The sequence below is a fragment of the Prevotella pectinovora genome (assembly GCF_041323955.1).
Lineage (GTDB): Bacteria > Bacteroidota > Bacteroidia > Bacteroidales > Bacteroidaceae > Prevotella > Prevotella pectinovora.
Map to the genome: position 1 here is coordinate 2,422,197 of NZ_JBGLIV010000001.1, position 57,671 is coordinate 2,479,867.

General features: G+C 49.3%; 35 protein-coding genes and 5 tRNA genes (2 of these 40 cut by a window edge). 13 read left to right on the forward strand and 27 right to left on the reverse strand.

Features of this window, described 5'->3' with window-relative positions:
- The 6 genes in view from ACDC99_RS09495 to ACDC99_RS09520 are tightly spaced (at most 55 nt apart) and all read left to right on the forward strand, a layout consistent with a single transcriptional unit that may run on beyond the window.
- A protein-coding gene (locus ACDC99_RS09495) for a stage II sporulation protein M (RefSeq protein ID WP_288576764.1) crosses the window boundary here: on the forward strand, positions 1–217 show its final stretch. Its footprint begins 833 nt before the window's first position; the window shows 217 of its 1,050 coding nt (coding positions 834–1,050); its start codon lies beyond the left edge, outside the window; its stop codon occupies positions 215–217.
- A gap of 55 nt (positions 218–272) precedes the next feature.
- Complete coding sequence (locus ACDC99_RS09500) at positions 273–1,379, forward strand: hypothetical protein (RefSeq protein WP_370756644.1); 1,107 nt, start codon at positions 273–275, stop codon at positions 1,377–1,379.
- 5 nt (positions 1,380–1,384) lie between these two features.
- Positions 1,385–2,029, forward strand: coding sequence for a DUF4129 domain-containing protein (locus tag ACDC99_RS09505; protein ID WP_370756645.1), 645 nt, complete (start codon positions 1,385–1,387; stop codon positions 2,027–2,029).
- Positions 2,026–3,438 (forward strand): DUF4350 domain-containing protein, encoded by a 1,413-nt coding sequence (locus ACDC99_RS09510; protein WP_370756646.1) that lies wholly within the window; start codon positions 2,026–2,028, stop codon positions 3,436–3,438. Before ACDC99_RS09505 ends, ACDC99_RS09510 begins: the two co-directional genes overlap by 4 nt.
- An 18-nt stretch (positions 3,439–3,456) precedes the next feature.
- Positions 3,457–4,419: an AAA family ATPase gene (locus ACDC99_RS09515; protein WP_044066132.1), complete on the forward strand. Its 963-nt coding sequence runs from the start codon at positions 3,457–3,459 to the stop codon at positions 4,417–4,419.
- 42 nt (positions 4,420–4,461) lie between these two features.
- A complete protein-coding gene (locus ACDC99_RS09520; RefSeq protein WP_370756647.1) occupies positions 4,462–5,766 on the forward strand; it encodes a DUF58 domain-containing protein in 1,305 nt (434 codons plus the stop codon).
- On the opposite strand, the gene ACDC99_RS09525 is transcribed toward ACDC99_RS09520, so the two are convergent.
- From ACDC99_RS09525 to ACDC99_RS09555, 7 genes are all read right to left on the reverse strand, one after another.
- Positions 5,763–8,309 (reverse strand): TonB-dependent receptor domain-containing protein, encoded by a 2,547-nt coding sequence (locus tag ACDC99_RS09525; RefSeq protein WP_370756648.1) that lies wholly within the window; start codon positions 8,307–8,309, stop codon positions 5,763–5,765. The two genes, ACDC99_RS09520 and ACDC99_RS09525, sit on opposite strands and share 4 nt — an antisense overlap.
- A 367-nt stretch (positions 8,310–8,676) precedes the next feature.
- Positions 8,677–9,717: a porin gene (locus ACDC99_RS09530; protein WP_044073128.1), complete on the reverse strand. Its 1,041-nt coding sequence runs from the start codon at positions 9,715–9,717 to the stop codon at positions 8,677–8,679.
- A gap of 227 nt (positions 9,718–9,944) precedes the next feature.
- On the reverse strand, positions 9,945–13,862 hold the full coding sequence (locus ACDC99_RS09535; protein ID WP_370756649.1) for a carboxypeptidase regulatory-like domain-containing protein: 3,918 nt from the start codon (positions 13,860–13,862) through the stop codon (positions 9,945–9,947).
- 115 nt (positions 13,863–13,977) lie between these two features.
- Positions 13,978–15,897, reverse strand: coding sequence for an Omp28-related outer membrane protein (locus ACDC99_RS09540; RefSeq protein ID WP_370756650.1), 1,920 nt, complete (start codon positions 15,895–15,897; stop codon positions 13,978–13,980).
- A gap of 29 nt (positions 15,898–15,926) precedes the next feature.
- Positions 15,927–18,452 carry a choice-of-anchor J domain-containing protein gene (locus ACDC99_RS09545; protein ID WP_370756651.1) on the reverse strand — a complete coding sequence of 842 codons (2,526 nt, stop codon included), beginning with the start codon at positions 18,450–18,452 and terminating at the stop codon, positions 15,927–15,929.
- Between the two features lie 162 nt (positions 18,453–18,614).
- Complete coding sequence (locus tag ACDC99_RS09550) at positions 18,615–21,986, reverse strand: choice-of-anchor J domain-containing protein (RefSeq protein ID WP_370756652.1); 3,372 nt, start codon at positions 21,984–21,986, stop codon at positions 18,615–18,617.
- A 446-nt stretch (positions 21,987–22,432) separates the two neighbouring features.
- The gene (locus tag ACDC99_RS09555; RefSeq protein WP_370755793.1) at positions 22,433–23,413 is read right to left on the reverse strand and encodes an IS982 family transposase; all 981 of its coding nucleotides are present in this window, start codon (positions 23,411–23,413) and stop codon (positions 22,433–22,435) included.
- 3,008 nt (positions 23,414–26,421) lie between these two features.
- Between ACDC99_RS09555 and trpS the strand changes: the two genes are divergently transcribed.
- The 6 genes from trpS to ACDC99_RS09585 all read left to right on the forward strand — a co-directional run bounded on the left by trpS (position 26,422) and on the right by ACDC99_RS09585 (position 34,846).
- Complete coding sequence (gene trpS, locus ACDC99_RS09560) at positions 26,422–27,510, forward strand: tryptophan--tRNA ligase (protein WP_370756653.1); 1,089 nt, start codon at positions 26,422–26,424, stop codon at positions 27,508–27,510.
- 356 nt (positions 27,511–27,866) lie between these two features.
- Complete coding sequence (locus ACDC99_RS09565; RefSeq protein ID WP_370756654.1) at positions 27,867–29,336, forward strand: hypothetical protein; 1,470 nt, start codon at positions 27,867–27,869, stop codon at positions 29,334–29,336.
- 440 nt (positions 29,337–29,776) lie between these two features.
- Positions 29,777–30,478 carry an iron-sulfur cluster assembly scaffold protein gene (locus tag ACDC99_RS09570; protein ID WP_022317243.1) on the forward strand — a complete coding sequence of 234 codons (702 nt, stop codon included), beginning with the start codon at positions 29,777–29,779 and terminating at the stop codon, positions 30,476–30,478.
- Positions 30,479–30,495: 17 nt separating this feature from the next.
- Entirely contained in the window at positions 30,496–31,509 is a 1,014-nt protein-coding gene (locus ACDC99_RS09575; protein ID WP_287074795.1) for a GGGtGRT protein, read from the forward strand.
- A 269-nt stretch (positions 31,510–31,778) separates the two neighbouring features.
- Positions 31,779–33,467, forward strand: coding sequence for a transposase (locus ACDC99_RS09580; RefSeq protein ID WP_042517040.1), 1,689 nt, complete (start codon positions 31,779–31,781; stop codon positions 33,465–33,467).
- A 353-nt stretch (positions 33,468–33,820) separates the two neighbouring features.
- The gene (locus ACDC99_RS09585; protein ID WP_042520214.1) at positions 33,821–34,846 is read left to right on the forward strand and encodes a virulence RhuM family protein; all 1,026 of its coding nucleotides are present in this window, start codon (positions 33,821–33,823) and stop codon (positions 34,844–34,846) included.
- 95 nt (positions 34,847–34,941) lie between these two features.
- Here the strand turns inward: ACDC99_RS09585 and ACDC99_RS09590 are convergent, their stop codons facing one another.
- The 20 genes from ACDC99_RS09590 to ACDC99_RS09685 all read right to left on the reverse strand — a co-directional run bounded on the left by ACDC99_RS09590 (position 34,942) and on the right by ACDC99_RS09685 (position 56,752).
- Complete coding sequence (locus tag ACDC99_RS09590) at positions 34,942–37,017, reverse strand: glycoside hydrolase family 20 protein (protein WP_370756655.1); 2,076 nt, start codon at positions 37,015–37,017, stop codon at positions 34,942–34,944.
- Positions 37,018–37,586: 569 nt separating this feature from the next.
- A complete protein-coding gene (gene rpoC / locus ACDC99_RS09595) occupies positions 37,587–41,927 on the reverse strand; it encodes a DNA-directed RNA polymerase subunit beta' (protein WP_042520215.1) in 4,341 nt (1,446 codons plus the stop codon).
- Positions 41,928–41,966: 39 nt separating this feature from the next.
- On the reverse strand, positions 41,967–45,779 hold the full coding sequence (gene rpoB, locus ACDC99_RS09600; RefSeq protein ID WP_370756656.1) for a DNA-directed RNA polymerase subunit beta: 3,813 nt from the start codon (positions 45,777–45,779) through the stop codon (positions 41,967–41,969).
- 168 nt (positions 45,780–45,947) lie between these two features.
- Positions 45,948–46,325 carry a 50S ribosomal protein L7/L12 gene (gene rplL / locus ACDC99_RS09605; RefSeq protein WP_022317236.1) on the reverse strand — a complete coding sequence of 126 codons (378 nt, stop codon included), beginning with the start codon at positions 46,323–46,325 and terminating at the stop codon, positions 45,948–45,950.
- Positions 46,326–46,381: 56 nt separating this feature from the next.
- Entirely contained in the window at positions 46,382–46,900 is a 519-nt protein-coding gene (gene rplJ, locus ACDC99_RS09610) for a 50S ribosomal protein L10 (protein WP_022317235.1), read from the reverse strand.
- Between the two features lie 18 nt (positions 46,901–46,918).
- Positions 46,919–47,611: a 50S ribosomal protein L1 gene (gene rplA, locus ACDC99_RS09615; protein ID WP_022317234.1), complete on the reverse strand. Its 693-nt coding sequence runs from the start codon at positions 47,609–47,611 to the stop codon at positions 46,919–46,921.
- 22 nt (positions 47,612–47,633) lie between these two features.
- Positions 47,634–48,074, reverse strand: coding sequence for a 50S ribosomal protein L11 (gene rplK, locus ACDC99_RS09620; protein ID WP_022316015.1), 441 nt, complete (start codon positions 48,072–48,074; stop codon positions 47,634–47,636).
- Positions 48,075–48,131: 57 nt separating this feature from the next.
- The gene (gene nusG, locus ACDC99_RS09625) at positions 48,132–48,674 is read right to left on the reverse strand and encodes a transcription termination/antitermination protein NusG (RefSeq protein ID WP_022316016.1); all 543 of its coding nucleotides are present in this window, start codon (positions 48,672–48,674) and stop codon (positions 48,132–48,134) included.
- Between the two features lie 12 nt (positions 48,675–48,686).
- Positions 48,687–48,878 (reverse strand): preprotein translocase subunit SecE, encoded by a 192-nt coding sequence (secE, locus tag ACDC99_RS09630; protein ID WP_082026244.1) that lies wholly within the window; start codon positions 48,876–48,878, stop codon positions 48,687–48,689.
- A gap of 14 nt (positions 48,879–48,892) precedes the next feature.
- Positions 48,893–48,965: transfer RNA gene (locus tag ACDC99_RS09635), tRNA-Trp, on the reverse strand.
- 58 nt (positions 48,966–49,023) lie between these two features.
- Positions 49,024–50,217: an elongation factor Tu gene (tuf, locus tag ACDC99_RS09640; RefSeq protein ID WP_042520216.1), complete on the reverse strand. Its 1,194-nt coding sequence runs from the start codon at positions 50,215–50,217 to the stop codon at positions 49,024–49,026.
- A 79-nt stretch (positions 50,218–50,296) separates the two neighbouring features.
- Positions 50,297–50,368, reverse strand: a tRNA-Thr gene (locus ACDC99_RS09645).
- Positions 50,369–50,374: 6 nt separating this feature from the next.
- Positions 50,375–50,447: transfer RNA gene (locus ACDC99_RS09650), tRNA-Gly, on the reverse strand.
- Positions 50,448–50,464: 17 nt separating this feature from the next.
- A tRNA-Tyr gene (locus ACDC99_RS09655) sits at positions 50,465–50,547 on the reverse strand.
- Positions 50,548–50,575: 28 nt separating this feature from the next.
- A tRNA-Thr gene (locus tag ACDC99_RS09660) sits at positions 50,576–50,649 on the reverse strand.
- A gap of 102 nt (positions 50,650–50,751) precedes the next feature.
- On the reverse strand, positions 50,752–51,051 hold the full coding sequence (gene hpf, locus ACDC99_RS09665) for a ribosome hibernation-promoting factor, HPF/YfiA family (protein WP_370756657.1): 300 nt from the start codon (positions 51,049–51,051) through the stop codon (positions 50,752–50,754).
- Positions 51,052–51,075: 24 nt separating this feature from the next.
- Positions 51,076–51,960: a tyrosine-type recombinase/integrase gene (locus tag ACDC99_RS09670; RefSeq protein WP_287074817.1), complete on the reverse strand. Its 885-nt coding sequence runs from the start codon at positions 51,958–51,960 to the stop codon at positions 51,076–51,078.
- A 970-nt stretch (positions 51,961–52,930) separates the two neighbouring features.
- Complete coding sequence (gene rpsU, locus ACDC99_RS09675) at positions 52,931–53,122, reverse strand: 30S ribosomal protein S21 (protein WP_022316160.1); 192 nt, start codon at positions 53,120–53,122, stop codon at positions 52,931–52,933.
- A gap of 193 nt (positions 53,123–53,315) precedes the next feature.
- Positions 53,316–54,962, reverse strand: coding sequence for a hypothetical protein (locus tag ACDC99_RS09680; RefSeq protein ID WP_370756658.1), 1,647 nt, complete (start codon positions 54,960–54,962; stop codon positions 53,316–53,318).
- Entirely contained in the window at positions 54,959–56,752 is a 1,794-nt protein-coding gene (locus tag ACDC99_RS09685) for an aminopeptidase P family protein (protein ID WP_370756659.1), read from the reverse strand. The genes ACDC99_RS09680 and ACDC99_RS09685 overlap by 4 nt, the downstream gene beginning before the upstream one ends.
- Positions 56,753–56,916: 164 nt before the next feature.
- Between ACDC99_RS09685 and ACDC99_RS09690 the strand changes: the two genes are divergently transcribed.
- Positions 56,917–57,671, forward strand: the 5' portion of a protein-coding gene (locus ACDC99_RS09690; protein WP_022315707.1) for a malate dehydrogenase. Its footprint extends 238 nt past the window's final position; only the first 755 of its 993 coding nucleotides appear in the window; the start codon lies at positions 56,917–56,919; its stop codon lies beyond the right edge, outside the window.

Here is a 57,671-nt window from a genome sequence, read left to right on the forward strand (position 1 = left end):
ATTCCTCACACGCCATACGGAAGTTGCCGACGGGGTGCGCCTCTCGTTCATCATTCTCTGTCTCGCATTCGTGATATTCTATTTCGTGGTGCTGCCAAGGAGAAGGAACGGGAAACAGAAGCTGACGACGCTCCGGGAATCAGACCTTCCGTATGACGAAGACCTTATCCAACAGACAAGTATGCATCATTCATCAAACGGAATGACACCGGATTAAACGGAACACAATCAAGAAACATCAATCAATGACATTATAATAAAAAACAACGACAATGAATCTATCCCAAAAACCAATAATCCCACTATACAAGGAACGCACGTTCACACAGAAGTTCAACGACACCTTCGACTATTTCGGCAGAAACTGGAAGGTATATCTGCGTATGCTGACTTATATCCTTCTGCCCTTAAGCATGTTTCAGGCGCTGAGCCTCAACACTTACATGCAGGGAATGATGGACATAGACAAAATCAACAACATGTCGGGAAACGACGGATTACTGATGCAGTTTATCGCCGGCAGCGCTGCAACGATGGTTTTCTCCATCATAGGCATGACACTGGTCTTCGGCATGACATACGCACTGATGATGGCATACGAGGAGAACAAGGGTAACATCAGCGGAATGACCTTCAAGGAACTGCTGCCCAAACTGAAAAGGACGATGCTGAGAGCTGCAACTGCCATGGTGACTATAGACTTGATTGCGGCGCTGATACTTCTCGTATCTATCGGCATCGCAATGGTATCGCCATTTCTCCTTGTGCTGCCGCTGTTCGGCTCATTCGCCCTGTTCATCCCTCTGTCACTGTTGTTCCCTGTCTACATCTTCGAGCGCATCTCCATAACAGAGGCTCTGAAGAAAACGATTGTCTGGGGCTTCAAGACTTGGGGAGGAATCTTCGCCATCTGTGTCGTGATAAGTCTCATCGTTAGCATGGTGGGCAACATGGCGAGCATCCCCTACTCCATCCTGCTGGCGATGAAGTCAATGGTGGGAATAACATCCGACCTCTCCCCCATAGTGAACAGTCCTGTATACACCATAGCGACATACATCATGGGAGTGCTGACCACATTCGTGTCGTATCTCGGATATTCGATATTGGCTGTGGCTATCGCCTACCAGTACGGCCATGCCGCCGACAAGCTGGGCGATGAGGGAATAACAAGCCAGATAAACGATTTTGACAATCTCGCCAACGACGGCCGGAACAACAGCGGCAATAACGACGACACCGGAAAAAACGACGACACCAGGAACAATGCCGGCAATTACGGTTACGGCAATGGAAGCGGATACGATTCCAACAACAATCAAGGCAACACCAACGGCAAGCCCCGCTTCGACGAGATTGACGACTTTGAAAAACTCTGACGCCAATGACTGACTCACTGACCATAATGACAAGCCCACTGACCATGGACAGTCTGCAGATTGAAAATCTGCGACAGGAATACGACTACGACTCACAGATAGTGAAGCCGGGAAGTTCGTATTTCGACTTGCTGCGCGAAGCTCTGAGGAATTTTATTGATTCCATCTTCGGCAGCGACACATACGCCGAAAACCAGCAGCTGATATGGTCGCTGATAGCCATTGCCATCGTGATAGCCATCGTGGCGGTGATAATGATAAAGAGGCCCGACCTGTTCTTCTCCAAGAAAAGCAGAGGCGACAAGATGGAATATACTGTGAGCGAAGACACTATCTACGGCATCGACTTCGATACGGAGATAACCCGTGCCGCCGAAAACGGGAACTACAGGGAGGCAATAAGACTGACGTATCTGAAGACGCTGCGACTGCTCTCGGACAGGGAAATCATCGACTGGCAGCCTTTCAAGACACCTTCTCAATACACCCGGGAGTTCCAGGACGAGAAACTGCGCATCATGACAAACCATTTCCTGAGAGTGAGATACGGCGACTTCGATGCTGACAAAGACCTCTTTGCCACTGTATGCTCACTCGCCGACGGCATTGCCGGAACGATAAACGAAAACAAGCTAAACGACACGCCATGAAGACAAGCAGAGGATTCATAATGACAATTCTGTCACTGCTCGCCGTGCTGATAGTGCTGCAGCTGTCCATGCCACATAAATACGTATGGCTGGAGACTCACGACGGCAACGACAGTGAGCCTTACGGCTGTATGGTGTTCGACAGCGTGATGCGGAGCAGCATGCCGAAGGGATATGAAGTGACGGACAAGAGACTCAACCAGATTGCCGACGGCAGACACAACGTGCTGATAGCGGCTGAGAAACTGAATCTTTCTGAAACCGAAGCGGACGCCCTGAAACGGATGCTGAACAACGGGGCCACGGTGATGATCGCCGTAACCAATTTTCTTAGGGATGGAACCGACAGCATACTCGCCTACGACTACGGCGTGGTGCACTGCAAATATCTGTTCAGAGACGTCAGTAACCTGATAAACCAGAATAACGACAATGATTATCGGCCATACACCACGATATTCTACGACAAGAGCAACGGTTCTACACCAGAAAATATGCAGCTGTATGACTTCATGTTCGACTCTTATCTCATCTGCGATGAGGAATCTGAATACAGAGAAATCGCCCACGTGTTCAACCACGACCGGGCAAACCCTTATGCAAGGATTTACTTCAAGTCCAACCAGCAGCGGCAAAAAGAGATAATGAAGGAACCGGACGAAGGAACGAGGTTGAGAAAGCTGGAGGACTTCAACGAAGAATTCTACAAAGGCAACGACGACTATAATGACGACCTGCCGCCGGTAAAGCATCCCGTGGCTATAGAGAAGAAGGTCGGCAAAGGCAGACTGATTGTGGTGGCGAGCGCATTGCCTTTCTCCAACTACGGCATACTGAGCCGGAGGAACACCCGACTGACGTCGCTGCTCATGGCTGAACTCGCCGACAAACCGACGCTGCGCAGCACAAAGGGTACGAGCAGGTTTTCTGACTCCATGCTGCGCGGCAAAGAAGAGAAGACTCCGCTGGACTATGTGTTCAGCCAGCCGTCGCTCACCGAGGCATGGCAGCTCATGCTGTTCACCATCCTGCTGTTCCTGATTTTCAACGCACGACGCAGACAGAGGGTGATACCAGTGTATAAAGCACCTCGCAACCACAACATTGAGTTCGTGAAACTCATCGGAACTCTCTATTGGCAAAGACACGACAACAACGACCTGCTGCAAAAGAAATACGCCACCTTCGTTGATGCCATACGCCACAGCACAGCCGCCGACATCACCAACATTGCCGACGACGAGGAAAACTCCCAGGCCATCGCCGCTCTGACCGGGATGCCACACGACAGGATAATCGAGACGCTGAAACAGCTGAGATTTCTCGTCAGCAACGAACTGCAGGTTTCTGACCCGGAAATGAAGAAGGCAATCGACAGCATGAACGAGATAACAAGAAAACTATCATAACCCCAAACATCACAAGATATGGAAGCAAGAACAGACCTCTCGCTATTCAACGAGAGAATATCACAGATAAGAAAGAGAATATCAAGCGTCATCGTGGGACAGCAGGAGGCTGTCGACATGCTGATAACCTGCATCCTCGCCAACGGCCACGTGCTGATAGAGGGAATGCCAGGCGTGGCGAAGACGCTCATGGCAAGACTCACGGCAAAACTCATCGACGCGAAGTTCTCAAGAATACAGTTCACGCCGGACCTGATGCCGAGCGACGTGCTCGGCACATCGGTATTCAGCATGAAGACGTCGGAATTCGATTTCCATCCTGGTCCGGTGTTCGCCAACATCGTGCTTGCCGACGAGATAAACCGTTCGCCGGCAAAGACGCAGGCTGCCCTCTTCGAGGTGATGGAGGAAAGACAAGCCACCATCGACGGCAACACATACAAGATGGACGACGTATATACCATCATCGCCACCCAGAACCCTATAGAACAGGAGGGCACCTACCGCCTGCCGGAGGCCCAACTCGACCGTTTCCTGATGAAGATAACGATGGGATTCCCGTCGGTAGACGAAGAGGTGGAGATTCTGAAGCGCCACAACGGCAATTCGCAGTTTGCCCGCATCAACGACGTGGAACCGATAATGACAAAGGAACAGCTCACGGATATGCGCAGGATGATGGACAGCGTGGTGATGGAAGAGTCGCTGATGCGCTACATCGCCGAGATAATAAGCCAGACACGCAAGAGCAAGGCGGTGTTTGTGGGTGCGTCGCCACGTGCCACGGTGGCGGTGATGCAGTGTGCCAAGGCTTATGCCCTGCTGCAGGGCCGCGACTTCGTGACACCCGACGACATCAAGGCGGTGGCACCATACGTCATACACCATCGCATTATCCTCAATGCCGAGGCGGAGATGAGCGGACTGACTCCCGACAAGGTGACGAGGACTCTCATCGACAAAGTGGAGGTGCCGAAATAACACACACTCACGGAATTGCAACAAAGATAACTCACTGACGGTATGTTCTTAAAGACAAGACTATACATAGCACTGACAATGGCCATCTTCATCATCGCCGGCGGACTCTATCTGCCGGTGCTGCGCGAGGTGGGATGGACTGTGGTGGCTGTCATCGCCACTCTGTTCGTAGTGGAATTCTTTGCGCTATACCACAAGAAGGGGATCAGCGCCGAACGACGCTGCGCCGACAGATTCTCGAATGGCGACGACAACATCATCGGCATACATATAGAAAACCGTTTCCCCTTTGCCGTGAGACTGTCGGTGACCGATGAGATTCCGTTCATCTTCCAGCGGCGCGACATCGACTTCAGAGCCAGCGTGGGAAAGGGCAGGACAAAGGACATAGAATACAGACTCAGACCGACGAAGCGCGGCGAATACGGGTTTGGCAGAATCCGCGTGTTCGCATCCACACGTATCGGACTGATTGAGAGGCGCTTCTCGTGCGGCAACGAAACTACGGTGAGGGTCTACCCGTCGTATCTCGCACTGAGGCAGTTTGAATTCCTCGCCATCAGCAACCGTCTCACCGAACTGGGCATCAAGAAGATCCGCCGGCCGGGCAACAAGACTGAGTTTGAACAGATAAGGGAATACGTGAGCGGCGACGACTACCGCTGCATAAACTGGAAGGCATCGGCACGCCGCCACAGTCTGATGGTGAACACATACGAGGAGGAGAAGTCGCAGCAGGTGATAAGCATCATCGACAAGGGGCGCATGATGCAGCATAGCTTCCGCGGCATGACGCTGCTCGACTATGCAATAAACGCCAGTCTGGTATTGTCGTATATCGCCATATACAAGGAGGACAAGGCGGGCATCGCCTCCTTCTGCGAAGACTTCGACTCCTATGTGCCACCCGCCAAGCTGCCGGGACAGATGCAGACGATACTGGAGTCGCTATACAAACAGCGCTCTACATTCGGTGAGAGCGATTTCTCGTCGCTCTGCGACAGCATACGCCGCCACGTAAGCAAGCGGAGCCTGCTGGTTCTCTACACCAACTTCAACGGCAAGGCGAGCATGGAACGCCAGCTGCCATACATGAAACAACTGGCAAAGGACAACACGCTGCTCGTGGTGTTCTTCATCGACAACGATCTGAAGGAATATGTGGAAACGCCCTACTCCTCTACCGAGGACTACTACCGCCACGTGATAGCCGAAAAGACAATGGCGGAACAACGGCTGATAGTGTCGCTGCTCCGCCAGAACGGTATTCTCAGTATTCTCACCCCGCCCGAGAATCTATCGGTAGACGTGATAAACAAATATCTGGAAATCAGGAGGAAGTCTTAGCTTCCCACATTATCGCCACCTAATTTGCCGCCACCGCCGCCGCCCGACTTAACGTCGTCGTTGGTGATTGTGCGCTCTGTCTTCTTCACACCGCTCTGCAGCTTTCCGATGCGATAGCTGACGCCAATGGAGAATGACTGTGGTATGAACTTGATTGAAGAAGATGTGGCGAAGTTCTTGCCGGAGCTGTTCGACTTGATATGATAGTATTTCTGGAACGGATTGTCGGCAGTGAACGTGATGTTGAGTCTGTCGTTGAGCATCGACTTCTGCAGACTCAGCGTATGGCTGAAATATCCCATCGTCTTTCCTTGCAGATTGACGCCCGGCGTCATCTTGAACACACTTGCCGACGCTGTCCACGTCTTGGCTATCGTCTGCTGTAGCTGGGCATATACGCTTATGTTCCATCCGTGGTTTTTCAGACCCTGGCCGTCGCTGAAATGACTGTAGCCTCCCCATGTGTTGGCTACAAGTCGGGTGTTGGTGAACGGCGACCAGCTGGCATATCCGCTAAAGGTGGCGCTCTGGGTCTTTCCCATATTATAATATGTGGTGTAGAGCACCTGCTTGCCTGTAGGATTCTGCAGACCGGCCACTTCATTGTCGGTGACCATCTTCTGAAAGCTCTGTATGCTGTTGTCGGTGAAGTTGTAGCCCACGGAGATGTTGTAGCTCAACTTCTGGGCGAAGCTGCCGAACTGCAGGTCGAACGAGTGGTTCTTCTCTGATTCCAGATTCGGGTTTCCCTGTGTCAGCTGTTCGCGGTTAGTATCTGAGAGATACGGATTGAGATACCATATTCCCGGACGGCTGATGCGCATCTTGTAGTTGAACGAGAGGTTCTGGGTGTCTGAAATCTTGTAGCCTATCTTTGCCGACGGCACGAGGTCGTCGAAGTCTTTGCTGAAGTCAGAACCTCTGCCGAGCAGATATTCCACCTTCTGGAATGTGTGCTCATAGCGCAATCCGAGTCTTGCCGACCATTTGTCCACCGACAGTCCATAGCCGAGGTATGCGGCGAGGATGTCGTTGCGGTGTTTGTAGTGCGAACTGTTTTCGGTGTCGTATTCCTGTTCCTTGCCGCTCTCCGACAATGCCGAATACCTGTCGTCAAATGCCTTGTTCTGGCGCAGGATATATTTTGCGCCGGTCTCTATCGTGTGGTATTTGGCAAACGGAGTGGTAAAGTCCAGCTGGAAGGTATGCTCCGTAGTGCTCTGGTCTCCATCACTGCGCACGTCCTCCAGCAATGCCGTATAGTCTGCCCAATCGGCAGTAGTGCGCAGGTTGGTGTAGCGATAGTCTGAAAGGGTCGTGCAGGGATTGCTCTCCAGACGATATGAGAAGGTGAGCAGACGGCCAGGCGTCTTGAAAGATCGCTGATAGTCGATGCCGGCGCTGATGTCGTTGTAGGTGCCCTTGTTCTTTCCGCTGATGTCATGGCTGAATAGGAACTTGTTGTCGAGGTATGGAGCCACGGAGGTGAAAGAACCCACACCTGGGGCATTCCATGATGCCCTGTTCATAGAGAAGGATGCCGACACGAGGCGCAGGGTGTCTATCTCATAGCTCGCCTCCATTGTTCCGCCATGCCACTGGTTTTTTGTCTTGCCATGGGCGTCTTGAGTGGTGGTGCGGAGATAGTTGCCTTCATCGTCAAGTATGGACTGCAGGTCCACTTTCGTCGCCTTTCCCTGGTTGTCGAAGTTGCTGTTGTAGTTGACGCTCATGGTGAACTTGCCTTTCTTCACCGTGGCGAAGAGTCCTCCTCCGCCGCCTCTCGTTCCGCCATTGCCGGAGAACGTTGCTGTATATCCTTCCATTCCGCTGCCGGCGGTGACGATATTGAGGATGCCAGCCACTCCCTCGGCGTCGTATTTCGGACCGGGATTTGTTATCACCTCTATCTTCTTGATTCCCGTGGCAGGCATCGACTTGAGCACTTCCTTCGGATTCTTGGTCATCATGTTGTTCGGCTTGCCGTTGACATACACCTTGAAGGATGTGGAGCCGTTCACCTTCACGTTGTCCTGTCCGTCAACGCTAACCATCGGAACCTTCTTAAGCATTTCCATCACGGTGTTGGTCTGTGATTCGGGATCGTCTTCCACACTGTATGTCAGCTTGTCGATGTCGGCCTTTACGAGTGGTTTGTATGCCACCACCTCCACGCCTTTCAGCTCTGTCTTGCTGTCGCTGACGAGAAGCGTGCCGAGGTTCTGGCTTCTGGATTGCTTGCTGACGGTGAAAAAGCGGCGCAACGGCGTACGGCTCACCGATTTCACTTCGAGCACATAGTCGCCCTCGCCTTTCGACGTCACCTTGAACTTGCCGTTGGCGTCGGTAACTGCCATCTGAACGGCTTTCTCCTCATGTCCCTTGCGGTATATGCTGAGAGTGGCGTAGGGTTCTCCCTCATGCGTGATGGAATCTTCCACCACACCATATATCGTGTAATCAAACTGCTGTTTCTGCGCCATTGCCGAAATGAAGGCAACGGCGAGAAGAGCCAAAACGATTATTCTTTTCCTGATTTTCATACTCTCTCTGTTGATTGTTGTTATTCTTCAAACTGTCATTACTCTGGAATCCTCTTTTCCTGCCACTATCCGCCATAGTTTCAGGAATCAAAGGCATTTTCCGCTTTTCTGCGTCTCTGTGGCGCATTACATACATTAGACGAAGCGAAGGACAGAAAAAATACAAGAGAGAGCACACATTTAAGATATATTAATATTGCTGCCCGGCAAAATAATGGCTCTTAAACCCATATCGTTACCTCAGTTCGGGATAATAAGTCACGCCCAAACATCCATGACACTCAATTTGAGCACACGACCATTTAGCCATACACATGAAGCCGGAGATTCGCCAAAATCGGTCATTAGGACTTACTTGGCATTTTCATCAGAACCTTGTCATCACTTCCACCACAATCTTGTCACGCTCCGAAGGAAGGGCAACGCCGCTGTTGCGATAGAAATATTTCTCGTAGTTCAGACGGATGTCGCTGACGAAAGGTTTCTTCAGACTCAGAGTGACACCGCCGGTGAGACGGGAACGCTGGTGGTCGTTCACTGTCAGTTTGCCCATCTCGTCTACCTTGCCGTCGAGATAGCGCTTGCCGTCGCTGTGGTCGCTCATATAGTCGTAGCGCAGGAGCGGTGTGACATAGCGGATGAATCCGTTGCCTGTCGGAATATCATAGCTCACGAACGAGTCGAAGGCATGGACGGCACGGAAGGCATCGTCGGCATAATGTTTATAGAGATACTCAGCCTCAACGTGCCAGCCTTTGGAATGCCAGTAGGCACCGGCGTCGTACATATTCACAGCCACATTGTCGGGCTTTATCTTCTGAGTGCTCAACGTGAGGTTGAAGCCATGAGGGAGAAAGAACTGTGCCTTGGCGGAGTAGTTCACGCTCTTGGTCCAATAGTCTTTCTGGTTTGTCAGTCCAGAACCGTTGAAGAGTCCAGCCTCCAGCACTACCGGTATGCCGACATTGAAGGAATAGCCCACGGCGCAACCCACGTCACGCACGTTGCCCACCTGCTTGGCGATGAAGGAACGGTTGGCGAAATACTGCTGGTGTGGCGAACGGTGGGCGTCGATGGTAAACGGCACACGGAACTGACCGAGAGTAAACTGCAGTCCGCTGACTGGTTTCAGCCGTGTGTATGCGTCGAGCATCTTTATCTTGCCCTCATCGCAAAGATCTATCTCCGCCTTATACTGGATGATTGACGAGAGGCTGCCGTCAACGCTGATTCGGGCATTGCGCACTTCGAAGCGTCCCTCTGCCTCTTCGGTCTGGTATTCATACTTGGAGCGTATCGTACCGTGGACGTTTACGGCAGATGGTTTGTCCTTCTCCTCTTCTGTCTGAGCCATTGATGTTCCAGCGAGAAGACAGAACAGAGCTAAAGCTGTAATCCTTGTTTTCATTTCCATTATTTGGATTTGTTCATTTATCCTTTCGTTTCCGGTTGCAAAGGTCATGATTCAAGATTACTGGGAAATGTCAGATGCATTACAATCCCGTTACAATATATTGTCGCCAGACAGAGACAAAGAAAAGTGTAAACGCAAAATGGGATGCAGCAAACTGATTGCCACATCCCATCTATGCTATGTCAATAAGGTATTACCTTAGAAAATCAGGTATCTCCTTATCATTTCTTGCTGTATTTCTTGCCTTTCTGTATCACGATGCCCTTGTACTCCTTGCCAACCTTCTGGCCAGAGAGGTCATACATCGGAGCGTTGAGGTCGAGAGCGCCGTTGGCAGAAACGCCGTTGATGCCGTCGAGTTTAGGAACGTCAGCCTCATTGATATATATATAAGGTATTTCAGCAGCGAAGCGCAGGTATGCACTGCCCTGTGGCACCTCGATATCATCGGCTGTGGTGAACGCCACCTTGTCGGTTGTCGTTCTGCCCAACGTCCATACAATGTTCTTCTCGTCAGCCTTTGCCTTGTAAGCCTCATCAGCGGTATTGATGAGCAGGTTGGTCTCCACTGCCTCGGCGTCAAGAGCCACGCGGGCGGTATAGTCGCCGGCGGCAGCAACGAGGATGACACCAGTCTTGGCTGGCACCTTGGCTACCTCTGCCATCACCACGTATGCAGCATCGTTCTTCATCTTCACTTCAGTAACGACATAAGCCTTCAGTCCGTCGCAAACGGAGAAGTCGAGTGCCTTGTCGGAGCTATAAGCGAGGTATCCGCCCTCTGGCATCACGATGTCTACGGTGAGTGCCTTCAGTTCTACGGTACCGAAGTCGTAGTCGCCTGTAATCTCTACAGAGTCTGTCAGAGCGTATGGCTCGTAACCTTCAGCCTCGAAAGCGAACATGTATTTTACGTCCTGTGGAAGAGCTACCGTGAACATGCCGTCAGTATCGGTAGTCAGCTCTGTCTCCATTCCGTAGGTGTTCTTTGAAGTCACCTTCACCTTTGCACTGGCAACAATCTCATCACCACACTTCACCACACCGGTGACATTGGCGTTCGGCTTGTCCATGGCAATCTCTGCCACGTTCACGTCGTCGTTCTCAACCACCAGCGGTTCTGCAGCGGTGTAGTCATTGAACTTCTCGCAGGTTGCCTTGAGAGTGTAGCTCTTTGAGTGGCGCACGGCGTCAAACTTGAATGTTCCATCCTCGGCAGTTACTGCCTCAAGAGTCTCCTCTGCATCATCGGTCAGAGTGACCTTGGCTCCGGCAAGAGGTGCCTTGCGATAGGTCACGAGACCAGACACGGCTACATAAGTCTTAACGAGATTGATATCCTTTGTCAATCCGGCAGACACGTCAACCGGTTCTGTCTCAGCATAAGCATCGAAGCCCTCGGCAGTGGCCGTCAACACATACTGCTTGTCGCTCTGGAATATGCTCATTGTATATGTACCGTCATCAGCGGTAACCGCGGTGTAATAGACCTCACCGCTGGTGAGCTTCACAGTGGCGTTGGCAACAGGTTCCTCTCCGCATGTCACCTTACCGGATACCGTAACAGGATCGGCTGTCACACCGAACACTGCAACAGGGGTCTCGCAGTTGGAGAACGAAGAAGATGAAGTTCTCTTGTAGTAAGCTGTCTTATAGTTTGTGTCCAGATCGTAGTTCACCTTTACGTAGGTGTTGCTCTGAGCATGGGTACGCACGCGGATTGCCTGCACACCGTCCCAGACGATAGGCTCTTCAAGTTCTATCTTTGTGATGAACGGTTCGTCGGTCTTGAATGAGAAAGCGGCATCCTTGAAGAATTCCGTCTTCTGCATTCCGTCTTCCTTCTCGCTCGGTGTGTATGTAGCCTCATCAACTGCTCCCACACAAGCATAAGCGTTGAGGGTCTTGTAATCCTTGTTAGTCAGCGGTGTTCCGGTGTATGTGATATAACTGATCTTCTGTCCTGCAGAGAGACCGAAGTTCTTCAGCATGTCTGCCGGGTAGAGGATGTCGGTGTCGGCACCAAGCGCGTTGTCGGCATTGAAGAAATAGAACGGTACGTTGTAGTCCTGCTTCAAAGCCTCACCTACCACGATGTCCTTGCTTGCCGTTTCCTCGCTGACAGTAACGTCGACTGCGTCGGACTTCAAGGTAAATCCGTCGGCAAGGCTCTTGAACTCAATGTATACTGGGAATGTGCCCACCTCATGAGGAGTCATGGAGAATTCGAAAGTAGCTGTGCCTGCTACGGCAATCTCAGGTTTCTCAACAGCCTCGCAGACCTTCTCGCCGTTGACATAGAGGGCAACCTCATAAGAGTCGGCAGCCTCTGCCAGAGCGTTGAGATTATCCAATGTAATGCTGGCTGTATAAGTGTTGTTCACCATTCCCTTGGCAGGAATCTTCTGCTCCTTCAACACGAGGTCGTGGGCAACGTCGAGTTTCTGGAATCCGTAGATGTTGTCGATACAGCTATAGCCGGCAACGAAACCGATATAGTAGTCACCGGCAGGGATATTGTCGATTACGAAGGTTGAGAGCTCACCGAATGTATATGTGTAAGACACGGCACGTGTGCTACTCATCTCCGTACTGCTGATATTCTTGGCGAGAGTCCAGTTGCGGCGGTCTGTAGAGTAATAAACCTTCAGATAAACACCGTCGCCGGAGGTGTTGAAGTATGTACGTGCCACATCAACGGTCATCTTCTCTCCCTCTGCCACACGGAGCAGAGGAGTGACGAACTTATCCTCAGAGTTCTGAGTGCCGTTGCTCAGGAAGTATACGTTGTCTTCAGAAGAATAGTTGCGCTGTGCTATCTTCCATGAGCCCTCGGCGTATGAACCGGCAGGGAGTTCCTGGTTCTCGAAGTCTACAAAGAACTTAGACGGGTCGAGCACTGTTCCTGACACTCCGAAAGAGAAATCGTCGAGTCCGGTAGCCGACAGTGTCACGTTGCCGCTGAACACTCCTGTAGTGGCTGCGGTGAGAGTGAGGTTGAAGGTCGCCATTTCGTGAGGCGCGATAGTGAGAGGCAACTGCAGGTCGGTAGTGAATCCGTCTGGAACCGTCACTCCCGTGACTACAAGCGGTGCTGCTCCTGTGCTCTTGATTGTGAACATCTTAGAGGTGGCAGCCTGCACCATGCCGTAGGCAAAGTTGTCTGTCGTCGCCACCTTGTCGCCGTCGCTTGTGCGCAGCTCCATGACGGGAGCGTATGGCACAGCCTCATACCACTGTCTGTTTGTGCTTACAGTATTTGACACGTTTTCCTTCACGGTATATCCGAGATAGCCGCTGTATGTGGCATAATCGGCAGTACCGGAAACGGTGAACTCTGCTGACTCGCCAGGAGCAAGTGTCTGGTCGATGTCTGTAGTTCCGAGAATGCCGTTGTCTTTCACTGCTACAACAGAGAGGCTGTAGTTCTCGTCGCCAGGATTCAGCGTCACGTCACCGTTGTTGGTGACGGTAGCCTTAAGCTCGATGGTGAAATGTCCGGTAGGGTCGCAATCGATGCTATAGCCTGTGTTCGAAGCCTTCGTCACACTGGTGATCTTCAGCGAACGGGCCAACTCCTTGTCCACCTGCTCGGCTGCAAAGTCGTCGAGATATACTTGAGAAGCGCGTATTCCGATATACTGGCCCTCAACGGCAGGGATGTCTACCTTGACATACTCCGAAGTGGAGAGCGTTGGGATGGTGACGCTCATCTTGTCGCCTTGCACGAATTTGCCTGTAGTGGCATCCTTGGTCACCTTGTAGAAGGAGATGCTGCCACTGCTATAGACTTTTTTCACATAGATGCTCGAAGTTCCTGTCACGGCAGGAGTAACGAGCAAGTCATTCACGGCCTGCGAGTTTGACCATGAACCGATAGTCTGGTCTCCAACTTTCAGAGCACCGGTACCGCCAACGCCCGCAGTAGTAGAATAGGTGTATGTAACCCAATAGGTTTCCCATTCCTCATTGTCGTAATAGCTCTCGGCAATATGGCCCCAACCTGAAGCCGCCTTGAACTCATGGTCGGTCACATCAATAGACGTGTTGAAATCCATCGTGTAGTTTTGCACTACGTCAGCATTCGCCACACCGGTCCCCCACAGCAATGCCATGAGAAACGACAATAAATAATTCAAGTGTTTCATAAGCGAAATATATTAATTAGTTGTAGTTTATACGTTCCCAGTTGCAAATTTATAGTTTTTAAACCATATACGCAACACAAAGTCAGACAAATATAAAATATCGACGTTATTTTATCACAACTTTATGAGTTTTGCCATCTTTTCTGACGACAAATATTCCGCTCGGGAGTTTACCGTCCCCTACTTTCATGCCATCAATGGTATAGACACCGTCGGAAGCATTGTCCGCGGCTGACGCCTCAACGCTCTCAATGGCATTCACCTTACCGTTAAGCGTGGTGCTCATGGCATTGGTTACGTCGGCTTCAAGTAAATTACTGTCGTCCACGGTATCGAAATACCTTGTGGCAAGTGCCACCACGCGCATATCGTCAGCTTTCCACATCTCTGGCAACGTGAAGTTATAGGTGGTCTCATACTTGCCGTCTACGATGTTCACCTTGTCGCCTACAGAAGAGGTGAGATACGTACGGAACACTTGATTGTGGATATAGTTGTTGTCTGTCACCACTGTGTTGCCGTTCAGCACCTGCTGAGTGGACTTCACATTGTCTTCGGTGAGCATCAGCGTTATGCCGAAGTTGCCAAGCACTGAAGGATATTCGTCTACCACGTTTCCCGACACTGTGACAGTGAGCTTGCGGCTGGCATCATCGAATGTCGGCTTCAGGTCGATGCTTGCAAACGAAGGATTCTTGTCGGCCTCGGCAGCGAGCATCTCCACCGACTGTGCCGCGATGTCGGGCATTATCATGACGTAGTCGTTCACGTCGAAGGCGACGTATGGCTCTGCCATGAAATAGAAGCGGTCTACAGTGAAGCACGGATAGGTGTAGGCATATAGGCCGAAGAGATAGTCTGAGGACGGATCATTCAACGGCTCGTTCTCACGGTAGATATTAACGAGACAGATGTTGTCTTTGGAGTTCTCGCCGCTCATGTCCTCATTGACGAGGGCTGACTGATAGCTCTGCTGACTGTTATACTGCTCCACATAATGTTTCTGACGCGGCAGCGACTGGGTGTAGACAACAATGTCGTTGTATATCATCGACGCCGCATCTTCTGCCGGAGTCTCACCGTCAATCTTATCTACGAAGAACTTTATCTTATGGTCGCCCGACGAGAGGTTTTGCGGAAGGGCGAACACCTGTTCCACACTGCCCGTAGCACCGGAGGCGACTGCCTCGGTATGGTCGATATACTGCGGCTCTTCATTGTCGATGCTATAGCCGATGCGCACGGAATTGATTGCCTCAAGACCCGTGTTGCTGAACATCACGAAACCGTCAATCTGTTCACCCGGCTTGTGATACTTGTTGCCGGTCATCAGATTCTGCAGCTGCACTGCCTTTGCCGGCAGATTGCTGACATCCAATATGAGCTGCACACACAGGTTGCCGAGTCCGTCGATGTTATAGAAAGCCCCTTCTTTCTCTATCAGAGAAGCGTTATCGTTGACTGCCGACGAGACGTCGAAACAGAGGGCTCCCGCTTTGTCTGCCACCATATCCTCCGTCTCGTTGTAGGCAAAGCCGAAGAGCAGCTGCTCGCTGCCGGTGATGGTATACTCCTGGGCGGTGTTGAAACGCACCTCGTTCCATCCTTCTGCAGTGCGGCGAACGGTACTGCTGACGAGCTCCGACGCCTTGCTGTCTACTATATTATATAGGAATGCCGATGACTTGCCTATCGACTGGCTGAGGGCGAAACGCATTCCGACTATCTTGCAGCCGGCATAATCAGACAGAGTGGCAGGGGTTATTATGGCACCCACCTTGAACGTGCCTGCCTTGCCCACATACACGCCTCTTGTGGTGATGCTGTCGCCTTTGACGTAGCCGAGCGTACGCTCCGTTGCCGACAGGACACGCTGCGGACGTTGGCCGTCACCATCGGCCGGCAACTCTCTTACTGTGGGTATGCTGATGTTCCGCAGGGTTCGCATAGAACCCAAAGTGATTTCCTGTGCTCCGCAAAGTGACATCTGCAGCAGCATCGCTGATAATATCGCTATTCTTTTCATGACTTTACAAATATAATGTGAAACAATTGTCAGAAGCGCACCTTCATGACCTTCTCTCCGCTCTTCACCACATACACGCCCTTAGGCAGTGATGATATAGATGTGGCGATGCGCTGGCCTGAGAGGCTATACACTTCGGCATCGGCTGGTATTGCCTCAACGGAGGTGATGGTACCAATGGAGCTGACTTCTATGTTGTAATAACCCTTTTCCGACACCGCACCCTGATACACTGCTTCTATGGCTACGGTGTGTGTGCCTGCCGTGATTCCGCGGAGCGTGAACTCCGGCGTGGTCGGCTCGCCCACCTTCTCTGAGTCGAGATATACGTTGTAGTTGACCACGTTGCCATAGTCCACCGACGAGGCGCTGCCTGCTGCCGGACCTACCTTGAAGTCGTCGAGCTGGGCAAAGAAGGTGTCGTATGAGATATAGTGTATGCCGATGCGCACTTTCTTGCCTACATAGTCTGTGAGCGGAGTGGTGAATACCGACCACTGGTCGGACGGCATCTTGGCTGCAGTGCTGATCTTCACGAAATCTGTAGGGTCATCGCTGCCCTCTGAAACGGCAAACTCCAGTGTCTCCGGATAGGTATCGGCATAGCTCTTAGCCGTAACCTGCAGTTCATAACCGTCGTAGATTGTCAGCTCCGGCGAGATGAGCCATTTGTCTGCCTGACTTGACTGTGGGGAGAAGAAGATGACATACTTGTCGCCGGTAGGGGCATACATCGCCTTGTCTGTAGGTACCATCGCCGGTTCGGTCTTGGCCGGATTGAACACCATAGGAGGTATTGCCGTAGGGCTTGACTGAGTGCCTGAACCCGGGAAGCTGATGATATAGCCGGCAAGACTGATCGGATAAACCGGCATCTTGTCGTTGTCTATAGTCTTCCATCCTCCGAACTCTCCTGTTGCGAAGTCGTCGTAATCCTCAAAACTGTCGGTGAAGCCGAGGTCCTGGTTCCATTTCAGCAGTGCCGTCTGCGTACCGTCATCGGCAGCGGTGAGGTCAGCGGTGATGTTGTATGGCGTGATTACATTGTCTTCGAGCGTCAGGTCATACTGTGCATCGGCGGTCAGGTCGATGTTTACCGACTGCTCCTTGAAGGCGCCGCCTCCGATATTCATAAGATACTGTCCCTTTGAGAGTGCCTTGAACGATGCCTTGCCGCCGGCAACGACAGCGGTATATGTCTCGCCGCTGGCTGTTGAGAGCATGTTCAGCTTCTGTCCGTCGGCAGTGAGCTTGCTGTTTGAAGATACGGTGAAGTCTGCTGCCGCATATCCGTCGTGGTTCACGTCTATCGTCGTGGTCACCATCTCACTCTCTGTCATGAGATATTTCGCCTTCACTCCGAAGGTGTGGGTGCCGGCTGCCACATCATCTATATTATATGTATATCCGTCAGTGGTGGCAATCAGCGCATCGTCCATATACACCTCGAAACGCTCGTTGGGGTTGGCCGGCGAGAATGCCGCCATATCTGGAGTTGCCCTGTGTGCCTTGGCTGCAAGCTGCTTTGCCGCCGCCGGCTGGGCTGTATAATCCGGCTGACCCACATAGAAATTGTCTACCATCAGCATGAAGGCTCCCGTAGTGGAGTTTGCCTCACCTACATAGCGTATGGCTATCTTCACTTTCTTGCCGGCATACTGCGAGAGGTCGTACTGCATCTCGTGCCATGACTTGTAGTCCACGCTCTCGGCATTGCCTTTGGTGAGGAGGGTGAAATCTGACTGCACCGGACTGTCTGTCTTGGTGGTGATATATACAAAGAATTCCTCGTTATACTTGTCGGCTGCCTTGGCATAGAAACTGAGGATATTGTCGGTGCCCACGGTGATTTCGGGCGATATGAGCCAGTCGTCGTTGGCTTCACCGTTTGCGGTGCGCACGAAACCTACATACTGTTTGCCGTCATAAGGACGGAGCACCGGGTAGGAATACCACCATATAGGATCTACTTTGAGGGGATTGATGATCTGTGCATACTGCATCACGCCTCGGTTGGGATAGTCGCCGGTGAGCGGTGCCGCCATGAGATGGTCGCCGTCGATACCGGTCCAGTCGCCGAAGGTAATGGTGAATGGATCATAGCTCTCGAAATCATCGAAGAATGCCGGTGCTTCGGTGTTCCATGTCAGCGCCACGCTGTTCTTGCCTGTGAACGGGTCTACATTGAGCTTGGCGTTGAAGGCGAACGGCTTGCGTGTCTTCTCCACCAATGTGAGCGACACGTTTTTCTCGGTTTCACCGTCGGCGATGTTGAATGATGTCGTTGCCGGTTCATATCCGTCGCGTGTCACGGCTACGGTGTGGTTTCCGGCGTATGCCTTCAGTGTGGCCTTGCCCTCGGCATTGAGGGTGACGTTTGAATATGCCACGTCGTAGTCGGTCTGCTTCACGCTGACCGGCTGTCCGCTGAGATTCTCGCCTGTAGTGGCGACAACGGTGATGTTCAGCGTCTTGTCCTTCTTCTGTGCGGATGCCGGGAGGATACTGCCGAAAAGGACGAAGAGAAACGTAAGGAGTAGGATATCTTTTCTCATATCGCGTTGTTTTTCGTTTTAATTGTTTCCTGATTATCTGCCTATACCATAGCTAACTGCGGCTGCGGCAAAAAATGCGGGAAAATAAAAAAAAGGTAACGGGGTGTCCCGCCTGCTGGGGCGGGACTGTTACCCATTACCAATACTAATTTTCAAAGATTTTTATTTAACAGTTACCTTCATGGTCTTCACGCCGTCGGCGGTCTGCATCCTTACGACATAGATGCCGTTCTCGAGCTGGTCGAGTGTCTGCATTCCGGTTCCCTTGGCGAGCTGCGATCCGTTCAGAGAGTATACTGTGACTGCAGCGTTCTGTGCGTCTTCAGCACTGATGCCCTGGATGTTGCTGCCTTCTGCCGGCACGAAGTTGGTGAACGTGAAGTCGTCGTAGAATGCCTGGAGAGCAAATGTCGCGTTGTAGTCGCGCACTGCCACGTAGATGTCCTTGCCTGCGTATGCAGAGAGGTCGATGACGTAGTGTTTCCAGTCTGCACGGTCGAGGAACGGAATCTCCTCAAGCGGCAATACCTCTGTGAACTGGTCGGTGCTGCTGTTGCCTGTCTCGCTGACGAGCACTGCCACCTTATGCTTTGCTGATGGCAACACGCTCTGCAGACTCTCCAGGTTGCGTGCCCAGAAGTCGAACTGTGCGCCTTCTCCAGCCTTGAGCTTCTGACTGATAATCCAGTTGTCGCCCGTGATGTTCTCCGACAACGGTGTTCCAGCCATGAGCACTGCGTCGCCTGATATTGGAGCGATGCCGTTGTGGTTAGGACGCTCGTAGACGATGGTGAAAGCGAAGACGCCACCGCTCTCCGGACATTCTGTGCCGTAGTATGTGAAGCGTGATGTTGCAGCTCTGTCCACGTCAATCATTGTGAAGTCTTTCTTCCAGTTGTGGTCGAGGTCGTTGTCCTCGAATGAATAGTAGTAAACGTTGCTTGCCAACGCTGTTCCCTCAACAGGGAGCGAAAGGGTGTAGCCGCTCTCGAATGTCACTGTGAGGTTGTCGCTTACTGTAGAAACGGCATCCTTGGCATTGAACTGAATGTTGAACTTCTGTCCCTCGCCGGCTGCTATCTCGTCGCCTGCCTTGATGGATGTCTCGAAGTTGCCGGTTGCGAACGTTGCGCTCTTGACCTTCAGCGTATTGGCTCCCTTGTTGATGAGTGTGAAGATGTCGCCGGAATTGCTTGCCATGTTGTAGTTCACCTTGCCTGCGTTCCATCCGCTCTTGTTGAAGATTGCCTTGTCGCCTTCTTTCTCTTCCAATACCACATTGTCGAGAGCTCCGCCTGAATCCTTGCCGCTGTAGCTGTAGTGTGTCCAGCGGAACTTCACTGTCTTGCCTGCGTATTCTGCGAGGTCGAACGACTCTCTGATCCAGTAGATCTTCTCCTTCGCCCAGTCTGTTGACATGTAAGAGAGTTCTTTCCATTCACCGTCGGCATAGATTTCGAAGGTCAGCTTCTCAACGCCGTTGTTAGGCTCTATGTTTACTTTCTTTTCAATGCCGCTCGCATCTGCCACGAGGTCTACAGGATGACGGTCGCCCCAGTCGAATGATATTGCCATGGTCTTGTTGGCAGGGAGCTTGAACTCCTGTGTTGACACTGAGATATGCTCTCCGTTATTGAGCCATGTGGCATAGAGGCATGGCATTGGATTGCCTGATACTGTATTGACGCTCCATTCGCGGTTATACTGCGACTCGCCTTCTGTGGTCCAGCCTGTCGGCAGATTGTCGCCACTGAAGTCCTCGGTATATGGATAGTCGGCAACCGAAGCGTCTTTCTGTGTGGTGAAGCGCCATTCCTGAGATTTCGTTGCCTGACCTGCAGTGTTGTATGCCACTACCTTCCAGTAGTATGTAGTCTCATAGTCGGCTGTAGGGAGTGTATAGGTGAGCACGTTGCCCACGTTCTGTCCGTCGATCACGTTGTAAACGCCTTCGGCTGTTCCCACGTAGAGGTTGTAGCCCTCGGCGAACAATGCCGGTGTCCATTCGAGCTTGATGTCCTTAGGATAGATGTCTGTTGCCTTGTCCTTAGGTGTCACCACCTTGCAGGTGTCTGGCACGCCGTCCTGTCCGTAGAGTGCAGGAAGGAGGATACGGTCGAGATAGAAGTTGCTGCACTCCGGCACGTCGCCGTCGTTTGATGTCACGCCGGTGTTCACCCAGCGCACGTATGAGTTGTCTGTTCCTGTGCCGAGGTCAACGGTCTGTGTCACCTTCACGTTGCTCTTGCTGACATCTTGGTATGGGAATATCCATTTCTCGGTCCATGTCTTTCCGCCGTCGGTAGAGAGTTCCACCTTGATGTCGTTGCTCTGGTATGTAGTACCGTCTTCGCTAGTGAAGTCGTTGTAGTATTCGAATATCAACTTGCCGCCATTGGTGAGGTCGAGGCGTGGCGTAGTGATGTAATTGTCCTGCATGTCTACGCTTGCCACTGCCGAGCGGTCGCCCTCAAGGGCTGTAGATGTTGCCGACCATCCTGAGTTCTTCCATCCTGCCGGTGGGAAATATGCCTCGAAGGTTTCCTCTGTCATACCGTCGGGCAGCATTTCCTTGGTTGCCTTCAGGGTGATGGTAAGGTCGCCGCCATTGGTATGGAGCACCACGTCAGCTGACGATGGACTGGCAAGCGAAGCGGTATACGACAGCTGGAAGTTGACCGCCTCGTTCTTGTCGAGGTTCACTGTGGTAGGGTCGAGTGTCATCTTAACGCAGTCAGGCATGTCGACGCCTGTTATCTGCAGACCCTTCTTGCCCACGTTGGTGAGGGTGAACTGCTTGGTATAGAATTTCTCTCCGAGATACATCTTGCCGTAGTCATAGCTCGTGAGGTTGAGCTTGCCCACTGGTGTAGTGGCTGGAGTGAACTGCTTCACGAGCACGTTGTCCAATGCCATGGAGTTTGAATTGGTGGTGAGCATCTTGTACACAAAGGCGATCTTCACCTTCTGGCCCTTCCATTCGCTGAGGTCGAGCTTGCTTGACTGTGTCTGCCAACCCACGAAGTTGGTCACTCCGCTCTCTTTCAGGTCTTCTGGATTCTGGATGGAGAATATCGTCTCGGCATTGGCGAGGTCACCGTTTTTCACGATGCGCACCTGCAGGTCGTACAGGGACTTGGCACTGAATGCCACCTGCGAGGTCTGCCAGTCGAAGCTCAGCTGATAGGTGTCGTCGAGGTCGAGCTCAGGTGTGAGCAGGATTTCCTCTCTCGGTCCGGCGCCGTCGGCACCCGAAAACATCTGTCCGTCGCAATATGCCACGTGTTTACCGGATATCGTACCTTTTTCAGAATAATAGTTGGTCCATTTAAACTGGGGGGTCTCGCCGGCGTAGGTGTCTACCGTTGTCCACCCTTGGCCGCTGGCTACAGGACGCGAGAATGGAGTGTCGTCTTCCGAAGCTCTCACATAGTCGGTCTCAAAACCCTCGTCGAGCAATACTTTCTGTGCGCTGACGCTTACAGAAGTAGCAAACATTGCCGCTAACAGCATTAAAGATTTAAACTTTTTCATTGGCTTTGCTTTTTGGGATTATTATTGTTATATCTATTTCATTAAACACATATTTGTATATAGTGGGAATAATATTTGTGAATCAATCACCATACTGGTTGTTCCTTTCTGCCGACAACTGACTTCTTGTATCATCGTGTCGTTTCATCGGCAAAAGTAATAAAAAAACTCACTTTTTGCTAACATTTTATGCGAAAATACGGCAGGCAATCTATTAAAATACAATTTGTCGCATTAATTTGTAATGCAAAAGATACAAAATGGAAGATTTTGCATGACCACCGCCAATAAAGTTACGGATTAAAATCAGTCAGAGAGAAATAGTAACAATGACAATCATAACAAGCATATAAAAATTAAAAAACCTTAGACAGGACACACAATGCCTTGCCTAAGGTTTTCTTGTTCGCGTCCGAACAAATACTACATGTTACCTGTTGGCGGAATTAATTTAGTGCATACTTAATTCTGCCAATGGGCTTGTCGTTAATGAAGTTTACGTATTGCAGAATGGTAAGTGCACTAATTTTGCCAATGATTCTGGCAAACAAACCATTCGTTATTTTCGCGTAGTTCCTGATGACCAGAAACTGGTCTGTAAGTTGTGAGAATATTGTCTCAATCCTCTTTCTTGCCTTTGCAAACGGGATGAATGTCGGTTTCCAGTCCTTTTGGTTGAGCCGATACGGACACTCCAGTCTTATGTGTGCGGTTTCGAACAAGTCAAGCTGTACGTCAGCTCCAATATACCCTTTGTCACCATAGATGCTACAGTCGTGATAAGTATGTTTTACATCCTTCATATAATGGAGGTCAGCCACACTTGCCTTTGACAGATCATAGGAATGGATAACTCCACTTAACCCACAGAGAGCGTGTAACTTATAACCAAAATAATACGTATTCTGCGAAGCACAGAAGCCGAAGTCGGGAGCTTGCGAGAAATTTCCGGTACGTCCCATCTTGCAACGTTTTCCTCTTGCAACCCTACAAACCTTTATCGGCTTGGAGTCAACAAAGAATTGTTCCTCTCCGCCATCCATTTCCATGGCAATCCTCTTGCGCAGTTCCTCACACAGGCCTGCCGTTTTCTTCCTGCGGTCATTGAACTGTCTCCTTGATATGAGATTGGGAATGTTGTCCTTGTATTCTTGCAATTTATAGTCGAACAACCACTTCTCACTATCAATGCTCTCGGTCTCTGCCGTCAAGGATAGCGCCACCACTTCCAAATCCGAAAACTTGGGAACAGGACCACGACGTGGAACATTACCCGATTCATTGACGAGATTTTCAGAGAATTGCTTGCATATCTCAAGTATTTTGACGAATTTTGTATAAAGGTTGTACATACGATGGTTTGAACTTAATGTTTTGAGCACCACTAAGTTACTAAAAATCAGCGATATGTACAACTTTTTACTCATATTTATCAACTTAAATTAATTCCGCCAACGGGTTACATGTTATTTAATCATTACCTTCAATATAATTTATTCATTTCTGCTAAAAATGTACTTGGAAATATTATATATTATGTCTGTTTTTTCTCTTTTCATACTGACTGTCATGACCTGTTCGCAGTTTCGCGTCGTGGAGGAATGGAATGTAAAAGACCAGATAACCTCAATTGACCGGCTTTTCTACGTCAAGATGCATTTTTGAAAGACTTTGGATGAAATGTCTGAATTGGGTTAGCAATTGACTTTCGACCTTAAAAACTATGAACCTATCATTTGTAGTCGTTATGACTATAGAGATTGATGAATAATGTAACGGCTTGTGGTGCCAGTTAATAGTTGTCTCTAACGGGAGAATATGTCATTATCGTTGACGCTCCCACAAAAGTTGATTTCACGATTTCTTGTCCTTTTTATATGCTTTCGTCAGTAGTATCGTATGTTTCCTTTAATTAAATTATTACTATGTTCCTTGTTTTGTTATTACGCTTGCAAATATATTGCTTTATTTTATTTTCACAAAACAATATATCACTTTTTTTTGTGCTTTTTGAAAAAAATCGCAAAAATATACGCTTTTTTATTATACAACGCCTCAATTACATTATATATAGGGCAATGTAAATGCAAAATTGCCGTTTTGCTACAGAATGTAAGGAAACACCCTGTTCTGCTTAAATCATATACAGGGATAGCAAAGCCAAAGCTACATATTGAAAGAAAGAGGATTGAACAAATATTGGATATTTTATCACAAAGAAATAACAAAGTGTCACTTACGAATTGACTGTATACATTCGGAATTGGAAAAAGATTGACAATAACATAGAAAACGGACAAAAAGAAAGAAAAAAGCAAGTAGATAAATCACATTACCCTGCTCACAATAAGAAACCAGAAGAATATCATGCAAGAAGTGGATGGCAGCCAGACGAAAAAACCATAACTTGTCTTGACCATTGCTACAGCTCTGATAAGTTAGGACCTCTTGCCTGGTATGACTTCGTAACATACAAACTAAAATCACTTGATTGAAAAACTGTTGGAAAATAAAAGTTTTTTTCCGATGAAACCGCCAATTCTTAGATCACAATCAACTACTATGGCTTGCTTTTAGAAGGTCGAAATATGATTGTCTTTTAACCCAAATCAGTCGTTAGGGCTTGCTTGGATTTTGTTTTTTAGAAGGATGGATTTTGTTTGGCTTTCAATGAGTAATAGCGGGCTATTGCGATTTAAAAACAGACGAAAGACGCCTTATGAAAATCAAAAGACTGCAAGCAGTTATTTGAATTATATATTAAACGGCCTAATGACCTATTGGGAGGGGTAACGATAATCAAGCACAAAATATACACATAAGAATGTTTTTTCCGCGAAAAAGTATCATAGTATCATTTTATGGTCTCTCAGAACGGCTAAAATCCTGCAAGCCAACGAGTAACGCCAATGATACTTTTCCGAACTCTTTACAGAAAAGTATCATTGATGTATCATCGAAATATCATACAGCTTTATTTATTTTAACCCCAATCGGTCATTAGAACCATCCTGACCTACCTAATGGGAAGGGACAAGTTACTCTGCATATTGCCATCAGCCCCCACCTATCCTCCCCCGTAGGGGAGGGACTGGTTACTCTTGACTGCCTGTTTACCAGTGGGTTATCCATAATTTTGCAACTTGACCACCAATGGTCATCAGTATTCGGAGTAAACTGCACCACCAGTCTATGACAGAAACGGAGTGAACTGCACCACCAGTCTATGGCAGAAACGGAATAAACTGCACCACCAGTCTATGACAGAAACGGAGTGAACTGCACCACCAGTCTATGGCTGAAACGGAGTAACCTGCACCACCAGTCTATGACAGAAACGGAGTGAACTGCACCACCAGTCAATGGCAGAAACGGAATAAACTGCATCACCAGTCAATGGCAGAAACGGAGTAAACGGCACCACCAGTCAATGGCAGAAACGGGATAAACTGCACCACCAGTCTATGGCAGAAACGGGATAAACTGCACCACCAGTCTATGACAGAAACGGAGTAACCTGCATCTCCCCTTCGGGGGAGAACGAGAGGGGGCTGAAGTCAGAGGCAGAGTAATCTGTTACTCCACTTTGGGAATGTTAGGTTGTAACCAAGAGCGTATGGGTTACAGATAAAAACAACATCCTAACCCCATTTGCCATTCCGTGATATCGTTGTGTCCCCAGCCTATGGTTGATGGACAGCAGTCTATGATCCTGTCAGAGAGTACAAAATCTGCCCAACTGGGGCAACGTGCTTGCCCATGTTGGGCAACGTGCTTGCCCAAGTGGGGCACGCTGCTTGCCCCACTTGGGCAGAAAATGCGCCAGGCGGCTGCCCAATTAGTTAATGTTGTAATATCCATATTCCTGTTTTCTGGATTCTGCCAACACATGCAATTCCTGCCATCTGAATTCCTGCCATCTGATACTTCCTCTCATCAGCAAACCATCCAGACAATTGCCTGACAGTTGTCTGACAGCCAACTGACTGAATATCAAAGCACTACATGAAAAAACCAGACAATCTGACAGTTTTGACGATTTTTTAGTGAAATAGCAATTCTATAGTCACCATCATTGCTCCCTGTCTCTCCGTCAGGGATAGTGTCATCAATTTCAAGTCAGGAGACACAGGAACAAGACCACTAAAGAGCAGTGTACTAAAAGCTGTAAATCCTTGTTTTAAGGACAAAAGTTTGGAAGTTTGGAAAATATGACGTAATTTTACAATATCAAAGGGTTAATACCGATGAAATCGGCATTTTTTGTAGTTTTTCGCCTTGTTGCGCTACCAAGACAATGCACAAAGCGGAGAATTGCCATGAGATTGAAACGAAGGCGGAAATGGGAAACGCCACAGAATCCGCATGGCAGAATCCATGTTCCAAAGGAACGAAATACGGAATAAACAATAAAAACAACAAAATATACAACAAAATGGGAAAGATTATACTCACTGGCGACCGTCCGACGGGACGCCTACACTTAGGTCATTACGTGGGATCGCTGCGCCGCCGCGTGGAACTGCAAAACGAGGGTGATTTCGACAAAATGTTCGTTTTCATCGCAGATGTGCAGGCTCTCACTGATAATGCTGACAATCCAGAAAAGGTCAGACAGAACATCATCGAAGTGGCTCTCGACTATCTCTCTGCAGGTCTCGACCCGGAGAAAGTGACGCTCTTCGTACAGTCTATGATTCCGGAGCTCGCCGAACTGACGGTATACTTCATGAACCTCGTCACCGTGTCGCGCCTGCAGCGAAATCCTACGGTGAAAACGGAGATTCAGATGAGAAACTTCGAAACGAGCATCCCTGTAGGCTTCTTCACATACCCTATTTCTCAGGCTGCCGACATCACGGCTTTCAAGGCTACCACCGTGCCGGCAGGAGAGGACCAGGAGCCGATGCTGGAGCAGACCCGCGAAATAGTGAAGCGCTTCAACTATATCTATGGCGACGTGCTCGTGGAACCGAAAATCATGCTGCCTACCAATCAGGTGTGCTGCCGACTGCCGGGAACCGACGGTAAGGCGAAGATGAGCAAGAGCCTCGGAAACTGCATATATTTGTCGGATTCATCGAAGGAAATGCAGCAGAAAGTGAAGGGAATGTACACCGATCCGGGCCACTTGCGCGTGGAAGACCCGGGCAAGGTGGAGGGCAACACCGTGTTCACATATCTCGACGCATTCTCTACAGAGGACGACTTCGCTGAGTTCTGGCCGGAGTATAAAAATCTCGATGAACTGAAGGACCACTACCAGCGTGGCGGTCTGGGCGACATGAAATGCAAGAAGTTCCTCATCAAGGTGCTCGACAAGCGCCTTGAACCTATCCGCCAGCGCCGCCATGAGTTTGAGCAGGACATCCCTGAGGTTTACAACATCCTGAAGAAGGGCAGCGAGGCAGCACGCGAAGTGGCAGCAAAGACTCTCGACGAGGTTCGCGAGGCTATGAAGATAAACTATTTCAACGACGCATCCCTCATCCAGCAGCAGGCTGAGATGTATAGAAATAAATAATTGCGGACCGAGAGGCTAAGGAGCAATCATCGGAACGCAATCCTGACAAAAAAAGACACCACGATACTCCCCATATTGCGCTTCATGCCGTATGGGGAGTTTTTACATATAATAAAAGGTTATCAATTTGACACTTTAAAAGAAAGATTTTAATCATATTGCCAATTTTTATCTAATATTTTTTGAATTTTATTTGTACATCTCAAAAAAAATCTCGACTTTTGCATGTGGAACGTTATTCAAGAAGCAAAATTGCAATGAGGAAAGATGAAAAACAGTATAAATTGCAAGAAAGGAAACGTTAGAGAGAAACATACAACAACTGATTAAATTATCAACTAAATAAATTTAAGCTTATGAGAATATTTACTTTACTTTCGTTCGCGGCCATCTTCGCTGCACAATCTGCAAATGCACAGAACCCTGTACAGAACCAGCGCATCTCACTTGAGAGTGTATCAGGTGTTTACGCTCCAGCACAGAGCCCGGTAGCCAAGAAGGCGGTTTCTGACATCATGCGCCCTGCTAAGGAGCAGATCTTCTACAGAAACGACAAAGACGACGGATGGGCAGAAAAGGCAGCCGAGGAGTACACTTACACCTACGACGAGAAGGGCCGCGTGAAGACAAAGCTCAGCTACGACCCTAAGGCTGAGGTTGCAAACCAGAAATATTCGCGCTACACATACGAGTATGACGAGGACGGAAACGAGACGCTCGTACTCTTTGAATACAGCGGCGACAAAGAGACATGGAAGGGCGACTGGAAAATCGAGAAGACTTGGGACAACGTGGTGAAGGGTCTACAGACTGGTGCCATGATGTATGAATACAGCGTCGTGACAAAGCAGCTCACCAAGATGTCTCCAGAGAACTGCTTCCGCACAGAGATTACCCGCGACGACAAGGGCCGCGTGACTCTGTATGTGAACTACAGATACAATGACATGAAGAAGGAGTATATCAACCAGCGTATCACTCCTACATACGACGAGGCTACCGGCCATCCTTCATCAGTGGTGATGGAGGACCAGATATGGGACAATGACGCACAGGCAAACGTATTGGGCGAGATTAGGAGATTCCATAACTTGAAATGGCAAGAGTGTGACGACCAGTTCGTGAACATAAACGACAATTTCCGTATGGGCAATTGCCGCGCTACTGAATACAGATTCAATTATCGCGGTGTGGACTACGGTGACTATGTAATTACATACGGTGAGAAGTATCCTGAGTATGTAGCTAATTATACATACCTCGACGGATCTGGCAGTGACGTCATGACAAACAAGCTAATTGACGATAACGGTTCTTACTACTACTATGACGAAAGCTGGTGGGATAAGAACGGCGACGGAGAGAAAGGCGCAGACGAGATTTCATTGAGCAAGTATGTTTACTACTACAATGAAAAAGGCGTGAAGTGTGGCGATGAGCAGTGGGGAAGCGGATACGGCTCTCCAATCGAACTCTACTATGCCCACAAGGACGTTTACACATACGATGCTGCCTATGACTACCAGACAGAGATCGTGGCTTACTCATTCGATTTCTTCAACAAGGTTCTCGAGGACGGCACTGTAAACTACACTCCAAACCAGCGCACTGTTTACTCAGACTTCACAAAGGTTGGCGAAGTTGACGCTATCGACACAGTGAAGGCTAACGCTGAAGGCTTCACCACATACTCTCTCTTCGACCTGCAGGGACGCTGCGTAGAGAAGGGCGCCATGAACAACAACATCGGTAGCGGCAAGCACGGCGTATTCATCCTCCAGATGAGCAACGGCTCTGAGACAAAGAGCGTACGCATAGCAAGATAATGACATAGACCAGACTAACATCCAATACAATCCCCGTGGCATCGAAAGACGCCACGGGGATTATTCATTTCTACAGCCGATAACGCCCACTTTGCAAACCCGTCTTGACAAAGTCAGCACTATGGATTGACAAACCTCACTAAATAGTGTGAATGACATAAAATATTTACATAAGGGTACGGGGTATATCAGATTTTCTTTGTAATTTTGCCACGTAAAAAGAGCCATACCGTTATCGTGGCAGCTCCAGAGCGAGCCATGTTTGCCAACCACGGAAACGGAAACGGCATGAAAAGACTCGAAACGGTATTAGCTACAAGCCGGCAGACGGCATCATCGACAGATCGGGAAACGACAACAACGACAAATCGAAAACTGCATTATCGACAATCGAGAAGGTATTAGTGAGACACAATACATTATAATATTATAATAACATTATGATTTATTCAACAGAAGTAAAGAACATGTGCGTTGTGGCCAAAGGCCCAAACCACGGACCAGCTCCTATCCCAGAGGAAGGAAAATGGGTTTATGCTAAAGAAATCAAAGACATCTCCGGCTACACACACGGTGTGGGTTGGTGTGCTCCTCAGCAGGGCGCCTGCAAGCTGTCTCTCAACGTTAAGGACGGCGTTATCCAGGAGGCTCTCGTTGAGACTATCGGTTGCACGGGTATGACCCACTCTGCTGCCATGGCATCAGAAATCCTGCCAGGCAAGACAATCCTCGAGGCTCTCAACACAGACCTCGTTTGCGACGCCATCAACACTGCCATGCGCGAACTCTTCCTGCAGATCGTTTACGGACGCACACAGAGTGCATTCTCTGAGGGTGGTCTGACAATCGGTGCCGGTCTTGAGGACCTCGGCAAGGGACTCCGCTCACAGACTGGTACTCTCTACGGTACTGTTGCCAAGGGCACACGCTACCTCGAGCTCACCGAGGGATATATCACACGCCAGTTCCTCGACAAGGACAACCAGGTTTGCGGTTACGAGTATGTACACCTGGGCAAGATGATGGAGGCCATCAAGAACGGTATGGACGCCAACGAGGCAGTGAAGAAGTTCACAGGCTCTTACGGACGCACCACCGCCGAGCAGGGAGTTGTTAAAGCTATTGATCCACGTAAAGAATAATAAGGAGAAACAAAGACATGATTAGAAAAGTAAGTTACGAAAGTCAGGAGCGTCGCGAGGCGCAGGTTCTCGCTGCCCTCAACGCTGAGGGTATCAAGAGCGTAGAAGAGGCTAACGAGATTTGCGAGGCTGCAGGTGTTGATCCTTATCAGATGTGTGAGGACACTCAGCGTATCTGCTTCGAGAATGCAAAGTGGGCATACGTTTGCGGTGCTGCCATCGCCATCAAGCGCGGCTGCAAGACTGCTGCTGAGTGTGCAGAGGCTATCGGCGTGGGTCTGCAGGCATTCTGCATCCCTGGTTCTGTTGCCGACGACCGTAAGGTTGGTCTTGGCCACGGTAACCTCGCTGCACGTCTGCTCCGCGAGGAGACACAGTGCTTCGCATTCCTCGCCGGCCACGAGTCATTCGCTGCCGCTGAGGGTGCCATCAAGATTGCTGAGATGGCAAACAAGGTTCGCAAGAATCCTCTGCGCGTTATCCTCAACGGTCTCGGCAAGGACGCTGCCATGATCATCAGCCGTATCAACGGTTTCACATACGTACAGACAGAATTCGACTACTACACTGGCGAGCTGAAGGTCGTTAACCGCATCGCTTACTCTGACGGTCCACGTGCAAAGGTGAACTGCTACGGTGCAAACGACGTTCGCGAGGGTGTGGCTATCAACTGGAGCGAGGATGTAGACGTTTCCATCACCGGTAACTCTACAAACCCGACACGTTTCCAGCACCCGGTAGCCGGTACATACAAGAAGGAGCGTCTCGCTGCCGGCAAGCCTTACTTCTCAGTGGCTTCAGGTGGTGGTACCGGACGTACTCTTCACCCAGACAACATGGCTGCTGGTCCTGCTTCTTACGGTATGACCGACACCATGGGCCGTATGCACTCTGACGCTCAGTTCGCAGGTTCTTCTTCAGTTCCTGCCCACGTAGAGATGATGGGCTTCCTGGGTATGGGTAACAACCCGATGGTAGGTGCTACAGTGGCTATCGCCGTAGCTATCGACCTCGCCCTCAACAAGAAGTAATTATCTTGTTCATAAGATATTTACATAATATTATCCTCCATAATCCTTATAGCGATTATGGAGGATTTTTTTGTATCTGCAAACCTGTTGGATATTGGCTTTTCTGGTGAACTTGTGATCGGGGGAGACTGTCCGAAAACTATAGCCACGTAGGTTAGATTCGTTACCAGTCGTGTGATTTTGTTTGTTTTGTTATAGTTGTTTAACTCAGAATCGTCTTTATTCTCAAGTATTTTTCGTACCTTTATAGTAAATTAAGACGATAAGATATGGCATACAAGAAAGGTTCTGACAGGCGACAGAGGGTTCTTTTCCCAGACTGCATTGACGAGTATGTGGAGGCTGACGCTCCCGTAAGACTCTTTGATGCATTCGTTGACCGTCTCAAGATGGATGAACTGGGATTTATCCGCAGTACACCCGCTGAGACCGGCACTCCTGGTTACAATCCTCGCGATCTGCTCAAGCTATACATCTACGGTTACTTCTATCAGGTTCGCTCCTCACGCAAGCTTGCCCGTGAGTGCAAGTGTAACGTTGAGGTTATGTGGCTGCTCGGCAAACTGTCTCCAGACTTCCGCACCATCTCTGATTTCCGCAAGGATAACAAGGAGGCTATCACCAAAGTATATAAGGAGTTCAATAAGTTTTGCATGGGACTGAAGCTCTTTTCCAAGTCGTACATCTCCATTGACGGCAGTAAGTTCAAGGCTGTAAATGCCAAGGACAATAATCTTACGTTGAGCAAGCTCGATGACCGAATCAAGCGTCTTGACGAACACATCTCCATCTACATGGAGGAGCTTGACGCTTACGACCATGAAGAAGGACGCAAACTCTCAAAGGATGAGATTCAGCGCAAACTTGATGTATGCAAGGAGCGCAAGGAACGCTACGAGGGCTACCGAAATCAGCTTGAGGAGAGTGGCGAAAGCCAGATTTCTCTTACCGATACCGATTCCCGACTGATGAAAGCCAACGAGGGTTTCTGTGTAGGCTACAACGTGCAGACTGCTGTTGATGCCGAGAGCCACATGATAGCTGGTTTTCAGGTAACCAACAACCCTACTGACCACGGTCAGATAACCAACGTTGCTTCTGAGATAAAGGCTGATTACGATGTGCCAGTTCTTGAAACCACTGCAGACAAAGGCTACGAGTGTCCTGAGGATCATGCTGACGCACTGGCAAATGGTATCATACCTAACGTCATCCAGCGTGATGGTGGATGTACGGAGCAAGTCCAATTTGACTACAACGAAGCAACCATAACCGATGAACAGAAGGCAAGCACAAAGCCGGAAGACCTGAAAGCATGCTTGGAGGCAGGCGTAATACCTGATGTTTACGAAGGAATCCTGACCGATGCACAGACTGCTGAGGTCAAGGAATTCGCTACCGATGTTGTTGACTCCGCAGTACTGAAGATGACTCCCGAGCAGATGCGTGCCAAGGCTCTTGAAGGATACTTTGTAAGGGATGCCGAACGTAATCTTGTCTATTGCCCGCAGGGTGAAATCCTCAGACAGAAGTCAATCAAACGAAACGGCATGATACGCTACTGCAACAAACTGGCATGCAAGAAATGCAAATGCAAGTGTACTGCCCAGAGGTTCAAGGAGGTCGACTTTAATAAGGATACATTGATAAAGGCTACCGAAGCTAAGCGCAAGCAACTCAAGGAAGAGAACAAGGACAAACCGAAACCTCCCAGAACGAAGGTAGTGAAGAAAGTCGTACGCTATGTCCTTCACCTTGACCAGAATAAAATGGACAATCGCAAATGTCTCTCCGAGCATCCTTTCGGAACCATGAAGCGAACTCTTGGACAATACTATTTCTTACTCAAAGGCTTTGCCAAAGTCAGTGCTGAGATGGGCCTCTTCTGCCTATCTTACAACCTTCGTCGTGCCATAAGTCTCAGAGGTGTGCTAGCCCTTGTTGCTGCACTCCGATAAATTTATTTAGGGGAATCATATACCATCAAAAACACGCTCTAAGTATGCTCGTAGCGGCAATTTTTAGCCCTTATGACGAATTGTTTAACATAAACTGATTTTTTAAGATGAAAACTTATATGCCCTTAAATGGGCTCAGGTGGAGTCGCAATAGCGGCTCTGCCAACTGTGATATGCCTCAAAGTGCCGTTTTCGGACGGCCTGGGGGGGTATGCCATATTTCCCTTTATTTAACGTGGAGAATGGTGGATTTTCGGAGAATATATATATATTTGCATCAAGCGACATTATATTCTATATGGAGCAAGAATTGTAAATGACCTGATAGAAAAGCTAAGAAGAAAAGAATAACAATGGATAAAGGGCAATTTCTATTATATCAGACTCCTGACGGTGATTCACAGATAGAGGTGAAGCTGCAAAACGATACTGTCTGGCTATCACTTGACCAGATGGCAGAGTTGTTTCAGCGTAATAAGTCCACTATCTCACGACATATAAAGAATGTGTTGGAGGACGGGGAACTTGACGAAAATGAGGTTGTTGCATTTTTTGCAACAACCACTAAACACGGTGCTATTGAAGGAAAGCTACAGAAGCATCAAGTGGCTTTTTACAACCTCGACATGATTATCAGCGTAGGTTATCGTGTACATTCCTACCGTGGCGTTCAGTTCCGTATATGGGCAACCAAGGTGTTGAAGGAGTATATTGTGAAAGGCTTCGCCATGAACGATGACCTGTTGAAGAGAGCTGGAGGTGGCAATTACTTTGACGAGCTGCTTGCAAGAATACGTGATATCCGCTCCAGTGAAAAAGTGTTCTATCGCAAGGTATTGGAGATTTATGCCCTCAGTATCGACTATGACCCACGAGTGGAAATGACACAAAAGTTCTTCAAGACTGTACAAAACAAGATGCACTATTCTGTTCATGGTCATACTGCGGCGGAAATAATTTACGAAAGAGCCGATGCCGAGAAAGACTTTATGGGACTTACAACATGGTCTGGAGCTATGCCAACAAAACCAGAAGCGGAAATAGCCAAGAACTATCTCACCCACGAAGAGATAAAATCACTGAACCGCATCGTAAGCCTGTATCTTGACTTCGCCGAAATGCAAGCCGAGGAGCACCGACCTATGTATATGAAGGATTGGATAAACATTCTCGATGATTTCCTCCGTATCTCCCGAAAAGACATCCTCACCCATGCAGGCAAAATCTCCGCCAAACTCGCCAAAGAGAAAGCCGACCAGGAATACGACAGATTCAAGGAGCGCACCAAGAACGCCCTCTCGCCTGTAGAGATTCATTTCTTGGAGAATTTTGAGCGCGAGCAAAAGAGATTATCTGGAGGAAAAGACAATAATAAGTAAAGTCTGCTCTACATATCAACCACACCTTAATTATATCAGAATACAAGTCCTGATGACCGATTGTGCTTAACTCCCAATCGGTCATCAGGCTGTTTTTATCTCACCACGATTTCATCGGTGAAGAGCCATCCGAATTCGGTGTCGCAGCTGCCCTGCACTCTCACGTAGCGTGCCTTCCGGCTGCCATGCCATGCCTGAGTGCGGTAGCCAACACGACAGGGGTCGCGCTGCGGCTGGTCTTGCGAATACACCTGAGTGAATGTCTTGCCGTCTTCGCTCAGAGAAACCCGATATTTGGTAGGATAATAAATCCACGGACCGAGCGACTGCATAAATACCGCCGACACCTCATGCAGCTTCTGTATGCTGCCCATGTCTATCGTCACGTCGAGACACCATCCCTCGGTGCCTGTGAAGCCCTGCCACCTCTTGTCGGCATAGGTCCAGCCGCCACGCACTCCGTCAACAAGCGCCTGTTCGCCACCGGCAGGATATTTAGGATGCAGCGGAGTGTTGTAGGTCACACGGCAGCCGCGCGCTTTATGTTTTACGGGAGTGAACGACTCCTTGCGCTCTCCTATCTCATTACGAAGGTCGAAGGCGTGGATTCCCATAGCCCTCACAGTGTCACACTCTGCCAAGGCACGACGGTGGAAGTCGGCATAGTCTTTCTTCTCTGCTCCGTTCCATCCTATCTCGGCTATCGCCATCGCACGTGGCCAGAACATATACTCCATCTGCTCGTCAGACGGTATGTATTCTGCCCACAGGTTAGCCTGCAAGCCCGTGATATGGCGGCGCTCGTCGGCGGTGAGGTCATCGCCCGGCACGTAGTCATACATCTTCTTGAGTGTGAGGTATCCGCCCATCGCCGTAGGCTGGGTGATGGGAGCATCCTGATATCTGTCGATATAGCAGTAGTCGCCGGGCGAGAGCACCACATCGTAGCCGTGCTCAATAGCCTTGCGTGCCAGGTCGGTCTCTCGCCACACCATCACAGTGGTATTGGGGGCGAGACAGGAGGCTATCACCTCGTCCCATCCCACAAGGCGTCTGCCGTGGGCATTGAGGAAATTGCCGAAGTGGGTGATGAGATGTGCCTGCAGTCCTGCCTTGTCGGTATGCAGCTCTTTCATCATGCGCTGGCAGAGCAGACAGTTGTCCCAGGCTTTCATCACTGCCTCGTCGCCTCCCACGTGGATATATTCCGAAGGGAATATGTCCATCACCTCAAGGAGCACGTTCTCCATGAAATCGTATGTTGCCACACTGCCGGGACACAGGTCGGAATCCTTGTATGGCTCATGGGAGCAGGAGAGTTCGGGATAGGCGGCGAGCACTTCTTCTGAGTGTCCCGGCATCTCTATCTCCGGCACTATCGTTATGCCCCGGTCGGCGGCATAGCTTACGAGCTCGCGCAGCTGGTCCTGGGTGTAATATCCGCCGTAGGCTCCCGGTGTGCCCTCCTCCACGTATTTTCCGCCGTTGTCGGTCCACTCCTGCCATGTGGCATAGGGACGCCAAGCGGCGAGGTTGGTGAGCCGGGGGTATCGCTTTATCTCTATTCGCCATCCGGCGGCATCGGTGAGATGCAGATGCAGGCGGTTGAACTTATATCGCGCCATGGCGTCGATCTGACGCTTCAGGAATTCGATGGAACGGAAATGACGCGACACGTCGAGCATCATCGAGCGCCATTTGTATGCCGGTGCGTCAACCACATCGCAGCATGCCACTCCCTTCTTCGTAGTCAACTGTCTCACCGTAGCCCAAGCCAGACGGAAGCCGTCAGCACTGGCGGCTCGGATAAGGATGGTGTCGGGAGAAACATGCAGTTGGTAGGCTTCGGCCTCAGCACCGTCTTTCAGCGTCAGTCCGGCTATCGACTTTGGAGACAGTCTGTCGAATATCATCACCTGACGGGCGCCTCCCTTGCTAACAGCCATCCATGGCTCGGAATAGATGTTGTGGGCGATGTCCCCCACCCTGTTCTCCACTCTCACTTGTCTGCCACGGGTATGGAATGTGCCTTTGGCTGGCGCATACGACTGTGGTTTGGGCAGTATGCCCTGTGCTGACGCCTTGCCCTGCGGCGTGGCCACGGCAAAGGTGAGGACAAGGCTCATGGCGAGTGTCTTCACTCTTTTGCGTATTCTTCTGTCTATATTCATGTAATATTATGTTTTCTGTATTCCAACTTAGGTTTCCTGTGTTTTCTATGTCTTTGCAAAGATAATGCAAAAAAATGAAAAGACACAAGACTTTCATTTAATCAAGCCGGAATTCAGAATCTGCACGAGATTGATGCAGATTTTGAAGAAATCTGCACGAGATTGATGCAGAATTTGAAGAAAACTGCACAAATTTGATGCAAAAACGGGTATAAACTTCGTGTAAAAGATATTTATTTAATTAAGCCATATGCGAGAAAGGAGTGAAACAGATTATTGAAACAACATCTCATACAAGGGAAAGCGGCATGAAGGAGAAATCAGAAATCTCCCTACATGCCGCTTTATTGTCGAATAAAACAATCTTCTAAGCCCCAAGTCTGACCTTAACGTCAGACTGGATATGGAACTATCTTGCTATCACTTTATACAATTACGAATAATGACATGCGAAAACACAATAAGGGCTGTCCCATATCAACAGGACAGCCCTCATAGCGTTTATTGTTTTCAGAAAGAGAATAGCGGAAGCTGTGGTCCACCTTTCTCTTAATCATGTATAGTCAGAATTAGTTCTCCTCAATGGTCTGCTTGTCGGAGTAGTCGATTACGTTCTTGCGGTTTGCCTGCATACGGTCGTGCTCCTCCTGAGAACCAACGATGATTTTCTCAAACTCGCGAAGACCGGTACCGGCAGGGATGAGGTGACCGCAGATAACGTTCTCCTTCATACCCTCAAGACGGTCTACCTTACCGCGGATAGCAGCCTCGTTGAGCACCTTGGTAGTCTCCTGGAAGGATGCTGCCGACATGAAGCTCTTGGTCTGGAGGGCAGCACGTGTGATACCCTGGAGAATCTGAGTAGATGTAGCAGCCACTGCATCACGCACCTGAACGAGCTTGAGGTCGCGGCGCTTCAGACTTGAATTCTCGTCGCGCAGACGACGGGCTGTAATGATCTGTCCCTTCTGGAGTGTGTCGCTGTCGCCAGCATCCACTACAACCTTCTTGCCCCAGATGCGGTCGTTCTCCTCAGCGAAGTCGAGCTTGTCAACCATCTGCTGCTCGAGGAACGTGGTATCGCCCGGATCGTTGATCTGAACCTTACGCATCATCTGACGAACGATGATCTCGAAGTGCTTGTCGTTGATCTTCACACCCTGCAGACGGTAAACGTCCTGAACCTCGTTGACGATGTACTCCTGAACGGCGGTAGGACCCTTGATGGCGAGGATATCGCCAGGGGTGATAGAACCGTCGGAGAGCGGTGTTCCGGCGCGTACGGCATCGTGCTCCTGCACAAGGATCTGCTTAGAGAGCGAAACGAGATATTTACGCTGCTCGCCAGTCTTCGATGTAACGATGATCTCACGGTTACCACGCTTTACCTTGCCCATTGTAACCTCACCGTCGATTTCTGACACTACAGCAGGGTTGGATGGGTTGCGGGCCTCGAAGAGCTCTGTTACTCGTGGGAGACCTCCCGTGATATCTCCTGCCTTGCCGACAGAACGTGGAATCTTGACGAGAGTGACACCGGTTGCCACCTTCTGACCGTCTACCACCACAACGTGACCACCCACAGGGAGGTTGTATGTTCCAATCACCTCGCCGTTCTCATCTATGATGTCGCAGGTTGGCACCTTGCTCTTGTCCTTAGACTCGGTGATGATGGTCTCGGTGAGTCCGGTGGTATCGTCGGTCTCTGAATGGTAGGTAACGCCCTCGATAACGTCGCGGAACTTCAGCGTACCGGCATACTCTGTAACGATGACGGCGTTGAATGGGTCCCACTTGGCGATTACCTCACCCTTGGCGAGCACATCGCCTGCCTTGTGGTAGAGCGAGCTACCGTAAGGCACGTTCATAGAAGAAAGCGTGATGCCTGTATGTGGATCGATGAAGCGGATTTCAGCCAGACGGCTCACAACCATCTCGCACTCGCGGTCGCTGCCATCGTCGGTTTTTTCAACGAATGGCACCGTGCGCAACTCATCGAATTCAATCTTTGAATCGTTCTTTGCTACGATAGTGGCATTGGCGGCTGCGTTGGCAGCCACACCACCGGCGTGGAACGTACGGAGGGTAAGCTGTGTACCTGGCTCACCGATAGCCTGTGCGGCGATGACTCCTACTGCCTCACCCTTCTGAACCATACGGCTGGTAGCAAGGTTACGTCCGTAACACTTCATGCAGACGCCGTGCTTGCTCTCGCAGGTGAGCACTGAACGGATCTCAACGCTCTCGATTGGAGAGTCCTCGATAGCCTGGGCGATAGACTCTGTGATCTCGTCGCCGGCAGCCACGATAAGCTCGCCAGTCTGAGGATTCACGATATCGTGTACTGACACACGGCCGAGGATGCGCTCATAGAGGGTAGAGATAACCTCGTCGCCGTTCTTCAGAGCTGTGCATACAAGTCCGCGCAATGTGCCGCAGTCTTCCTCGTTGATGATGACGTCGTGAGAAACGTCAACAAGACGACGAGTCAGATATCCGGCGTCGGCAGTCTTCATGGCGGTATCGGCAAGACCCTTACGGGCACCGTGGGTAGAGATGAAGTACTCCAACACGCTCATTCCCTCCTTGAAGTTAGACAAGATAGGGTTCTCGATAATCTGTGCACCCTCAGCACCAGCCTTCTGTGGCTTGGCCATAAGTCCACGCATACCGGCAAGCTGACGGATCTGGTCTTTAGAACCACGGGCTCCAGAGTCAAGCATCATGTATACGGCGTTGAATCCCTGGTCGGCCTCTGTCATCTGCTTCATCAATACATCACCGAGCTCGTTGTTGACGTGAGTCCAGGCATCGATTACCTGGTTGTAACGCTCCTTGTCGGTGATGAATCCCATATTATAGTTGTCAGTAATCTGACGTACTTCGTCATTTCCACGCTCAACGAGTGCTTTCTTCTCCTCTGGGATGATGATGTCGTCGAGGTTGAAGGAAAGTCCGGCGAGGTATGCCATACGGTAACCGAGGTTCTTGATACCATCGAGGAACTCGCAGGCACGGGCGAAACCTACTGCCTTGATAACATCAGAGATGATGTCACGCAAGCTCTTCTTGGAGATTACCTTGTTTACGTAACCTACCTCGTCTGGAATGATGCCATTCACGATTACACGACCTACTGATGTCTCTACGAGTTTCTGCTCGTAGCCACCATTGTCGGCAAGGTCCTTGACAACGACCTTGACCTGGGCGTGGAGATCACAACGGCCTTCGTTGTGGGCGATGATAGCCTCTTCCGGACCGTAGAATGTAAGGCCCTCTCCCTTAGCACCCGGACGGATCTTGGTGATATAGTAAAGACCAAGCACCATATCCTGTGACGGCACCGTGATAGGCGCACCGTTGGCAGGGTTGAGGATGTTGTGGCTCTGGAGCATCAGAATCTGTGCCTCGAGCACTGCCTCGTTGCTCAATGGGAGGTGGACAGCCATCTGGTCACCGTCGAAGTCGGCGTTGAACGCAGTACAAGCCAACGGATGGAGCTGGATTGCCTTACCCTCGATGAGCTTAGGCTGGAAGGCCTGGATACCGAGACGGTGAAGCGTAGGGGCACGGTTAAGGAGAACCGGATGACCCTTCATCACATTCTCAAGGATATCCCAGATAACAGGCTCACGACGGTCAACGATCTTCTTGGCGCTCTTCACGGTCTTCACGATGCCGCGCTCGATGAGCTTGCGGATGATGAATGGCTTGTAGAGCTCTGCTGCCATCAGCTTAGGAAGACCGCACTCGCCCATCTTCAGCTCAGGACCAACGACGATAACTGAACGTGCTGAATAGTCGACACGCTTACCGAGGAGGTTCTGACGGAAACGTCCTGCCTTACCCTTCAGAGAGTCGGAGAGTGACTTCAACGGACGGTTTGACTCGCTCTTCACGGCGCTGCTCTTGCGGGAGTTGTCGAACAAGCTGTCAACAGCCTCCTGAAGCATACGCTTCTCGTTGCGGAGGATTACCTCTGGAGCCTTGATCTCGATGAGTCGCTTCAGACGGTTGTTACGTATGATGACACGACGATAAAGGTCGTTGAGGTCGGATGTGGCGAAACGTCCACCATCCAGCGGCACCAACGGACGGAGCTCCGGTGGAGTGACAGGGATGATCTTCATGATCATCCACTCAGGACGGTTCACGTTGCTGCTTCCACGGAATGCCTCTACCACCTGCAGACGCTTCAGAGCCTCTGTCTTGCGCTGCTGTGATGAATCGGTATTGGCGCGGTCGCGGAGTTCGTATGAGAGTGAGTCGAGGTCGAGACCTGCCAAGAGGTCGTAGATAGCCTCGGCTCCCATCTTTGCGATGAACTTGTTTGGATCTGAATCATCAAGATACTCGTTGTCCTCTGGAATCTGATCCATAAGATCGAGATACTCGTCCTCTGTGAGGAGGTCCATCTTGTGGGAACCATTGAGTTCCTCTTCCTTCTCAGGATCCATTCTGCCAGCCAGCACACCTGGCTGCACAACAATATACTTCTCATAGTATACCACAGAGTCGAGCTTCTTGGTAGGCAGTCCGAGCAGGTAGCCGATCTTGTTCGGCAATGAGCGGAAATACCAGATGTGGGCCACTGGAACTACAAGCTCGATATGGCCGGTACGCTCACGACGTACCTTTTTCTCGGTGACTTCCACACCGCATCGGTCGCAGACGATGCCTTTGTATCTGATACGCTTGTACTTTCCGCAGGCACACTCGAAATCCTTTGTAGGACCGAAGATGCGCTCGCAGAAGAGTCCGTCGCGCTCCGGTTTGTATGTACGGTAGTTTATGGTTTCAGGCTTGGTAACCTCACCGAATGAATTCTCGAGGATTTCCTCTGGCGATGCTAAGCTGATGGTAATCTTCGTGAAATTACTCTTTATCTTTGTATCTTTCTTAAAAGCCATAATTCTTGTTTATATATGTATGAGTAAAGAGTTGCAATATTAGTCGAGGGTAACGCTCAGACCAAGGCCACGCAGCTCATGGAGCAACACATTGAGAGACTCTGGGATGCCGGCTGTCGGCATAGGCTCGCCCTTGACGATTGCCTCATAAGCCTTGGAACGGCCTACTACGTCGTCTGACTTGATGGTCAGAATCTCCTGCAATACATGACTTGCACCGAATGCCTCGAGTGCCCAGACCTCCATCTCTCCAAAACGCTGTCCACCGAACTGCGCCTTACCACCGAGTGGCTGCTGGGTGATGAGTGAGTACGGACCGATAGAACGGGCGTGCATCTTGTCCTCTACCATGTGGCCGAGCTTGAGGAAGTATGTGATACCCACTGTAGCCGGCTGGTCGAACATCTCTCCTGTCTCACCGTCATAGAGGTGCATAGAACCGAGGTTTGGCAAACCTGCCTTGTCTGTCCACTCCTTGAGGTCGTCGAGGTGGGCACCATCGAAGATAGGAGTAGCGAACTTCACGCCGAGACGCTTTCCGGCAGCACCGAGGATAGCCTCGAAAATCTGACCGAGGTTCATACGTGAAGGCACACCCAATGGGTTGAGCACCAAGTCAACAGGACGTCCGTCCGGCAAGAACGGCATATCCTCCTGGCGAACGATCTTCGACACGATACCCTTGTTACCGTGGCGTCCGGCCAACTTGTCGCCGACACCGATCTTACGCTTCTTGGCGATGTATACCTTTGCCATCTGCAGGATACCCGATGGCAGCTCGTCGCCGATGGTGATGGCGAACTTGCGACGCTTGTTCTCTGCATCGAGAAGCTTTGCCTTCTTCAGGAAGTTTGTGATGAGCTTTGAAATCAAGCCGTTTGTATGGTCATCGTCAGTCCAGTTGTTCGACTGGATTTCCTCATAGTTGATGTTCATGAGCTGGGTAGCGGTGAACTTGCTGCCCTTTGTGATGATCTCGGCACGTGAATAGTCCTTGATGCCCTGGCAAACCTTGTCCTCGGTGAGAGTCAGGAGCTTGTCAACGAGGATATCCTTCAGGTCGTCGATCTTTGCCTCATACTCCTCGTCTATCTTAGCAAGGATAACCTTGTCCTTCTGCTTTGAAGCACGGGTCTTGATAGCACGAGAGAACAGCTTCTTGTCGATTACCACACCGCTCAATGATGGGTTGGCCTTCAATGAAGAATCCTTCACATCACCTGCCTTGTCGCCGAAGATGGCTCTCAGAAGCTTCTCCTCTGGTGACGGGTCGCTCTCTCCCTTTGGAGAAATCTTACCGATGAGGATATCGCCTGGCTCTACACGGGCACCGACACGGATGATACCGTTGTCATCGAGGTCCTTGGTTGCCTCTTCGCTGACGTTAGGAATATCGTTTGTGAACTCCTCAGTACCGCGCTTTGTCTCACGCACGTCGAGAGAGAACTCGTCGACATGAACAGATGTCAGCACGTCGTCACGGACGATACGCTCGTTGAGCACGATGGCGTCCTCATAGTTGTAACCCTTCCATGGCATGTAGGCCACGAGCAGGTTGCGACCGAGTGCGAGCTCGCCATCCTCTGTAGCATAACCCTCTGTCAGGATATCGCCCTTCTTCACTCTCTGTCCCTTGTTACAGATAGGACGGAGGTCGATGGTCATGTTCTGGTTGGTACGACGGAACTTAGGTATGCGGTATTCCTTGAGCGCCGGCTCGAAGCTTACGAATTCCTCGTCCTCGGTTCTGTCGTAGAGGATACGGATTGTGGTAGCGTCAACATATTCGATAACGCCTTCGCCCTCGGCAGTGATCATAGTACGTGAGTCTACACATACCTGCTTCTCTACTCCGGTACCTACGATAGGTGCCTCATTGTGGAGCAATGGAACTGCCTGGCGCATCATGTTGGATCCCATCAACGCACGGTGAGCATCGTCATGCTCCAAGAATGGGATGAGTCCGGCAGCGATAGAAGCGATCTGCTGTGGAGAAACGTCCATGAGGTCAACGTCTGTCGGTGGCACGACTGGGAAGTCGGCATCCTGACGACACTTGACAACCTCGCGGATAAACGTACCGTCGTCATTCAACGGAGCATTTCCCTGACCGATCACGTGGTCTTCCTCATCCTCAGCGGTAAGGTAAACGACATCCTCGTTCTTCAGGTCTACTACACCATTCTCAACCTTACGGTATGGAGTCTCGATGAATCCGAGTTCATTTATCTTGGCATACACACAGAGAGAAGAGATAAGTCCGATGTTAGGACCCTCAGGACTCTCGATAGGACACAGACGACCATAGTGTGTGTAGTGAACGTCACGAACCTCGAATCCGGCACGCTCTCTTGACAGACCGCCAGGTCCGAGGGCAGAGAGACGACGCTTGTTGGTTACCTCAGCAAGCGGGTTGGTCTGGTCCATGAACTGTGACAATGGGTTGGTGCCGAAGAATGAGTTGATGACACTTGAGATTGTCTTGGTGTTGATCAAGTCTGTTGGCTTGAACACCTCATTGTCGCGCACGTTCATACGCTCACGGATTGTGCGGCTCATACGAGCCAGACCGATAGAGAACTGGTTGCTCAACTGCTCGCCGACGGTGCGTACACGACGGTTGCTCAAGTGGTCGATATCATCGACTGTAGCATTGGAGTTAACCAGCTGGATGAGATACTTGATGATCTCGATTATATCTTCTTTGGTCAGGATACGAACATCCTCGTCGGTATCAAGACCCAGTTTCTTGTTGATGCGGTAACGGCCCACCTTGCCCAAGTCATAACGCTTGTCAGAGAAGAACAGGTTCTGGATAACCTCCTTTGCACTTGCCTCATCAGCAGGATCAGCATTACGCAGCTGCTTGTAGATGTAGAGCACGGCGTCCTTCTCAGAGTTTGTCGGGTCTTTCTGCAATGTGTTGAACACGATGGAGTACTTGTTTGCAGACTCGGCATCCTTGTGGAGAAGGATAGTAGAAGCACCGCTGTCGATGATGTCCTCCATGTTCTCCTTTGTGATGACAGTCTCACGCTCCATGATGACCTCGTTGCGCTCGATTGATACAACCTCACCGGTGTCCTCGTCAACGAAATCCTCATTCCAGCTCTTCAATACCGTTCCGGCAAGAGTTCTGCCAACGGCCTCCTTCAGATTCTTCTTGTTCACCTTAACCTCCTCGGCAAGGTCGAATATCTGCAGGATGTCCTTGTCTGACTCAAAACCGATGGCACGCAGAAGAGTAGTTACAGGCAACTTCTTCTTACGGTCGATGTAAGCGAACATAACGTTGTTGATGTCAGTAGCAAACTCAATCCATGAACCCTTGAACGGGATGATACGGGCAGAATAGAGTGCAGTACCGTTGGCGTGCACGCCCTGGCTGAAGAAAACGCCAGGCGAACGGTGCAGCTGAGATACAACAACACGCTCTGCTCCATTAATCACGAAAGTACCATTACTCGTCATATAAGGGATCGTACCGAGGAAGACATCCTCGATAACAGTACCGAAGTCCTCATGCTCAGGGTCCGTACAGTATAGTTTCATCTTGGCCTTCAAAGGCACACTAAATGTAAGACCACGCTCCAGGCACTCATCAATAGAGTAGCGAGGCGGGTCGATATAGTAATCCAAGAACTCAAGAACGAAATTATTACGAGTGTCGGTTATAGGGAAATTCTCAGAGAACACCTTGTACAAACCGTCGTTCTCACGTTCCTCAGGCGGAGTGTCCAACTGCAGGAAGTCTCTAAAAGACTTTAATTGCACATCGAGGAAATCCGGATACGGCATCGGATTCTTGATGCTGGCAAAGTTTACTCTGTTATCAACGATTTTAGAAGCCATTACAGATTTTTGTTACCGTTATATAAGCCACCATTGAATATATAGAAGACTCTCAAAGGAGAGCCGGAGCCACTGCTGCGGTGGTTAACAACAGAAGCGCAAAGACACAAAAAGGTTAAGACTCTTCTATTGGAAGAACCTTAACCTTAAATATTTTTTAATACTCAATTACTTGAGCTCAACCTTAGCACCAGCCTCTTCGATAGCCTTCTTCAGGTTCTCAGCCTCAGCCTTAGCCAAACCCTCCTTCAATGTAGAAGGTGCACCGTCAACGAGCTCCTTAGCCTCCTTCAGACCAAGACCGCAAGCCTCCTTAACAGCCTTTACAACCTGAAGCTTAGCGCCACCTACCTCAGCGAGAACAACGTCGAAAGAAGTCTTCTCCTCTGCCTCAGCTGCACCACCAGCAGCAGGACCAGCAGCAACAGCAACAGCTGCAGCAGCAGGCTCAATTCCGTACTCGTCCTTCAGGACTGTTGCCAACTCGTTTACTTCCTTAACTGTCAAATTTACCAATTCTTCAGCAATAGCTTTGATATCTGCCATTTTATTCTAAATTTTTATTGTTTTTTTAATGTTAATGTTAGTGACTTTAATTGTTTTTATTCAGGACGCTCGCCTAAAGTCTTAAGCACACCGTGGATAGTGTTTGCACCTGATTGGAGAGCTGAAACGACGTTCTTTGCAGGAGACTGAAGCAAAGCAACAATGTCTGCGATAACCTCGTTCTTGCTCTTGAGAGCTGCAAGTTCCTCAAGTTTGTCAGCACCTACGAAGAGACCTTCCTCAGCATAAGCACCCTTGAGTGTAGGAATACCTTCCTTGACATAGCTCTTCAGCAACTTAGCAGGAACATTAGCTGTGTTACAGAACAAAACAGCTGTGCTACCCTTCAAGCAGCTGTAGAGAGGCTCGAAATCGATTTCAGAAGCCTCGAACGCCTTGCGAAGAAGATTATTCTTCACAACAACCATCTGAATCTCACTCTTGAAGCACTTGCGGCGCAAGTCGCTTGTCTTGGCAGCGTCCAGTCCGTGAACGTCAACCAAATAGAAGTGAGCGAACTCTTTGAGTTTCTCGCCAAGTTCAACAACTATAGTATCTTTTACTTCCTTTTTCATTTTACAAAACTTTTAGAGTTATTCAACTGATTTAGGATCAATCTTGATACCCTTACTCATCGTACTAGAAAGATAGATACTCTTGATATATGTACCCTTAGCAGCAGACGGTTTCAACTTGATTACAGTAGCTATGAATTCTTTAGCATTCTGATAGATCTGCTCTGGAGTGAATGAAATCTTACCGATTGATGTGTGAATAATACCAGACTTGTCAACCTTGAAGTCAATCTTACCGGCCTTTACCTCCTTGACAGCCTTAGCTACATCCATGGTAACGGTACCGCTCTTAGGGTTAGGCATGAGTCCGCGAGGACCAAGCACACGGCCAAGAGGACCGATCTTACCCATGCAAGAAGGCATTGTTATGATAACATCAATGTCAGTCCATCCACCTTTGATCTTTTCGATGTACTCGTCAAGACCAACATAATCAGCGCCAGCTTCTTTAGCAGCAGCCTCAGCATCAGGTGTGCAGAGACAGAGAACACGTGTAACCTTACCAGTTCCGTTAGGCAGTGTAACAACACCGCGAACCATCTGGTTGGCCTTACGTGGATCAACGCCCAAACGCACATCGATATCAAGAGAAGCCTCGAACTTGGTAGTGGTAATTTCCTTTACCAACTCTGAAGCCTCCTTCAAAGAGTATGCTTTCCCTGCTTCAATCTTATCAGCTACTGATTTTTGATTTTTTGTCAGTTTACTCATTTTCTTAAGTTGAAGTTATAAATTATTTACCAGGGAAGTCCCCATTTACAGTGATACCCATACTTCTTGCTGTACCTGCTACAAGTCTCATTGCAGACTCGACAGTGAAGCAGTTCAAATCCGGCATCTTGTCTTCTGCGATAGCCTTGACCTGATCCCAAGTTACAGAAGCAACCTTCTTACGGTTTGGTTCAGAAGAACCCTTCTTTACCTTGGCAGCCTCGAGCAGCTGAACAGCAGCAGGAGGAGTCTTTATCTCAAAGCTATATGACTTGTCAGTATAGTAAGTGATAACAACAGGAAGAATCTTACCTGCCTTATCCTGGGTCCTGGCGTTGAACTCTTTGCAGAATCCCATAATGTTAATACCCTTAGAACCAAGTGCAGGTCCTACTGGAGGTGAAGGATTCGCAGCGCCACCTTTAATCTGTAATTTGATTAATCCAGCAACTTCTTTAGCCATTTCTTTGTTTATTAAAAATTGATTATTATAAAAGAGTCACACGCCCGTAACAGCGAGTTACTCTTTTGTTACTTGCATAAAACTCAACTCAAGCGGTGTCTTACGTCCGAAGATCTTAACCATAACCTTCAGCTTGTGCTTCTCAGTATTTACCTCTTCGATAACTCCGGTGAAACCACTGAATGGTCCGTCGGTCACCTTCACGGTGTCGTTGACAATGTATGGGATTGCAACCTCATCCACTATCTCAGACTCCTCGGCGCTTCCGAACATACGGTTGATATCAGACTGCTTTACAGGAGTAGGATGATCCAGACCGCCAAGAAAACCCAAAACGTTTGGCATGAACCTCAATGTGTGAGCAGTATCGCCTTTCAACTCCGCCTCGATAAGAACATATCCCGGAAGAGCGATTTTCTCTTTCACGACACGCTTACCATTACGCAAAGTAGCATGTTTTTCTGTAGGTATGAATACCTGAAAAACATACTTAGAAAGCAATTCGTTGTGTTTTAATTCTGCTTCGATGTATTCTTTCACCTTAGCTTCTTTTCCGCTAACGGCACGAAGAACATACCAGTTTCTCTTAGTTTCAGCCATTTTCTCAAACGATTAGTTAGGATAAACCACACTCATGACAAAGCTGAACACGGAGTCCATTGCGAAGACTACAAGTGCTATGATCAAGGAAGCAGATAATACAACCATAGCATTGTGGGTCAACTCGCCCCGCGTCGGCCAAGTAGTTTTATGCGCAAGTTCGTCGTAACAAACCTTGCAATAATTTCCAAACTTTTTGAACATAATTATTGAATTAGCACGGGAAGAGAGGCTCGAACTCCCGACACCTGGTTTTGGAGACCAGTGCTCTACCAACTGAGCTATTCCCGTAAAAAAGAGTTCCGCTTTATTCCAAACGGAACTCTTGTATTTATCTGAAGACTATTGATTAGTCATCGATGATCTCTGTGATCTGACCAGCACCTACTGTACGACCACCCTCACGGATAGCGAAACGGAGACCAACGTTCAGAGCAACAGCGTAGATCAAGTCTACAGTGATTGTTACGTTGTCACCAGGCATTACCATCTCAACTCCCTCTGGAAGAGAGATCTCACCTGTACAGTCCATTGTACGGAGGTAGAACTGAGGACGATACTTGTTTCCGAATGGAGTGTGGCGTCCACCTTCCTCTTTCTTCAGAACGTAGATCTGAGCCTGGAACTTCTTGTAAGGCTTGATCTGTCCTGGGTGGCAGAGAACCATACCACGCTTGATCTCGTTCTTGTCGATACCACGGAGCAGCAGACCAACGTTGTCACCAGCCTCACCCTCTTCGAGGAGCTTGCGGAACATCTCAACGCCAGTTACAACTGACTTCTTGTCCTCACCGAGACCGAGCAGCTCAACCTCGTCGCCAACCTTAACGCGACCAGTCTCGATACGACCAGTAGCAACAGTACCACGACCAGTGATTGAGAATACGTCCTCAACAGGCATCAAGAATGGCTTATCCAAGTCACGTGGAGGCAGTGGAATCCATGTGTCAACAGCGTCCATAAGCTCCATAACCTTATCTACCCACTTTTCAACACCGTTCAGTGCACCGAGAGCAGAACCACGGACGATAGGAGTATTGTCGCCATCGTACTCGTACTGATCAAGAAGCTCACGCATCTCCATCTCAACGAGCTCGAGCATTTCCTCGTCCTCAACCATATCACACTTGTTCAGGAAAACAACCAGACGTGGAACGTTTACCTGGCGAGCGAGAAGCACGTGCTCACGTGTCTGAGGCATAGGACCATCAGTAGCAGCAACCACGATGATAGCACCATCCATCTGAGCGGCACCAGTAACCATGTTCTTCACATAGTCAGCGTGTCCCGGACAGTCAACGTGTGCATAGTGACGGTTAGCTGTCTCATACTCGATGTGAGCAGTATTGATGGTAATACCACGCTCTTTTTCCTCAGGAGCGTTGTCAATCTGATCGAAAGACTTAATCTCTTCTGAACCGAAACCCTTCTCGCTGAGAACCTTTGAGATGGCAGCTGTCAGAGTAGTCTTACCGTGGTCTACGTGACCAATAGTACCAATGTTTACGTGCGGTTTGGTACGTACGAATGTCTCTTTAGCCATAGCTTTTCTTTAGTTTATTATTTATAATGAATTATCGTGTTAATCGTGCTTCCTATTAAAAAAAATAAAAAAGCCGTAGAGCTGTAACCGAGACTTGAACTCGGGACCTCTTCCTTACCAAGGAAGTGCTCTACCACTGAGCTATTACAGCAGCGAGAGCGGAAAACGGGGCTCAAACCCGCGACCCCCAGCTTGGAAGGCTAGTGCTCTATCAACTGAGCTATTTCCGCAAAAATCTCTACTGAAGTGGGTGGTGATGGATTCGAACCACCGAAGTCGAAAGACAGCAGATTTACAGTCTGCCCCATTTGGCCACTCTGGTAACCACCCTTGTCATGTTTCAGACACCTTGCGTTTGAGCCTCTTGTCGGATTCGAACCAACGACCCCGAGATTACAAATCACGTGCTCTGGCCAACTGAGCTAAAGAGGCAAAACCTTGCAGCCGTATTGGCTTGTCGCAAGAGATGTGTCTTGAACACGGCTGCAAAGGTACGCATTATTTTTAAACCGCCAAAACTTTTGGGCTTTTTTTTTAATTTTCCCTTGATTTTTCTTTAAATTTGGTCAGTTGAACCTTCATAGAGTCCACACACTGGTCGATTGCCTCCTCAAAAGTGTCGCATGTCTTCTCTACGAAAAGTTTGCTTCCAGGCACCGTAACACTAAGGCTTGCCTCCTTGTTCATGGCCGTTGCAGGCTTCACGACTTTCAGCTGTACTTCTGTGTTCTGGATATCCTCATAAGTCTTTGACAACTTCTCTACCTTCTTCTCGATGAATGACTTCAACTGGTCTGTTGCGTCGAAGTGAATTGATTTAATCTTAATTTCCATAGTTCTTTCTCCTATATTAAAAGGTTATCGCCGCGGATGAGCGGCTTTGTACTCTTGTTTAAGTTTCTCGAATGTGGTGTGTGTATAGATCTCCGTGGTGACCAGACTCTCATGTCCGAGCAGCTTCTGCACGCTTTCCAGTCCGGCGCCATGGTTGAGCATCGTGGTGGCGAAGGTGTGTCGGAGCACGTGGGGAGAGCGTTTCTTTGCCGTGCAGACCCGCGAGATGTTTTTCTTCACCCGGTATCTTACGGCTGCGTCATCCATCCGTATGCCTTTTTTCGTCACGAACAGAGCTTTGGTATGGCGCGTTACGTTCTCGTCTCTAACCTTTATATAATAGAGAATCTCCTTTTTAAGTTCCTCGCCGAATGGGATTATGCGCTGCTTGCTGCGTTTTCCGGTCACCTTTACCTGAAGGTTTACGAAATCAACGGCATCGTCGTCGAGCGACGTCAGTTCCGAGAGGCGCATCCCCGTTTCATAGAACACCATGATTATCGTTCTGGCGCATACGTCTATGAATTTCGTCATGTCCCACATCGTTTCATCGAGCAGTTCCTGCATCTCTGAATCTTTAACGAATACCGGAAGGCGCTTGTTTTTCTTCACTCCTTCGATTATCCGTGAGGGATCTTTGTCCACGAGTCCGTGGGAGAGGGCGAACTTGAAGAACGACCTCACGGCGCTGAGTCTTCTGTTGACCGACGCCGCCACGTTGCCTTTGTCTATCATTGTCTCCATCCAACCGCGAATGATGTCTGAGTCGATGGTGTTCCACGACAGTCCGGCGTCGACATTCCTGAAATACTCTTCGAGTTCGGTCAGGTCTTTACCGTATGCGAGCATCGTTTCCTCAGAGAAATTGCGCTCGTAACGCAGATAGTCTAAAAAACGCCTTATCATCATCAATTCGTCACTTGTGGATTGTTTTCCGCTACGAAAATACTCACTTTTCTTCAATTGACAAAATTTTCCGCTTCTTTTTTAGTACGAAACTGCCTCCAGGACATTTATGCGACCCGTTGGCAGAATCAATTTAACCCAAATCAACCGTTAGGGCTTGCTTGGATTTTGTTTTTAGAAGGATGGATTTTGTTTGGCTTTTAACCCAAATCGGTCATTAGGGCTTGCATGGATTTTGTTTTTTAGAAGAGTGGATTTTGTTTGGCTTTTAATGAGTAATAGCGGGCTATTGCGAATTAAAAACGAGCAAAAGACGCCTTATAAAAAGCAAAAGACTGCAAGCAGTTATTAAAATTATACATTAAACGGCCTAATGACCGATTTGGGTTTAATGAGTAATAGCGGGTGTCGATATGAGTAAAAGCAGCCCCATATAGACGATTCTTAGTAAAAAACAAGAATTTCCAAAAAAACTGTCAGACCATCTGGTTTTTCGCCGTAACACTCTGACAAGCAGACAGTTGACTGTCATCCGATTGTCAGGCAATTGTCTGGATGGTTGGCTGACGAAAGGAATTGTCAGGTGTAAGGAATTCTGACGACAGGAATTGCCAGCGTTGGCAGAATCACGAAAACAGGAATATGGGTATTAAAACTTTAACTTATTGGACCGACGTCTGACTGCAATTCCGCCCAACAGGGGCAAGCTGCGTGCCCATGATGGGTAAGCAGCGTTCTCCGGTTGGGCAAGCAGCGTGCCCATTTGAAGCCCCAATCGGTCATTATGTATAAAAAACAAAAGATGATACATCTGCACTTGAATCAATGTGCGAATGTATCATCTTTGCAAGGGCTCCGACTTACAGTAAAGTCCCGGCACCTTAAATATTCTTTTGATTATCTACCTAAGTACACCTCCTGTTACAAAAGAATTGTTCAAAAAACTTTGTTAAAACGTCTCTCTTGAAGGAGATTATTCCTCAGCGTCTCTCAGCTGCTGAACATAGATAGCGCGCTCCATCTTGAGTCTCTTGAGTACAGATGGCTTGTCAAACTGCTGACGGGCACGGAGCTCCTTAACAACACCTGTCTTCTCAAATTTTCTCTTGAACTTCTTCAAGGCTCTCTCGATGTTCTCGCCTTCCTTAACTGGTACAATAATCATTTTTTCTTTTTTGTTTTATTTGGTTATACTTAATTAATTATATATCAGATGCTTTGATAAGCGGCTGCAAAATTACTTCTATTTTTCAAATCTTGCAAGTTTTTACGTCAAAATATAAGAAAGTTGCATACTTTCTCATGTAAAGTTGCTAAGTTTCCCATTAAAAACCAGCAAGTTTCCCATAGAAAGCAGTCTATTTCCCGAATTCTTTCAGTTTGTCGCCGTCTATAAATACAAAGCCGCTCTTTCTTGCCACGATAACTCCATCGGCAAATCTATACACATCTATCACATCATCGTCAAGGTCTACCTTCAACTCGATATCCTTGTCAGTAATAAAGAACCGCGTTCTCCCGTTGCTGTTTTTCATAAACGACAGGTTGTCAAGCTCAAGATATTTCGTGTAAACGTTTGATGCATTATAACTGCGTACCACTTTTCCGTCATCCTTTATTACGAAAGCACTGTCCTTGTCGTTCACGACGAGACACCCTTTCTCTTTGTCCAGGCATTCAAACCGGCTTATTTTCTCTATGTCGAGATACGCCTGTCCCTTAATAAAATTCCGGAATTTACCATACGTCTTCTTCGGATACTCCACAGTACGGATGTCTCTCATGTCCTCCGACGGCCAGACAATAGAATTTGAGAAAAGCAAAGTCTTCAACGTTTCGCCATTTGCCAATGTATCACGGACGGAGTTTTTGCCTTTGGAAAAGGACTGCCCCATGATTTTTCTTCCGCTCCGAGAATAAAGTTCCATATAGAACGTCTTGCTCAGATTCACTTTTTTATCGTCGTCATCAGTTCCGTAACCGTTGCTGAAGACAGAGAGTTTCTGCGGATCCGCCTTCAACACGATATTGCCTCCCATAGCGCCAAGTTTTGTCCTCCACTTTTCCTTCAGCATCATGTCAAAACAATAGACGTTGTGACAGTCTGCCATATATACATTCCCGTTCTCAAAACAGATATTGGAACCGAGATAGCCCAGCGACTTTCTCATTGGGTAGCACAGATAATAATAATGTGACGGTCCAAACAAAGCTGTCGAAAGAAGAGTGCCGATGAGACCACCCGCAAAGAAAGCAGATGCGTCTAAGCCTTCGTCGTATGCTCTGACTTTCTTCTTGTACACCTTTCCCGTTTCGAGGTTTATCTTGTATAAGTTGTCTGCAACGGCAAACAGGGTCTTGTCGTCATATAGTTGGGTATAGCATCTTTGGGCTTGCGAAGCCCATTTGTCACTTTCCCACAAAAACGAACCGTCGGAAATCCTGTATGCCAACAAATCCGGAAAGGCACCATTTCCCACGCCAAGCACAATATCCAGGGAGTCATTGACATAGACCGGAGTGATCTGGAGGAAAGACGCCACCTCGCCTGTTTCAAGTTTTCTGAACTCCACGTAATTGCGTATTTCCTTGTCCTTCCCCACTTCAAGCTGCATCACGGAAACCATATACGGACCATTGATTGAAAAGGAAGTGGTCTTTGGATTTATTTCCCTTATCCAAGCGGCTTGTTTCCTGTCTTTGGCCGAGTATACGCTAAGGAGTCCCACATCACCCGTTTTTCCCTTCTTCGTCGTGTCGCAGGTAATAATGGCTACATAGCTGCTGTCTTCTCCAAAGACAGCAGCCAGCGTGCCGCCGTTTCCGCCCATACGTAGTCCATAGAGTTCCTTGCCACGAGCGTCTTTGCCGTAGCTCAATATGTCTGACGGCAGACTTTTGTCGCCAGGCTTTTCGTTCTCTTCAAAGCGGCTTGCCGCCGACTGTCCACAAGTTACAATCATCATCAAGGCGACAAGCACGCTGTATTTCCGGATATTCATCATATCCTTGCGGTGTTAGTCTTCAACCATTCCTTCTCTTCGTCGTTGAGCAATGGCGAGAGCTTCTCGAATACCATCTTGTGATAGTCGTTGAGCCACTGTTTCTCTTCTGCCGTGAGCATGTCGAGATCGGCACAGTCAAGGTCGATAGGACAGAGGGTGAGCGACTCGAACTGCAGGAATTTGCCGAATTCCGTCTCAATGAAGTCTTTGATTAGCAGCGTGTTCTCAATTCTCACTCCGAACTTGCCGGCGAGGTACAGTCCCGGCTCGTCGGTCACAGTCATGCCTGCCTGGAGCGGAGCCGGTTTCCATTCCATCCTTATCTGATGAGGGCCTTCGTGTACATTGAGGTAGCTGCCCACGCCGTGGCCCGTGCCGTGCATATAGTTGAGTCCTTCTTTCCACATCGCCTGTCTTGCCAGGATATCAAGCTGGGTGCCGCTGGCATGGTTGGGGAACTTACACAATTCCAGTTGTATATGACCTTTTAGCACAAGGGTGTACACTTTCTTCTGCTCCTCGGTCACAGGACCGAGAGGTATGGTGCGGGTGATGTCTGTCGTGCCGTCGAGATATTGCGCTCCGCTGTCGAGCAGGAGGAAACCGCGCGGTTTCAGTTCCACATCCGTTTCAGGTGTAGCCTCGTAGTGAACGATGGCTCCATGTTCCTGATATGCGGCGATGGTGTCGAACGAGACTCCCTTGAAGAGCGGCTGCTCAGCCCTGAGCGACGTGAGTTTCTTCTCCACTGTCAGCTCCGTCTGTCCGCCAGCCTCAACGGCGGGTTTCAGCCAGTGGAGGAACTTCACCATTGCCACGCCGTCGCGGAGCATGGCACTATGGAATCCTCGGATTTCAGCCTCGTTCTTCACACACTTCAGATAAGGCACCGGCGATGCCGCCTCCACCACTTTCTTTGCGCTGACGGCAGAGAAGAGGGCATAGTTCACCTGATTGGGGTCGAGCAGGATATTGTAGCCATCGAAATGACGAAGTCCCTCGACTACATTTCCATAATCCTCCACCACCACTCCGGCTGTTTTGAGAGCGTCGGCTGCAGATGGCGCAAGTTTCACCTTATTTATATATAATATGGTCTTCTCCACATCGATGAGGAGATAAGCCACAGCCACAGGATTGCAATGCACGTCGGAGCCACGCAGGTTCAGTGTCCATGCAATGTCGTCGAGGGCGGTCACGAGCAACGCCTCCGCCCCACTCCGCTTCACTGCGGTCCTGATTCTCTGAAGTTTGCTTTCAGCAGTCTCTCCGGAATATTCCAGCGGATGCTGAACCACAGTGTTCAGGGGGATTTCCGGACGGTCTTTCCAGATGATGTCCAGAGGGTCGAAATTGGTGCGGATGGTGATTCCTCCCTGCCGGCGCAGTTCTTCGGCAAGTCCCCTCACCTCGTTGGCGGCATTCACATATCCGTCGAGCCCCACTACAGCACCGTTGATATGGGCAAGCGACATTCCGAGCCATTGCGATATGGTGGGAGTTCCTTCAACGCGCTCTTTCATCAGTTTGAACTCCGTGCCTTGCAGCTGTTCCTCAGCCGCTATGAAATATCTGGAGTCGGTCCATAGCGCAGCCTTGTCCATTGTCACCACTGCCGTTCCGGCGCTGCCGTCAAAACCGCTTATCCATTTCCTGCCTTCCCAATGGGCCGGCACGTACTCTCCGTTGTGGGGATCGGTGCTTGGAAAGATAAAGGCGTCGATGCTCTCTCTACGCATCACTTCACGCAGAGCTGCGAGCCTATCTTGAATCATTTGTGTCATAATCATAGTGCTTAATCTAACATTTGTAAAATCTGCTTTACAAAGGTATATCTTTTCATAATTAATAACAAATTATAAGACGATTATGTTGCAATTTATCGAGTTTTTTTTCCTAACTTTGCGGTGCGAATGACAAGACAACGAATATACATAAAAATAAATTTACAACTATGGAATTTTTAACTAACGAAAAACTTGTTATCGTCGGTGCAGGCGGTATGATCGGTTCTAACATGGTACAGAGCGCTTTGATGCTCGGCCTCACTCCTAACATTTGTCTTTATGATATCTATGAGCCAGGTGTTCACGGCGTATTCGACGAAATCCAGCAGTGTGCATTCCCTGGCGCTAACGTAACATATACTGTTGACCCGGCAGAGGCTTTCACTGGTGCTAAATATATCATTTCTTCAGGTGGCGCTCCTCGCAAGGACGGCATGACACGTGAGGATTTGCTGAAGGGCAACTGCAAGATCGCCGCTGAGTTCGGTGACAACATCAAGAAATATTGCCCTGATGTTAAGCACGTGGTTGTTATCTTCAACCCTGCTGACGTAACAGCCCTGACAGCACTCATCCACTCTGGTCTGAAGCCAAACCAGCTGACTTCTCTCGCTGCCCTCGACTCTACTCGTCTGCAGCAGGCTCTCGCACTGGAGTTCGGCGTTCAGCAGGACAAGGTGACCGGTGCTCACACATACGGTGGCCACGGCGAGCAGATGGCTGTATTCGCTTCTCAGGTTAAGGTTGACGGCAAGCCTCTCTCAGAGATGGGTCTCTCTGCAGAGCGTTGGGAGGAAATCAAGCACCACACAGTACAGGGTGGTTCTAACATCATCAAGCTCCGCGGCCGCAGCTCTTTCCAGAGCCCAGCTTACAATGCCGTGAAGATGATCGAGGCTGCCATGGGCGGCAAGGAGTTCAC

Excerpts from the sequence above, each read along its gene's own strand:
- ACDC99_RS09500 (WP_370756644.1), top strand. The coding sequence starts at position 273 with ATGAATCTATCCCAAAAACCAATAATCCCACTATACAAGGAACGCACG.
- ACDC99_RS09505 (WP_370756645.1), top strand. The coding sequence starts at position 1,385 with ATGACTGACTCACTGACCATAATGACAAGCCCACTGACCATGGACAGT.
- ACDC99_RS09510 (WP_370756646.1), top strand. The coding sequence starts at position 2,026 with ATGAAGACAAGCAGAGGATTCATAATGACAATTCTGTCACTGCTCGCC.
- ACDC99_RS09515 (WP_044066132.1), top strand. The coding sequence starts at position 3,457 with ATGGAAGCAAGAACAGACCTCTCGCTATTCAACGAGAGAATATCACAG.
- ACDC99_RS09520 (WP_370756647.1), top strand. The coding sequence starts at position 4,462 with ATGTTCTTAAAGACAAGACTATACATAGCACTGACAATGGCCATCTTC.
- ACDC99_RS09525 (WP_370756648.1), bottom strand. The coding sequence starts at position 8,309 with ATGAAAATCAGGAAAAGAATAATCGTTTTGGCTCTTCTCGCCGTTGCC.
- ACDC99_RS09530 (WP_044073128.1), bottom strand. The coding sequence starts at position 9,717 with ATGAAAACAAGGATTACAGCTTTAGCTCTGTTCTGTCTTCTCGCTGGA.
- ACDC99_RS09540 (WP_370756650.1), bottom strand. The coding sequence starts at position 15,897 with ATGAAAAGAATAGCGATATTATCAGCGATGCTGCTGCAGATGTCACTT.
- ACDC99_RS09545 (WP_370756651.1), bottom strand. The coding sequence starts at position 18,452 with ATGAGAAAAGATATCCTACTCCTTACGTTTCTCTTCGTCCTTTTCGGC.
- ACDC99_RS09550 (WP_370756652.1), bottom strand. The coding sequence starts at position 21,986 with ATGAAAAAGTTTAAATCTTTAATGCTGTTAGCGGCAATGTTTGCTACT.
- ACDC99_RS09555 (WP_370755793.1), bottom strand. The coding sequence starts at position 23,413 with ATGAGTAAAAAGTTGTACATATCGCTGATTTTTAGTAACTTAGTGGTG.
- trpS (WP_370756653.1), top strand. The coding sequence starts at position 26,422 with ATGGGAAAGATTATACTCACTGGCGACCGTCCGACGGGACGCCTACAC.
- ACDC99_RS09565 (WP_370756654.1), top strand. The coding sequence starts at position 27,867 with ATGAGAATATTTACTTTACTTTCGTTCGCGGCCATCTTCGCTGCACAA.
- ACDC99_RS09570 (WP_022317243.1), top strand. The coding sequence starts at position 29,777 with ATGATTTATTCAACAGAAGTAAAGAACATGTGCGTTGTGGCCAAAGGC.
- ACDC99_RS09575 (WP_287074795.1), top strand. The coding sequence starts at position 30,496 with ATGATTAGAAAAGTAAGTTACGAAAGTCAGGAGCGTCGCGAGGCGCAG.
- ACDC99_RS09580 (WP_042517040.1), top strand. The coding sequence starts at position 31,779 with ATGGCATACAAGAAAGGTTCTGACAGGCGACAGAGGGTTCTTTTCCCA.
- ACDC99_RS09585 (WP_042520214.1), top strand. The coding sequence starts at position 33,821 with ATGGATAAAGGGCAATTTCTATTATATCAGACTCCTGACGGTGATTCA.
- ACDC99_RS09590 (WP_370756655.1), bottom strand. The coding sequence starts at position 37,017 with ATGAATATAGACAGAAGAATACGCAAAAGAGTGAAGACACTCGCCATG.
- rpoC (WP_042520215.1), bottom strand. The coding sequence starts at position 41,927 with ATGGCTTTTAAGAAAGATACAAAGATAAAGAGTAATTTCACGAAGATT.
- rpoB (WP_370756656.1), bottom strand. The coding sequence starts at position 45,779 with ATGGCTTCTAAAATCGTTGATAACAGAGTAAACTTTGCCAGCATCAAG.
- rplL (WP_022317236.1), bottom strand. The coding sequence starts at position 46,325 with ATGGCAGATATCAAAGCTATTGCTGAAGAATTGGTAAATTTGACAGTT.
- rplJ (WP_022317235.1), bottom strand. The coding sequence starts at position 46,900 with ATGAAAAAGGAAGTAAAAGATACTATAGTTGTTGAACTTGGCGAGAAA.
- rplA (WP_022317234.1), bottom strand. The coding sequence starts at position 47,611 with ATGAGTAAACTGACAAAAAATCAAAAATCAGTAGCTGATAAGATTGAA.
- rplK (WP_022316015.1), bottom strand. The coding sequence starts at position 48,074 with ATGGCTAAAGAAGTTGCTGGATTAATCAAATTACAGATTAAAGGTGGC.
- nusG (WP_022316016.1), bottom strand. The coding sequence starts at position 48,674 with ATGGCTGAAACTAAGAGAAACTGGTATGTTCTTCGTGCCGTTAGCGGA.
- secE (WP_082026244.1), bottom strand. The coding sequence starts at position 48,878 with ATGTTCAAAAAGTTTGGAAATTATTGCAAGGTTTGTTACGACGAACTT.
- tuf (WP_042520216.1), bottom strand. The coding sequence starts at position 50,217 with ATGGCTAAAGAGACATTCGTACGTACCAAACCGCACGTAAACATTGGT.
- hpf (WP_370756657.1), bottom strand. The coding sequence starts at position 51,051 with ATGGAAATTAAGATTAAATCAATTCACTTCGACGCAACAGACCAGTTG.
- ACDC99_RS09670 (WP_287074817.1), bottom strand. The coding sequence starts at position 51,960 with ATGATGATAAGGCGTTTTTTAGACTATCTGCGTTACGAGCGCAATTTC.
- rpsU (WP_022316160.1), bottom strand. The coding sequence starts at position 53,122 with ATGATTATTGTACCAGTTAAGGAAGGCGAGAACATCGAGAGAGCCTTG.
- ACDC99_RS09680 (WP_370756658.1), bottom strand. The coding sequence starts at position 54,962 with ATGATGAATATCCGGAAATACAGCGTGCTTGTCGCCTTGATGATGATT.
- ACDC99_RS09685 (WP_370756659.1), bottom strand. The coding sequence starts at position 56,752 with ATGATTATGACACAAATGATTCAAGATAGGCTCGCAGCTCTGCGTGAA.